This is a genomic window from Streptomyces sp. SAS_281 (assembly GCF_052542855.1).
In genome coordinates this window covers 1-45100 of record NZ_JBMNDO010000064.1, presented here as the reverse complement: position 1 = coordinate 45100, position 45100 = coordinate 1, and the positions used below count along the sequence as shown (strand labels likewise).

The 45100-nt window shown below is 70.0% G+C and carries 50 protein-coding genes and 1 pseudogene; 31 read left to right on the top strand and 20 right to left on the bottom strand.

Annotated features, from left to right (window positions below; genetic code table 11):
* The first annotated feature begins 118 nt into the window (after window positions 1-118).
* From ACN6LM_RS23280 to ACN6LM_RS23270, 3 genes are read left to right on the top strand one after another with little or no spacing between them, the layout of a single operon-like run.
* Window positions 119-1585 (top strand): SCO6880 family protein, encoded by a 1467-nt coding sequence (locus tag ACN6LM_RS23280; protein ID WP_445067323.1) that lies wholly within the window; start codon window positions 119-121, stop codon window positions 1583-1585.
* A 25-nt stretch (window positions 1586-1610) separates the two neighbouring features.
* The gene (locus tag ACN6LM_RS23275) at window positions 1611-2063 is read left to right on the top strand and encodes a DUF6238 family protein (RefSeq protein WP_445067322.1); all 453 of its coding nucleotides are present in this window, start codon (window positions 1611-1613) and stop codon (window positions 2061-2063) included.
* Between the two features lie 26 nt (window positions 2064-2089).
* Complete coding sequence (locus tag ACN6LM_RS23270) at window positions 2090-3595, top strand: ATP-binding protein (RefSeq protein WP_445067321.1); 1506 nt, start codon at window positions 2090-2092, stop codon at window positions 3593-3595.
* A gap of 167 nt (window positions 3596-3762) precedes the next feature.
* On the opposite strand, the gene ACN6LM_RS23265 is transcribed toward ACN6LM_RS23270, so the two are convergent.
* A complete protein-coding gene (locus tag ACN6LM_RS23265; protein WP_445067320.1) occupies window positions 3763-4083 on the bottom strand; it encodes a hypothetical protein in 321 nt (106 codons plus the stop codon).
* A gap of 431 nt (window positions 4084-4514) precedes the next feature.
* On the opposite strand from ACN6LM_RS23265, the gene ACN6LM_RS23260 reads away from it, so the two are divergent.
* The 22 genes from ACN6LM_RS23260 (at window position 4515) to ACN6LM_RS23155 (ending at window position 21140) form a co-directional block, all read left to right on the top strand.
* Window positions 4515-5210, top strand: a complete 696-nt coding sequence (locus ACN6LM_RS23260) for a hypothetical protein (RefSeq protein WP_445067319.1) — start codon at window positions 4515-4517, stop codon at window positions 5208-5210.
* A 129-nt stretch (window positions 5211-5339) separates the two neighbouring features.
* Window positions 5340-5903, top strand: coding sequence for a hypothetical protein (locus ACN6LM_RS23255; protein ID WP_445067318.1), 564 nt, complete (start codon window positions 5340-5342; stop codon window positions 5901-5903).
* Window positions 5904-6000: 97 nt separating this feature from the next.
* On the top strand, window positions 6001-6765 hold the full coding sequence (locus tag ACN6LM_RS23250) for a hypothetical protein (RefSeq protein WP_445067317.1): 765 nt from the start codon (window positions 6001-6003) through the stop codon (window positions 6763-6765).
* A gap of 25 nt (window positions 6766-6790) precedes the next feature.
* Window positions 6791-7288 (top strand): hypothetical protein, encoded by a 498-nt coding sequence (locus ACN6LM_RS23245; RefSeq protein WP_445067316.1) that lies wholly within the window; start codon window positions 6791-6793, stop codon window positions 7286-7288.
* Window positions 7289-7438: 150 nt separating this feature from the next.
* Window positions 7439-7921, top strand: a complete 483-nt coding sequence (locus ACN6LM_RS23240; RefSeq protein WP_445067315.1) for a hypothetical protein — start codon at window positions 7439-7441, stop codon at window positions 7919-7921.
* A 278-nt stretch (window positions 7922-8199) separates the two neighbouring features.
* The gene (locus ACN6LM_RS23235) at window positions 8200-8640 is read left to right on the top strand and encodes a hypothetical protein (protein WP_445067314.1); all 441 of its coding nucleotides are present in this window, start codon (window positions 8200-8202) and stop codon (window positions 8638-8640) included.
* A 79-nt stretch (window positions 8641-8719) separates the two neighbouring features.
* On the top strand, window positions 8720-9988 hold the full coding sequence (locus tag ACN6LM_RS23230; protein WP_445067313.1) for a type IV secretory system conjugative DNA transfer family protein: 1269 nt from the start codon (window positions 8720-8722) through the stop codon (window positions 9986-9988).
* A gap of 26 nt (window positions 9989-10014) precedes the next feature.
* Window positions 10015-10215 carry a hypothetical protein gene (locus ACN6LM_RS23225; protein ID WP_445067312.1) on the top strand — a complete coding sequence of 67 codons (201 nt, stop codon included), beginning with the start codon at window positions 10015-10017 and terminating at the stop codon, window positions 10213-10215.
* Window positions 10212-11384 carry a DnaB-like helicase N-terminal domain-containing protein gene (locus ACN6LM_RS23220; RefSeq protein WP_445067311.1) on the top strand — a complete coding sequence of 391 codons (1173 nt, stop codon included), beginning with the start codon at window positions 10212-10214 and terminating at the stop codon, window positions 11382-11384. Before ACN6LM_RS23225 ends, ACN6LM_RS23220 begins: the two co-directional genes overlap by 4 nt.
* Before the next feature lie 127 nt (window positions 11385-11511).
* Window positions 11512-12111 (top strand): DUF4913 domain-containing protein, encoded by a 600-nt coding sequence (locus ACN6LM_RS23215; RefSeq protein WP_445067310.1) that lies wholly within the window; start codon window positions 11512-11514, stop codon window positions 12109-12111.
* Window positions 12108-12275 carry a hypothetical protein gene (locus ACN6LM_RS23210; RefSeq protein WP_445067309.1) on the top strand — a complete coding sequence of 56 codons (168 nt, stop codon included), beginning with the start codon at window positions 12108-12110 and terminating at the stop codon, window positions 12273-12275. The genes ACN6LM_RS23215 and ACN6LM_RS23210 overlap by 4 nt, the downstream gene beginning before the upstream one ends.
* Window positions 12272-12748 (top strand): hypothetical protein, encoded by a 477-nt coding sequence (locus tag ACN6LM_RS23205; RefSeq protein WP_445067308.1) that lies wholly within the window; start codon window positions 12272-12274, stop codon window positions 12746-12748. The genes ACN6LM_RS23210 and ACN6LM_RS23205 overlap by 4 nt, the downstream gene beginning before the upstream one ends.
* Entirely contained in the window at window positions 12745-13410 is a 666-nt protein-coding gene (locus ACN6LM_RS23200; RefSeq protein ID WP_445067307.1) for a hypothetical protein, read from the top strand. Before ACN6LM_RS23205 ends, ACN6LM_RS23200 begins: the two co-directional genes overlap by 4 nt.
* Entirely contained in the window at window positions 13407-14222 is an 816-nt protein-coding gene (locus ACN6LM_RS23195) for a large ATP-binding protein (RefSeq protein ID WP_445067306.1), read from the top strand. The genes ACN6LM_RS23200 and ACN6LM_RS23195 overlap by 4 nt, the downstream gene beginning before the upstream one ends.
* A 24-nt stretch (window positions 14223-14246) precedes the next feature.
* Entirely contained in the window at window positions 14247-15098 is an 852-nt protein-coding gene (locus tag ACN6LM_RS23190) for a winged helix-turn-helix transcriptional regulator (protein ID WP_445067305.1), read from the top strand.
* 115 nt (window positions 15099-15213) lie between these two features.
* Window positions 15214-16251, top strand: a complete 1038-nt coding sequence (locus tag ACN6LM_RS23185; protein ID WP_445067304.1) for a DUF317 domain-containing protein — start codon at window positions 15214-15216, stop codon at window positions 16249-16251.
* Between the two features lie 2 nt (window positions 16252-16253).
* Window positions 16254-16442 (top strand): hypothetical protein, encoded by a 189-nt coding sequence (locus tag ACN6LM_RS23180; protein WP_445067303.1) that lies wholly within the window; start codon window positions 16254-16256, stop codon window positions 16440-16442.
* Between the two features lie 51 nt (window positions 16443-16493).
* Window positions 16494-16601: a DUF317 domain-containing protein gene (locus tag ACN6LM_RS23175; protein WP_445067302.1), complete on the top strand. Its 108-nt coding sequence runs from the start codon at window positions 16494-16496 to the stop codon at window positions 16599-16601.
* A gap of 99 nt (window positions 16602-16700) precedes the next feature.
* Complete coding sequence (locus ACN6LM_RS23170; protein ID WP_445067301.1) at window positions 16701-16913, top strand: hypothetical protein; 213 nt, start codon at window positions 16701-16703, stop codon at window positions 16911-16913.
* Window positions 16914-17777: 864 nt separating this feature from the next.
* On the top strand, window positions 17778-18842 hold the full coding sequence (locus ACN6LM_RS23165; protein ID WP_445067300.1) for an ABC-three component system protein: 1065 nt from the start codon (window positions 17778-17780) through the stop codon (window positions 18840-18842).
* Window positions 18839-19315, top strand: coding sequence for an ABC-three component system middle component 2 (locus ACN6LM_RS23160; RefSeq protein WP_445067299.1), 477 nt, complete (start codon window positions 18839-18841; stop codon window positions 19313-19315). Before ACN6LM_RS23165 ends, ACN6LM_RS23160 begins: the two co-directional genes overlap by 4 nt.
* Complete coding sequence (locus tag ACN6LM_RS23155) at window positions 19308-21140, top strand: hypothetical protein (protein WP_445067298.1); 1833 nt, start codon at window positions 19308-19310, stop codon at window positions 21138-21140. The genes ACN6LM_RS23160 and ACN6LM_RS23155 overlap by 8 nt, the downstream gene beginning before the upstream one ends.
* 283 nt (window positions 21141-21423) lie before the next feature.
* Here the strand turns inward: ACN6LM_RS23155 and ACN6LM_RS23150 are convergent, their stop codons facing one another.
* The 9 genes from ACN6LM_RS23150 to ACN6LM_RS23110 all read right to left on the bottom strand — a co-directional run bounded on the left by ACN6LM_RS23150 (window position 21424) and on the right by ACN6LM_RS23110 (window position 28487).
* The gene (locus tag ACN6LM_RS23150; RefSeq protein ID WP_445067297.1) at window positions 21424-21828 is read right to left on the bottom strand and encodes a hypothetical protein; all 405 of its coding nucleotides are present in this window, start codon (window positions 21826-21828) and stop codon (window positions 21424-21426) included.
* Between the two features lie 106 nt (window positions 21829-21934).
* Window positions 21935-23707: a relaxase/mobilization nuclease domain-containing protein gene (locus ACN6LM_RS23145; RefSeq protein ID WP_445067296.1), complete on the bottom strand. Its 1773-nt coding sequence runs from the start codon at window positions 23705-23707 to the stop codon at window positions 21935-21937.
* Window positions 23707-24372, bottom strand: coding sequence for a MobC family plasmid mobilization relaxosome protein (locus ACN6LM_RS23140; protein ID WP_445067295.1), 666 nt, complete (start codon window positions 24370-24372; stop codon window positions 23707-23709). Before ACN6LM_RS23140 ends, ACN6LM_RS23145 begins: the two co-directional genes overlap by 1 nt.
* The gene (locus tag ACN6LM_RS23135; protein ID WP_445067294.1) at window positions 24369-24593 is read right to left on the bottom strand and encodes a hypothetical protein; all 225 of its coding nucleotides are present in this window, start codon (window positions 24591-24593) and stop codon (window positions 24369-24371) included. Before ACN6LM_RS23135 ends, ACN6LM_RS23140 begins: the two co-directional genes overlap by 4 nt.
* Window positions 24594-24696: 103 nt before the next feature.
* Window positions 24697-25758 (bottom strand): DUF2637 domain-containing protein, encoded by a 1062-nt coding sequence (locus tag ACN6LM_RS23130; protein ID WP_445067293.1) that lies wholly within the window; start codon window positions 25756-25758, stop codon window positions 24697-24699.
* Window positions 25755-26321, bottom strand: coding sequence for a WhiB family transcriptional regulator (locus ACN6LM_RS23125; RefSeq protein ID WP_445067292.1), 567 nt, complete (start codon window positions 26319-26321; stop codon window positions 25755-25757). The genes ACN6LM_RS23130 and ACN6LM_RS23125 overlap by 4 nt, the downstream gene beginning before the upstream one ends.
* Before the next feature lie 117 nt (window positions 26322-26438).
* The gene (locus ACN6LM_RS23120) at window positions 26439-27143 is read right to left on the bottom strand and encodes an ATP-binding protein (RefSeq protein ID WP_445067291.1); all 705 of its coding nucleotides are present in this window, start codon (window positions 27141-27143) and stop codon (window positions 26439-26441) included.
* Window positions 27143-28159: a hypothetical protein gene (locus ACN6LM_RS23115; protein ID WP_445067290.1), complete on the bottom strand. Its 1017-nt coding sequence runs from the start codon at window positions 28157-28159 to the stop codon at window positions 27143-27145. The genes ACN6LM_RS23120 and ACN6LM_RS23115 overlap by 1 nt, the downstream gene beginning before the upstream one ends.
* A gap of 1 nt (window position 28160) precedes the next feature.
* Window positions 28161-28487, bottom strand: coding sequence for a transcriptional regulator (locus ACN6LM_RS23110; RefSeq protein WP_445067289.1), 327 nt, complete (start codon window positions 28485-28487; stop codon window positions 28161-28163).
* Between the two features lie 440 nt (window positions 28488-28927).
* Here ACN6LM_RS23110 and ACN6LM_RS23105 point away from each other — a divergent pair, with 440 nt between their 5' ends.
* Entirely contained in the window at window positions 28928-29374 is a 447-nt protein-coding gene (locus tag ACN6LM_RS23105; RefSeq protein WP_445067288.1) for a Secondary metabolite protein, read from the top strand.
* A 43-nt stretch (window positions 29375-29417) separates the two neighbouring features.
* On the opposite strand, the gene ACN6LM_RS23100 is transcribed toward ACN6LM_RS23105, so the two are convergent.
* Window positions 29418-30260: an MmyB family transcriptional regulator gene (locus tag ACN6LM_RS23100; protein ID WP_445067287.1), complete on the bottom strand. Its 843-nt coding sequence runs from the start codon at window positions 30258-30260 to the stop codon at window positions 29418-29420.
* 344 nt (window positions 30261-30604) lie between these two features.
* Between ACN6LM_RS23100 and ACN6LM_RS23095 the strand changes: the two genes are divergently transcribed.
* Genes ACN6LM_RS23095 through ACN6LM_RS23085 form a run of 3 tightly spaced genes read left to right on the top strand, consistent with a single transcriptional unit; the run spans window position 30605 to window position 33505 of the window.
* Window positions 30605-31147: a regulator component gene (locus ACN6LM_RS23095; RefSeq protein ID WP_445067286.1), complete on the top strand. Its 543-nt coding sequence runs from the start codon at window positions 30605-30607 to the stop codon at window positions 31145-31147.
* Between the two features lie 20 nt (window positions 31148-31167).
* Window positions 31168-32307 carry an MAB_1171c family putative transporter gene (locus tag ACN6LM_RS23090; protein ID WP_445067285.1) on the top strand — a complete coding sequence of 380 codons (1140 nt, stop codon included), beginning with the start codon at window positions 31168-31170 and terminating at the stop codon, window positions 32305-32307.
* A gap of 19 nt (window positions 32308-32326) precedes the next feature.
* Window positions 32327-33505: a cytochrome P450 family protein gene (locus ACN6LM_RS23085; protein ID WP_445067284.1), complete on the top strand. Its 1179-nt coding sequence runs from the start codon at window positions 32327-32329 to the stop codon at window positions 33503-33505.
* Here the strand turns inward: ACN6LM_RS23085 and ACN6LM_RS23080 are convergent.
* From ACN6LM_RS23080 to ACN6LM_RS23040, 9 genes are all read right to left on the bottom strand, one after another.
* On the bottom strand, window positions 33502-34362 hold the full coding sequence (locus tag ACN6LM_RS23080) for an SDR family oxidoreductase (protein ID WP_445067283.1): 861 nt from the start codon (window positions 34360-34362) through the stop codon (window positions 33502-33504). The genes ACN6LM_RS23085 and ACN6LM_RS23080 overlap by 4 nt on opposite strands.
* A complete protein-coding gene (locus ACN6LM_RS23075) occupies window positions 34359-35366 on the bottom strand; it encodes a thiopeptide-type bacteriocin biosynthesis protein (protein WP_445067282.1) in 1008 nt (335 codons plus the stop codon). The genes ACN6LM_RS23080 and ACN6LM_RS23075 overlap by 4 nt, the downstream gene beginning before the upstream one ends.
* On the bottom strand, window positions 35348-36583 hold the full coding sequence (locus tag ACN6LM_RS23070; protein ID WP_445067281.1) for a lanthionine synthetase C family protein: 1236 nt from the start codon (window positions 36581-36583) through the stop codon (window positions 35348-35350). Before ACN6LM_RS23070 ends, ACN6LM_RS23075 begins: the two co-directional genes overlap by 19 nt.
* Window positions 36580-39645 carry a lantibiotic dehydratase gene (locus ACN6LM_RS23065; RefSeq protein WP_445067280.1) on the bottom strand — a complete coding sequence of 1022 codons (3066 nt, stop codon included), beginning with the start codon at window positions 39643-39645 and terminating at the stop codon, window positions 36580-36582. Before ACN6LM_RS23065 ends, ACN6LM_RS23070 begins: the two co-directional genes overlap by 4 nt.
* A 94-nt stretch (window positions 39646-39739) precedes the next feature.
* Window positions 39740-39937: an FxLD family lanthipeptide gene (gene fxlA / locus ACN6LM_RS23060; RefSeq protein ID WP_362672773.1), complete on the bottom strand. Its 198-nt coding sequence runs from the start codon at window positions 39935-39937 to the stop codon at window positions 39740-39742.
* A gap of 53 nt (window positions 39938-39990) precedes the next feature.
* A complete protein-coding gene (fxlM, locus tag ACN6LM_RS23055) occupies window positions 39991-41229 on the bottom strand; it encodes a methyltransferase, FxLD system (protein ID WP_445067279.1) in 1239 nt (412 codons plus the stop codon).
* A 204-nt stretch (window positions 41230-41433) separates the two neighbouring features.
* Window positions 41434-42093 carry a hypothetical protein gene (locus ACN6LM_RS23050; RefSeq protein WP_445067278.1) on the bottom strand — a complete coding sequence of 220 codons (660 nt, stop codon included), beginning with the start codon at window positions 42091-42093 and terminating at the stop codon, window positions 41434-41436.
* A complete protein-coding gene (locus ACN6LM_RS23045) occupies window positions 42090-42290 on the bottom strand; it encodes a DUF5999 family protein (protein ID WP_445067277.1) in 201 nt (66 codons plus the stop codon). The genes ACN6LM_RS23050 and ACN6LM_RS23045 overlap by 4 nt, the downstream gene beginning before the upstream one ends.
* Before the next feature lie 502 nt (window positions 42291-42792).
* The gene (locus tag ACN6LM_RS23040; RefSeq protein WP_445067276.1) at window positions 42793-43374 is read right to left on the bottom strand and encodes a hypothetical protein; all 582 of its coding nucleotides are present in this window, start codon (window positions 43372-43374) and stop codon (window positions 42793-42795) included.
* 181 nt (window positions 43375-43555) lie between these two features.
* On the opposite strand from ACN6LM_RS23040, the pseudogene ACN6LM_RS23035 reads away from it, so the two are divergent.
* A pseudogene (locus ACN6LM_RS23035) lies at window positions 43556-43909 on the top strand (helix-turn-helix domain-containing protein); the annotation flags it as partial.
* A 135-nt stretch (window positions 43910-44044) separates the two neighbouring features.
* Window positions 44045-45100: helix-turn-helix domain-containing protein (locus tag ACN6LM_RS23030; protein WP_445067324.1), on the top strand; the 1056-nt coding region annotated here is incomplete at its 3' end.

Sequence of the window (45100 nt, the reverse complement as noted above, 5' to 3'; positions counted from 1 at the left end):
GGCGGGCCCCCCCCCCCCCCCCCCCCCCGCCTCCCCACCAGCAGGAAGGTTTCGCCATGACGTCCAGAAGAGCGCCGTGCGCCCCGACCTCCGCCCGCTCCCACCGTCTGGAACCACCATGTCCGGCAAGCACCAGCCCTCCACGCCCACCGTGCAGTTTCCCCACCGCAGCAGGCGCGGCGTCCTGCTCGGCCTGACCGTCCCGCAGTTGGTCGTCGCCGGACTCACCGGCCTTCTCCTTCTCGCCGTCATCCTCGCCCGCGGTGTGCTCGGCGCTCTCCAGCTCATACCGCTGTGGGCGGTCATCGCCCTGCTCGTCTTCGTCCGCCACCGAGGCCGCGCCTTGGCGGACTGGGCCCCGATCGTCGTCCGCTACGCGCTGCGCCGGATGCGAGGCCAGCTCGTCTGGCTCACCCGGCCCTCCCGCCGGCCGACCCGCGAGGGACTACTCCACCTTCCCGGCACCGCCGCCAGCCTGCGCGTGACCACTGCTCCCGACGGAAAGTACGGCGCCGTCCACAACCCGCACACCGGGACGCTGACCGCAGCGGTCAAGGTCTCCTCCCGCGCCTACGCCCTGCTCGACCCGGGCACCCAGCAGGCCAACGTCGGCGGATGGGGACGCGCGCTGGCGGCCCTCGCCCGTACCGGGCAGATCGCCCGCATCCAGGTCATCGAGCGCACCATCCCCGACTCCGGCGACGCGCTGCGCCGCTACTGGGAAGAGCACGGCCGACCCGACACCCCGATGGCCGGGGCGATCTACAACGAGCTGATCCAGAGCGCCGGCCCCGCAGCCGCCCCGCACGAGGCGTACGTCGCGGTGTCCCTGGACACCAAGGCGGCCCGTCGGCTGATCAACCAGGCCGGTGGCGGTCTCACCGGTGCCTTCAGCGTCCTCGCCCAGCTCACCTCGACGTTCGACCAGGCGGCGCGGACCGCCGGTCTCACCACGACGGGCTGGCTCACCGCCCGCGAGATCGCCGCCGTGGTGCGCACTGCCTACGACCCGAAGGCGCTGGCGACACTCGACCGCTGGTCCACAGCCGGTCGCCCCGAGGCCGAGCCCGCCGCCGCCGGCCCCGTCGTGGTCGTCGAAAAGGCGGACAACATCGCCACCGACTCCGCCGTGCACGCCACCTACTGGGTGGAGAACTGGCCGCGCACCGAGACCAGCGCCGGCTTCCTGCACCAGCTCCTGTTCACCGGTGGCGTCCGGCGCACGCTGTCGCTCTCCTACGAGCCGAAGAACCTCGACGCCGCCCTGCGCGACGTGCAGCGCAAGAAGTCCAGCGTGATCGCCGACGCCGCCGAACGGGCCCGGCGCGGTCAGGTCGACTCCGAGGCGGACTCGATCGAGTACCAGGACATCAAGTCCCGCGAACGCCAGCTCATCGCTGGGCACGCGGATGTCGCCCTGACCGGTCTGCTGACCGTCTCGGCCGATACCGAGGACGAGCTGCGCACCGCCTGCGCCGTCGTGGAGACCGCCGCTGTCGGCGCCCAGCTCGATCTGAGGCCCCTGACCTGGCAGCAGGCCGAGGCATTCACCGCCGCCGCCCTGCCGCTCGCGCTCGCCGCCTGACCCTTCCTTTCGAAAGAGCACCCTCATGTCCCGCACCGCCAGCCCGACCGCGCAGGACTTCGTGCCCTTCGCCACCGCCGCGCTCGACTTCCACCGGGCACTCAACATCCCGGGCGGCCCGCTGGTCACCACCCGGGCAGAGCTGGACGCCCTGCACGCCCACCTCGTCTCGCTGTACGGGCTGCTCGACGCCCACACCGGTCGCACCGGGCAGCTCGTCGCGGTCGAGGGCGACCAGCTCCGTACCGCCCGCACCCGCATCTGGCAGGCCGCCGAGCACCTCCACGCCGCCTACCACGCGGCGCCCCGGCCGGACTCCGGCGAGATCCCCGAGCCGGAGGCGTGCCAGGCCGGCCTTCCGGAGGGGGCACTGGAACTGACCATCTGCCAGCGCCACCAGCGCACCGCGCATCTCGTCCGGCGGCGCACCACCCCGGCCGACCTGCACGCCCCGTTCACCGGCCTCGTCCGCCGCTGACCCACCCCTCACCTGGAGAAACGCTCATGCCCCGTACCCGCGCCAGCGCCTCCCCTCTGTTCGTGCCACGTAAGACGACACGCGCCGAACAGCGGGCCGCCCGAGCCGGTTTCACCGAAGCCCGCCGCCAGGCACGCCTCGCCGAAAACCCGCCCAAGCACCGCGCCGAGCAGACCCTCGACCCGGATCTGCGGCCCACCTATCCGCTCTCCGGTCGCCCCGGTCCGGCGTCCGCCCGCGGCGGCAAGCTCGACCTGCCCGCCCACCGGATGACCACCGCGACAGCCAGCGGTGCGTACCCGTTCGTGGCCGAGGGCGGCCTGGGCGCCGAAGGGGTGTTCATCGGCCGCGATGTGCACGCGGAGGCGGCTTTCTGCTTCGACCCGTTCTCGCTCTACAACAGCGGCAGGGTGGAGGGCTTCACGAACCCCAACGCGGTCCTGGCCGGGATCATCGGCATGGGCAAGTCCGCGCTGGCGAAGTCGATCGCCACCCGGTCGATTGCCCACGGCTACCAGATCTACATCCCCTGCGACCCCAAGGGGGAGTGGACAGCTGTCTCCCAGGCCCTCGGCGGCTACAGCATCGCCCTGGGCCCGGGGCTCCCCGGCCGGTTGAACCCGCTGGACGCCCCGGCCCAGCCCACCTCCGTCAGCGAAGAGGACTGGTTCACGGAGGTTCGCAAGCGCCGCCTGCTGCTCCTGGCCAGCCTCGCCCGCACCGTGCTGAAGCGCGACCTGCTGCCGATGGAGCACACCGCCCTCGACCTGGCCCTGGACCTGGTCGTCGCTGACGCCGCCGCCCGAGGCACGGTGCCGCTGCTCGGCGAGATCGCACACGCACTCGGCTCCCCCGAACGCCTCGACCACGCCCTCGGCCACCAGGCGGGGCACCTCGGTTCAGCCGCCCAAGACCTCGCCCACGCCCTGCGACGTCTCGTGCACGGCGACTTGAGCGGCATGTTCGACGCGCCGAGCACCGTGTCGTTCGACCCGACCACACCGATGCTGTCCATCGACCTCTCCCGTCTCGGCGGCTCCGGTGACGACACGGCACTGGTGCTCGCGATGACGTGCGCGAGCGCGTGGATGGAGTCAGCCCTCAGTGATCCCGATGGCGGTCGGCGCTGGGTGATCTACGACGAGGCGTGGCGGCTGATGCGGCACGTCGGGCTGCTGGAGCGGATGCAGAGCCAGTGGAAGCTCTCCCGAGGGCTGGGCATCGCGAACCTCATGGTGATCCACCGGCTCAGCGACTTGCTCTCGGCGGGCGACGCCGGTTCACGCGGCCGAGTCCTGGCCGAGGGGCTCCTCGCGGACTGCAGCACGCGCATCATCTACCGCCAGGAGCCCGACCAGCTCGCCGCCGCTGCCTCTCTGCTCGGCCTGACCGGCGTCGAGACCCAGGCGGTGTCCGCCCTGACCAAGGGCCGAGGTCTGTGGAAGGTCGCCGGCCGCTCGTTCATCACCCAGCACATCCTCCACCCGGCCGAGCGGGAGCTGTTCGACACAGACGCCCGCATGGCCGCCTAAGCCCGTGCGTTCACCGTTTCTGAGGCATCCAGTGGGCGGAGCCCGAGGGGCGGGTGCCCTGGAGAGCCCATGCGGGGGGGCGTCGGTTGGGGAACCCGGGTGACGCCGGTCGGCCACGCGCTGACAGCGGCGTGCACACGCGACCGCAAGGCTCGACACCGGTCAGGTCAGAGCCACTCGGCCCAGCCGAAGGTCGCGATGTATGCACGCTCGATCGCCTTCCAGCCACGCCCGCCGCGTCGGCGGACGACGGCCAGAGCCAGCGCGAACCAGACCGCGAACCCGCCGCCGATGATCAACGGCCATTTGGGGCACTCGAAGCACGCGACCGCACCAAGTATCAAGGCCGTCAGCACAAAGCCGAAGTGCGCCCCGCCGCGGCTGGCACGCAGCAGCTCCCTGATCACCCGCCGATCCTCTGCGAGGGCCCGCTCGTATGCATTCGGTGCCGCCTCGGTGCTGCGCTCCCGCTCCACGTCCTTTTCCACCCGACCCCCTCACCAGATCCAGCCCTACACAGGGCTGACCAACACCCCCAGAGGCGCACCATGCTTCGCGACCGTTGCCCAGTCCAGCAGGGCACGCCTCAAGACGCGATCGCGTACTGCCTAGCAGCCGCCCTCGTTCTCGTCTACGCACCCGTCCCGGCCGGCGGTGTAGGGCCTGGCACCGGAGACGGTGAGTCCGAAGAGGTCGCAGATGCGCCGCACGTCACCACCAGTGGCGTCGATCTCCTGAAGGACGCGGTCTCCAAGGAGAGCCCTTGGTGTGACGCCGAGTTCGCCCCACGGGAAACCCTGCCAACGCGGTTCGTACGGGGCCGGTGCTCTGGTTGATGGGCAGGGGTGCGGGTTGGTGGGACACAAGCGGCTGACTTAGCGACAAATCGCAACAACCGGTACAGCAACAAGGATCGATCATGTCTGCTTCTTCCACTCCTTCCTCCGGTGACAGCCAGCCGTCGCAGGCCACCGACCCTTTGGCATGGCGACGACACCTCCCGGCACTGGCCTCGGCCGCCGCCGGGATCAACGAGGCGTGCGACGCCTGGGACGCGGTTTCGGACTCGCTCTGCGACGCGGACGGCTGGCCGCTGGACGACAAGGTCTACGGCGACGGAAAGGTCAAGCGGGACGCCGAAGCGTGGAAGCACGCCGAGGTGTTCCTCGACCACGGACCCGAGGTGCTGGCCGGGGTCCGCGCCGCCGCCGACGGCCCCGACTACGTCGAGGGGCCGATCAGCGACGACCTCCGTCGGATACGCGGAATCGACCACATCCTGTTCCGGGCGGAGGAACTGCGGCACGAATGGGCCGACGTCATGGCGCTTATGGACGGTTCGCAGCCGAGCGTGCTCCACCTCTACCAGGAGCGTGCCGAGGAGCACCGCAACACCGAAGGCTGGCACTACTCACACGAACTCGGCTCCAAGGGACCGGCGTTGGTGCGCGTCGGCGAATACCTCGCCCACCGAGCGGACACCGAACGGCCGGCGCAGACCGAGCGGGCTCGCGTCGCCCTGACCCGCTCGACGCACAACACCCCTGCCGTATCAGCCCCTTCGCCCCAGGTCCCGCCGGCATCGCACCCGCCGGCTCCCGGTCGCTCGCGGTGATCCCTAGCACGCAGTCACGGCAGCGCCAAACTGCCCGATCCCCGGATCCTCATGGACCACCGCACTCCTTCAAGCTCCACGCCCCGGCGGCTCCCGCCGTGCGGCGGGCCGTTCGCAACGGAGAAGTCCATGCACCACGAAACCCCGTCCCCGACCGCCGCGTCCGATCCGCGTCGCCTTCAGGCCGCCCTCTGTTCGGTGCTCGGGCAGCGCGGCCTGGAGTGCACCGTCGAGTACGGCCTCAGCGACTACATCGTCCACGCCGAGCTTCCCGACGGCAGTTCGCTGATCATCTCGCCCCCGCAGGAGCCGCCCTCCGAGCACCCCGAGTCCCCGGAAAGCTGGATGGTCACCCGCCACCGGTCCGTCGAGCCTGCCGTCTACGAGGTGATCTACGACTCCGAGCCGGGCGGTCCGCATGCGCGCCTCGGCGGCAGCGTGCCGGATCTCCTCTCCGCTGTCGACGCCCGCCTGGACCAGCTTGGCGTACCGACACGCCAAGAGCAGGAATGTTCCGGCGAAACGCGCGCCGCTCCCGTGTTCCCGCCCGACTCCGCTCCATCCCAGGCGAGTATCGCTCTCGCCTCTTCGCCGTCGATCGGCCAGCGCGTGCTCCCGACCGGCCCGCCGCCGGAGTCGTACGCGCGGGCCGCGCCGCCGTCGGCCAGTTCCTCATCCGCTCCCCGGCTCTGACCGACCGCGATCCAGGAGTCCTCCGTGCACCGCACCCTCAGAACTGATCCGCCCGTCGCCCGCACCTGTAACCGCACCCGCCTCGGATGGATCTGCCATGCCCAGCCACTACGACGTGCTGCCCGACCTGGCCTTCGGCCACCACCCCGTCCACGGCATCGTGGCCGCGAACCCGAAGAACCTCGCGGCCAGCACCTGGATGCTCAAGGGATTCGACTTCCATCCCGTCCCCGACCAGCCGACGTTGTACGCGTTGGCCGACCAGAACCGTGACGGATACGGCCGTACGAGTCGGGCCATCGAGCTGCTGCGCAAGGCCGGCTACCAGGTCGATGTGGACGTCGCGCTGGACCCTGCTCTGGCGCCCGACAGGGCACAGGTACGCGACCGCGGTCCGCTCGGTGAACCAGACGTCGCCTTCGCCGATCACCCGCAGCTCGGCATCGTCGCAGCCCTCGACGGCCGTGTCTCCGGCCTCACCGCGCTCGCGCTGGTGGAGGACGGCTGGCGGCACAACTCGAGCCTGGACATCTACACGCTCCCCGCGACCACCGATCGCGTCGAGGCGCTGCGGAAAGTCGCCGACGCCACGGTGACCCTGCACCGTTCGGGGCTCCAGGTCGCAGTGCAGCCCCGCCTCGCCCAAGAGGTGACGGCCCGGCCCCGCCCTGCTGCGACGCCGGCCGCCGCGCGGGAGCGAGGCCATGGTTTCGCGCGCGCGTCTCCGTTGAGCGCCGCCGCGCTCGCCGCCAGCCCGGCCCGCGCCGGTATCCCGGGCAGGGCGCCGGTCCCCGCCTCCGCCGTCTCCACAGCGGCGGTCCGGCCGGTTGACCCCCGCATCGCGTACTCCCGCAACCGCTGATCCAACTCCTCAAGGAGGCCCTTCCATGGCCGTGAAGACGATCTGGCCTATCGACCACACCTGCGGTCACCATGCCGACCGCGACTTGTCCGACCGACCGGCTGACCGCCGCGCCGGCTTTGCCGAGTGGCTCTCCAGGCAGGAGTGCACGGACTGCTGGCGTGCCTCGAACGAAGGCGACGAGCAGGACAAGGCTGCCTGGCTCAAGGCGAAGCGCGCCGAGGAGCAGACGGCGTCCGAAGCCTGGTCCGAGCAGTACCGGATGCCTCCCCTGGAGGGGACCGAGCGGGCCGTGCCCTGGGGCGTGCGCTGTCGTCACCAGGGCCTGACCAGCGCCTACACCGCACTGGTCACCGAAGGTACGACCAGCGAAGCGGAGTGGGCGGAGATCGAGGAGAGCGCTCGTACGGTGACCCGTGCCGGGTGGTGGATAGACCAGAGGTCGTCCGAGCCGCAGGACCTCGCCGAACTGCTCCGAGCCGCCACCGGGGCCGACCGGCCGACAGAGAATCCCTTCTTCTGACTGCCCGGGTGCCCTGCTGCGGCGGGGCACCCGTCGCGCGCCGCAACCCCCGACGGTAACCCCGGAGGCTCTCTTCGCCGTCGGCCACCAGTACGTCGCGCGTCCCCGCTCGAACCACCCGTCAAGGACCACTCACCCGAAGAGGCAAACGTGCCCGAGTGTTACTCCAGCATCGGCGAGGCCGTCGGTGCGGCCATGCAGCACAACATCCGGCTCGCCCACCGCAGCGCGGCACCGGGCTCTGACAAGCCGCTGCAGGTCAGGCACCTGCCCAGCGCTTCCGCCGATCCCTACTCGGTCCGCCGGATGATTTCCCGCCTCCACGAGGATGCCGCGCCCGATGAGGTGGCGGGCATCATCAAGGAAGTCAACGGCGCACTGGTCGGGGCTCTGCCCCAGGTGACCGAACTCGTCGCCTCTGCCGCCGACTGGACTCGCGCCCGTCTCGACTTCGACGACCCGCAGCACAATCCGGCGTTCGAGACGTGGACGCGGCTGGCAGCCGCGTACGGGATGCTCCAGGACGTCCGTGAGCAGTTGGACGTCGCCGAGGACGGTCTCGCTGCCTGTCCCGCAGAGCGCACGGACCCCCGGCACCACCAGATGGTCAACGTCCTGCGCAGCCGGGAGTAGCTCGACGATGCCCTCGGTGCCGAGGCTGCTCCTGCGCCGTCCGCTGCCCGAAACGCCAATTCAGACCGGCAGCGGGCTGCCCGCGCCTCCTCGCCGCGCGCCGGAACATCGCCGTCGGCTGGCACTCCGCCGGCCACCGCAGCACTGCCACCCGCGCCTCGTTCTGCCGGCCGACCCCGCTGAAACGTTCCGCTTCAGACCTCCAGGAGTACCCCATGAGCTGCACGAGAGCCGAGCGCGCCCCGCCCCCGCCCGCTCGCACACCCAAAGGAACCGCCGTGCCTTCCCCGCGTACCAGCGCGCCCTCGACCACCACCGGGTCGGACGCGCTCCTCTACCTGCTGTTCGGCGTCCTCGGCGCCGTCGTGGCTTTCGGCTCTGTCGCCTGGCTGACCGGAAATCTCACCAATGCCTTTGTCGGGAGCGGGATATGGGCCCCCTTCCGCGTCACGGACGCGCTGCTGCACCCGGAGGTGCTGTGGCCGACCTTGAACACCAGCAGGCTCATGGTCGGTGCCCGCGTCGTCCCCGGCTTGTTCACCGTGGCCCTGGTCGTCACCGCTGCGGTGCTGTGGGTGCGCTGGCGTGCCGGGTCCAAGTCCGGCCTCGCCCGCAAGGCGGACCTGGCGCCGCTGCTGGACAAGGAGATCGTCGCCAAGGCGAAGAGCCTGCGCCCGAGCCTGGGCGGCCGGGAGAGTAAAAGAGGTCCTGCCCGCTGACCGCGGCATCCTGCTCGGCACCCTCGATCCCGGCCGTGCGGAGGTCCGCGCGTCCTGGGAGGACGTGATCGTCGCGATCATGGCCCCGCGTTCCGGCAAGACGTCCGGGCTGGCGATCCCCGCGATCCTCTCGGCACCGGGTCCAGTCCTGCTCACCAGTAACAAGGCCGCGAACGACGCCTTCACCACCACGGTGGACGCACGCGCCGAGGTCGGCACGATCTGGACCCTCGATCCGCAGCAGATCGCCCACCACCCGCGCGAGATGTGGTGGGACATTCTCGCCGACGCCCGCGACCTCGACGGGGCGAAAAGGCTGGCAGGGCACTTCGTCACCGCGAGCGTGGACGAGTCCAGCGGCTCCGACTTCTGGTCCACCGCCGCGAGCAACACCCTCGGCGCCCTCTTCCTCGCCGCCGCGTCCCACCGGCGGCCGATCACCGACGTCCTGGCCTGGCTCGCGATGCCGGCCGACCGCACCCCGGTGGACCTGCTCACCGACGCCGGCCACCATGCCGTCGCGGCCCAGCTCCAGGGCACCGTCTCCGGCGCGACCGAAACCCGCGACGGAATCTATGAGACGGCGCGGCAGTACGCGAGCTGTCTGCTCGACCCTGACGTCGCCGCCTGGGTCACCCCGAACAAGGATCTCCCCGAGTTCCAGCCGTTCACCTTCGCCACCTCCCGCGACACCCTGTACCTGCTGAGCAAGGACGGCGGCGGCAGCGCGTCGGCGATCATCGCGGCGGCGGCCGACGCCGTGATGCGCGCGGCCGTGATCGTCGCCGAGCGCTCCGGCGGTCGGCTCGACCCGCCTGCTCTGTGCGTCCTCGATGAGGCCGCGAACGTCTGCCGAATCTCCGATCTACCCGACCTCTACTCGCATCTGGGCAGTCGGGGGGTCATCCCGATGACGATCCTGCAGTCCTACCGTCAGGGCCAGCGGTGCTGGGGCGAGGCCGGTATGGACGCCCTGTACTCCGCCGCCACCGTCAAGATCATCGGATCTGGCATCGACGACGCGGACTTCGCCGACCGGCTCAGCCGTCAGGTCGGCGACCATGACGTCCAGACCACCTCGGTGTCGACCAGCGAGGGCGGCAAGTCCACCTCGGTGAGCATGCGCACCGAGCGGATCCTTCCGCCGGACGCCATCCGCGCCCTGCCCAAGGGCAAGGTTCTGCTGCTGGCCACCGGCATCCGGGTCGCCATGCTCAACCTCAAACCCTGGTACAAGGAGCCCTCCGCCAAGGTCGTCGGGCCTGCCTCCGCACGTGCCACGAAGGCGATCACCGAGCGTGCCCTCGCGAAGAGCATCGACCAGGACGATCTCGGACTGTCGGCATGAGCGCGCCCACATCACAGCAAGGCCGGTTGGCCCACGCTCCGGTCGTTCTGCGCGGTGGCCGGTGGTGGCTTGACGGCGGTGCCGGCTCGATCCCAGCCTCCGACCCTGCCTTCACCGCCGCCCTGGACGACTTCGCCCTGTCGATAGCCGCTGCCGACCGGGCAGTCGCCAACCTCCATATCCGGCAGGACGAGACGCCCTCCGCTGATCCCGGCGGCCGACGGTGAACCCGCTGATGAGTGCCGAGCAGGCGGTCCTCGGCGCCGTGCTCCTCGACCCCGAGCAGCTCACGTACCTGGACTGGCTCGCTGCGGGCCACTTCTGCCGGCCCGTCCACCAGGCGCTGTTCGACGCCCTCCGCAAGCAGCGCGACGACGGGCATCCTGCACTCTCGGCCGACGGTCCGTTGCCGCTGTCGTGGGTGACCGACGCGGTCGAGGAGGCCGGCCAGCACGTACGCGGGCTGACCGCGGCGTACGCCCACACCCTGATCCAGGCGTGTCCCCGAACCGAGCATGCCCCGGTGTACGGCCGCATGGTGCTGGAGGGAGCGATTCACCGCACCGTCGCCCAGCACGCGATCCGTCTCCACCAGGCGGCTCGGGCCGACGCCGTCCAGGGCGAGGTCGAGGGAGCGTTGCGTACGGCGGACGCCCTGACCGGCGTACTCACCGATCTTGCGCGTCGCTGGGGAACCGACCCCCGACCGGTCCCGCCCACCGCTGGGCCCTCTGCTGTCACGGAGGTCCCGCCTCCGGCACAGAGCGCACAGGTCGCCGAGGACGAGCGGTTCCTCCTGGCCGTACTCGCCGAACAGCCGGGGGCCATGGGCGAGGTGGTCGCCTGGCTGCGTCCGGGAGACTTCGCCGACCCGGCCCACGGACAGCTCTACCGGTGCCTGGGCGCGCTGCACCACCGGGGTGAACCCATCGACCGGATCACCCTGCTCTGGGAAGCCCAGCGACGCGGTCTGCTGGCCGACGGCACAGTGTCGAGCGAGCAGCTGGCCTCCGTGTGCGAAGGCATGGTCCCCGGCAGCGCTGACTGGTTCGGGCAGCGGGTGATGCGCTCCTCAGTGACCCGCACCGCCGCCGCCTCCGCACGAGCCGTCCGGGCCCTGGCCCAGGACGAGGTTCTGGGGCCTGGTCGGCTGATCAACCACGCCCTGCATGCGCTCGGTCCTCTTGACGAGGTCCGCACCCGCTGGGCTACCGCGAACGGCGGTCCGGCTCCGAGGGCCACGGCATCCGCTGCGCCGACGGGCGAGCCGCCGCCCGACCGAGTCAAGGCCGCCCGCGCCCGCAGCACACCCCGCCCAGTCGCGTCACCCTCAGCCCCGGCCAGCCGTCTCCCCACGCTGTCAGCAGGCCGACCACCCTCGCTCGGCCGGCCGTGAGTGTCGGCCTTCCCTGTCAAACGCCGACCCGTAGCGCTCCACTACCGCGTTCTTCCGGCCGGGCCAAACCGCTGATTCTCCGGATCCTCTCGGGCATGTCGCCGTCTCACAGATGGAGCACACCCCCATGGCCGACACCAGCCCGACCTCCCCCGGCCCCGAGCCGTACCGCGTCGCCGACGCAGACCTTGACGACCTCGCCAGCACCCTCGCCAAGACCATGGCCGAGGTCAGGCAGCACGGCGTCATCCTCGACCGCCTCGGCTCCGAACCCGAATCCGTCGCGATCCAGCCGCCGGACGGCGCTCCGGAAGCCGAGACGGCTGACGGCAAGAAGGCCGACGGCCCCTCCTCGGTGTCCATCCTCGCCTTGGGCGGCGAGGCGTACGCCGTCGAACTCGCCGCCCTCAGCGACTGGGTGAACTACCTCTTCCTGCCGGTGTACGGCCGGGAGATCAGCACGAGCCGTCCCTGGTGCGCCAACTGGCACGAGCACCCCGAGGCCGTCGCCCGGCTCCACGCACTCTGGCTCGCCTGGCAGCAGTTCACCGACACGGAGGCCGGCCTGTCCGGCCCCTCGACCTGGCACCGTGACCACCTGGACCAGACCCTGGCGCACCTACGAGCCCCCGACGGGCCCTTCGCGGCCTGCACGACCAGCGCAACTCGCCCTAACCACCGCGTGCTGGCCACCCCGGCGCCCAAGCAGTCGGGGGTGGCGGCGTGAACGACGACCTCGACTTCGTCCTCGACGACCTCTCGCCGACCGACGATGCCTCCGAAGAGGCGATGGAAGCTCTCCGGGTCGGCGACTTCACGGCGCCGTCCCCGCACCACACCAAGCCCGATGGTTCCCACAGCCGGCACCCGGCCCAGGGAAGGCTGCTGTGAGCCGCGCCCGCTTCGCCTTCGCCGCGCACCCTGACGCCATCGCCGACCTGCGGGAACTCCCCGCTGGGATTCGCGATTTGGCTTTGCTGGAGCTGCAGAACCTGGTCCAGGGAAGCGACGACTGCTTGCCGCTGAAAGGCCGTCTCGCCGGCTTCCACAAGGTGTACGTCGACCCGGAGGTCGCTTACCGGCTGGTCATCCAGTTCCGTCAGGCCCCGCCGACCTCGACGCACAAGCGCGAGATCTACCTCGTAGCCGCCGGCAGCCGGAAGGACTACGCGGTCTACCGCACGGCCCACCTGCGGACCGGCCCCCAGCAAAAGGGCGGCCCGGACTCCGCCACGGAGGCCCGCGTGCAGGCCGCCCGGTCCCGCTCGACGCTCACTGCCGAACGGCCGACAGCAGGCCGCGCGACTACACCGTCAACAGCGCCGCCCTCGGCCGCTGCCCCTCGAAAGGCCGCCCAGCGATGACCAACGACCCTACTGCGCTGACCCGTTCAGAGCTAACGGATCTCCTCACCGAGGCCGCGCAGAACGTCGGCGGCATCCCTGCCGCCGAGTACCCGACGGCTGCCGCCCGCTCCTACCTGCATCCCGTCTTGGGGCCGCTGGCCGCTGGGCCCCGTGTGATCACCGGGCTGAACAACCGGTTCGAGGGCTTCCTGGCCGCCGAGCCACGCTCCGCTGGTTCGGCGGGCCTGTTCGCTCTGGCCTCATACGCCTCCGCGCTGGGGTGGCTCACCGAGTCGTTCGCCGAGCTGACCTCCTCGGTCGACGACATCTGTACCCGCGTGGGCATCCCCGCGGAGCCCTGCACACCGATCGGCGCCCCGACCGGCGGAACCGAGCGGGACGACGAGTTCGACTTCGCCTTCAGCGCGCTTGAGTTGGAGGCGGTCCGCAACGCAGCCGAGGCCGCCGGCCTCGCGCCGGACGACTACGTCGAAGTTCTCTCCCAGTCACTGCTCGCCGCCGCCCGGATCACCGACGCCTGCATGGAGATCTCCAGCGGCCTGCTCGATGACGCCTTTCTGCTCCGCGAAGCGAGCGACCGCCCTCGGCTCGGTGACGATCCCGGGAGCCTGCCCGCTCTGGTCCGCTCCCTGCTCGCCCGGATGGAGGCGACGGAGTGAACCCGTTCGACGCAGACACGCACCCTGGGCCTTATCTCGTCGTCGAAGTGCTCGGTGTCGGGGACGTCAGCGTGCCCGCCCTCGCGCTTGGTCCGGAGGAGCCGCTGCACCAGGCCGCAACGCGCGTCATCGAAGCCGCGGCGGCGTTGGACGAGCGACACGAGAGCGTGCTCAACGCGGTCCGGCGGTCGCAGCGGCTGCTCGAAGGTGCTGGTCGCGGTGAAGTCGGCCGCGCCCAGGTGTCGTACGCGCTGCTGCGGACCGCACTCCCCGAACTCGGAGACGTTCTGGCGCAGCAAGACCGGGCGTACAGCCAGCTCGTCGAGTCCCTGTCCGCCTACCGTCGGCTTCCTTCCTCGCCCGAGCCTGCACAACGCGCGACCAACAGGGGCCACGGGCAGGGCCAGAAGACGATGCCCGACCGGGCCATCGCCGGGCAGCGCGGGCTGGCGGCCCTCGAAGTCGTTGCGGCCGGAGGCGTTCGCTTTCGTCGCAACGCGATCGGCGAGGACCCGTACATCTCACGGGAGAAGGCCCAGCGGCAGGACCCAGCGGTCTTCCCGCAGACCGTGCAGCGGCTGGTCACCGACGGGCTACTGCATCAGGACACCACCGAGAGCGTGTACCGGCCCGGCCAGCTCCTCTCGCTCACTTCGCAGGGTGAAGCCGCCTTGCGTGATGGTCGCGCGACGACCTCACGGGTGTCCGCCGCCCTCGGCCGCACCACCACGCAGACAGCGTCAGGCACGCTCGCCGACTCGGTCGCCACGCCCGCCGCCAGGACCTCCCTCGCGGCCCCCCGCTCACGCTGACCTCATCCCGATAAGGACCCCAGCATGCCTGCCACCGGCCTGCCTCCCACCTTCTCCATCGCTTCCATCGACGCCCAACGCGTCGAGGAGGCTCTCGCCCGGATCGGGCCCAAGTGGACCACCTGGACCGCGATGACCCTGGCCCAGGTGAACGGCCCCGTGCGCGTCCGTGATGTTGCTGCCCGGCTCCCCTTCGTCAGCGAGCAGTTCGTCGGCAAACGGCTGGCCACAATGCACACGGACGGACTGGTGATCCGCGATCACGACCGGCGGGGAGCGCCGTACCGACTCAGCGCGCTCGGCGCATCACTGGCCCCCGTCCTCCGCACGGTGTCGGACTGGTCCCGCACCCACCTGACACAGGAGCAGATGGCCGAAGCCGAGCGTGTTGAGGACGCGCTGCGCCGCTTGCATCTCCGGCACTCAACTACCGTGATTCGAGCCCTCGACTCGGCTGACGGCCCGATGCGGTTCACCCACATCGTCGAGCAGGCCGGTTTGAGCAGTGGCCTCGCGCCGCAGCGACTCCTCCGGCTTCAGGCCGATGGCCTGGTCGCGCGGACGGGCTCCCGGCACGGAGACCCGTACGTGCTCACGGATGCCGGCCAGGCGTTGGGGGCCGTCTACGCGAGTGTCGAGCACTGGAGCCAGCCCTTCGCGCTGCGAAGTGAAGCAGCGGCGTCGCGACCGGTAGAGGCAGCTACGTGCGCCCACGCCGGCATTCCGCTGGGGGCGGGGGCCGACGGCGCCCGGGCCTCGGCTGCCCTGCGGCGGAGCGCCGCCGCGTCCAACGTCATGTTCAGCCACGCGCCTCAGCCGCAACCGCGGGTACCGGCGGCCGTAACCGCCCAGTCGGCACCGGGCCGGGGCCGGTGACGGGCCTGAGAACCAGAGGCCACTCGGCGCCGCCACGGCATACGCGTTCGCTCCAGCGACTCCCGCCGCTGCGCCCGCGGATCCGCTCCCCTCCTTCGCTTCCAGAGACTCGACCATGCACGCCCCTGACGACCCGTACCAGCAAGAGGTGCTGGTCAGCCCCATGTATCTGGCTGGTTCCAACGGGACCGGCGAAGCCGGCTTCGCACCAGTCGCCCAGTGGCCTCACCAGTACCTCGATGAGGGCCCCTGCCAGCTCCTCGTCACCTCTCCCGACCAACGGATTCGAATCGGCTGGTTCGGCGACGACTTCGAACTGTGGAAGATCAGCGCAGCCGAGGACGCCTTCTCCGCGCCTCGCTGGACGGCAACGTTCAACCACGTCACCCCGGCCGAGATAGTCGCCGGCCTCACCACCGCACTGGTCCAGGACTACGACGAAGCCATCGCTTCCGACACCCCCGGCCGCTTCCTGACGGGGCCCGCCGTCCCCTGGAGGGACACCGTCCGGCCGCTGACCGATGCCGGCTGGACCCTTGACGGAGGTGCTGAACTCGGCACCGTCGAGATCATCGCTCCCGACGACCAAGCGGGCATCCTCATCGACCGACGCGGCTACGGCTCCGACCGCACGACCGTCGAGCTGTGGGCGGGCCCGCCGGGCTGGGGCACTCGTGCCGAAGCGACCTTCGCGGTGGCCCTCTTCGGCCCGGGGGCCCACCGCGCGGGCCAGCTCCTCCATCGTCAGCTCCACTCGCCGGCCTTCGGCGACCCGGCGCTCCACCGTCTCCTCGTCCGGCCAGTGGTCGGGCTGTGCGCCGACTTCCCACAGGCCGTCCGCGACCATCGCGATGTCGCCCACGGTCCAGGGCCGTCCGGCGGCGCGGATCTTGCGTTCCAGTGCGGCGCCGTCCCAGTGTCTGCTCGCCTCGGCCATCCCCTGCTCCCCCTTCTCTCGCCTGCGGCCCGTCACCGCAACCCATGTAGGACAACCGCGGTGGGCCGTCCATTCCCCGGTCTCCCGTCGCCTGCCAGCGGCCCCAGTTCGCCCGCGGCAGACGTCCTCGCTGGGAAACGACTACGCGCTTCGGTATGCCGCATGCCAACGTACGGGTGTCGGGAAAACCGCAGGTCAACGAAGGGATCCATCTAACCGTGAGCACCTCTGTCACCCTCCTTCTGGCCGCTGTCTGCCCCACGGCGGATACTCTCCACTGGCTCTCCGCCGACCACGGTGCGGGCCCGGTGCTCGATCTCCTGGACGGTCTCGGCTGGGCGATCGTCGACATCCCCGAGGCCAACGTCCACGCGACCAGCCCCGACGGCTGTGTCTACGTCGGCTGACTCCCCGAAGACCCGTCGGCCTGGCAGCGCAACATCGTCTGGCACGTCCGTGTGCAGCCCGTCGATGGCGACGCATGGGTCCAGGAGTTCGGTCTCCACACCCCCTCCGAGGCCGTTGCCGGATTCCTTGCTGCCCTGGTCACCAACTCCTGGTACTGACTGCTGATCAGGCTCCGCTCATACATCCACCGACAGCTCGACGACTCCTTGTCGTCGAGCCGACCAGCCCCTCAATGTCCACCGTTCACGGAGACTCCCTTGCCCCAGTACCTGACCGTCGGCCACCTGCTCCGCCAGCTCCAGGAACTCGACCCCAACCTGCCGGTCCGTCTCGCCATCAACCCCGACTTCCCCTTCACCCACCTCGTGGGGACCGAGGTCGTCGTCCGCGACGGCACGGCGTACATCACCGACGACGGGCAGGAGGACTACCTCCAGGTGGGCGCGCGTGACGCCCTCACCTGGGCCTGATCCCTTCTCAACCACCACGGAGGCTTCAATCTCTTCACTGTCGCGTCCCGCGCCTCGGCTCTCGCTGCACGTTGTCGCGGTGCGCCCCATGCCGCACGGCGTGCACAGCGCACTTCTCCAGCGCATCTCCGTCTGCCCCGACGGCCCCCTCGACGTCACCTGGCTCGCTGCCGGAACTCCCAGGCTTCCCCTCGGGCGCATCCGACTGCGCTGGGAGCCCGCATCGCGCAGCGGCTGGGACGTCAGACGTCGCGGTGCATCTGGGCCTGACCACTGCCGAGGTGCTCACCGGTTCCTGGCCCGCTGCCCCGGACGACTGGGCGCGCCTGGTCCATCCGACCCTGTATGAGGTGACCGGGCCTGTGCGCCGCCCTCGCTCTCGCGACCGACGCCCTCGACCTCTCTAACCGGCTCTCGGGAGTCTGACCGAGGACCGCCGAAGGCCGCCCCACGCCGCTCGGGCAAGGGCGGCCTCGTCGTGCGTCCACCCGTGAGTTGCGTACGCTTGAAGCCCCCGTGCACAGTTCCAAAGCACAGCAGAAAGTGTCTGTGCCCAGAGGGCAGCGACGCGCTCGTATTCGTCCGTCACCGTCCAGGATTTCCCCGCACCCGGGAACCCCCTGGTCCAGGGCGAGTGCGCATTCGCTTCGCACACCGGCACGCTGCAGGCGCCCGGCCCCTGCAGGGGAGTCCGCCCGGTACCGGACCCGGCAGAGGTCTGCCCCTTGGAGGCGCCCTGTCCATGGACAATCCCCAATGGTAAAAGTTGGGCAGCGGCGTGTAGTGGGGGGAACGGGCGTACCGGGGGGCGAAGTGAACGCAATACCGCAGGACGGCGGCCCGAGAGGCGCGGACGGTGTGTCCGTGTCGCAGTATGTGCCCCCGTCGTCGGTCGTGCCTCACAACCAGTTCGACACCCGGACACCCCTGCAGCAGGTCTTCTACTGGACGCCGGAGCAGTGGGAGCAGTTCACCTGCGAGTGGGTCCGCATGCGCAGGGACGACTTCGGCTACCTCGGTGTGGAAGTCCTCGGCGGGACCAACGACCGCGGCGCCGACGTCGTGGCCTTCATGAGCGAGCAGCGGCTGAACGGTGTCTGGCACTGCTACCAGTGCAAGCACTACACCGCCGACCTCACGCTCGACGACGCACTGCCCGAGATGCTCAAACCGTTCGTGGCGACGGTGGATACGAGCCGCACGCTCCCCGCCCGGTACATCTTCGTGGCACCGAAGATCCACCCCCGGCTCAAGGACATGGTGCTGACCCCGGCCACACTGAAGGCCCGGTTCCTCACCTACCTCGACGGGCGGACCAAACCGGTCGCCGCATTGCCCGCGCAGACCCGTGAGGCCATACGGGCGCTGGCGGAGAGCACTGACTTCTCGATGTTCTGGACCGTGAACCTGGACGAGGTCCTGGAGGTCTACAGCAAGTCGCCGCTGTTCGCCTCCCGCTTCAACCTGCCACCCACCGGCAAGCCCCGCAAGCTCCTTCCCCCTCCCGAGCCCCAGGTCAACGAGGCGCGCTACCTCCAGCAACTCCTGGACGTTTACCAGGAGAGGTTCGGCGAAGGTATCGCGACCGTGCAGCACGCTTTCGAGCACCCGGATTCGGGAGAGCATCTCGGGCGGCAGCGAGTGGCGTTCTTCGACGCGGAGGCCCTGCGCATGTATGCACGAGAGAGCATCGCGGGTGACACCTACGAGGAATTGCAGGACGACGTGTTGACCAACCTGATCGAGGTGGCCGCCAACGACTACCCCTCGGGGTGGAACCGCCTCCAGCAGGTACTGAGAGCCTCCGGACAGATGACCCTCACCGGGTCGCCGCTTCTGCACCTCTTCCGCAACAGCCAGCGTCAGGGCATGTGCCACCAGCTGGCGAACGTCGACAAGCTGCACTGGTGCAAAGGAGGTTGCCGATGAACCCGCTCAACAGCCCCGTCGAAGTCGGGATGCGGACGTTGGTTCTGCTGGCACGCAGCCATCCCCACCCCCTGGACCTGTCCTGGCTGGTGGTCCTGGACCACGCCATGCTGCACAGCAGCCAGTTCGACGGCGGTCCGCCCAGCCTTCATCCCCGCCTGCCCGCCCAGCCGGGCGAGCTCGGCATGAAACGGCAGATGGTGCAGGAAGGGCTGGAGGTGCTGCTGCGCGCCGGCCTAGCCACGGTCGAGGCAACCGGCGACGGGCTCGTCTACCAGGTGACCCAGCGCGGCTCGGGGTTCGTCGGCATCCTGGAAGCCCCGTACGTCAGCGAGCTGCGGCAGCGCGCGCAGTGGGCCGTGGAGCAGTTCGCCTCGACCACGGATGCCGTGGCGGCCACGCGGGACATAACGACCCGCTGGCACGACGAATTCACCGCGGGTCTGCAGCACCTGGGAGTCGGCCATGGCTAACTTCACCCTGACCCATCTGACATACGCCGGCGCGGGGCTGCCGACGGCCAGCGTGGAGTTCGACCCCAATTTCACGGTGATCTACGGATCCTCCAACACGGGCAAAACGTTCCTCGTCGACTCCATCGACTACATGCTCGGCGGTCATGTCCGTCCCTCGATCCCGCGCGCCGAAGGATACGGACAGATCCTACTCGGCCTGCTTCTGCCCGACGGCAGGCCCCTCACGCTGGTCCGTAAGCCCGGCGGCAAGAGCATTCACGTGCACCAGGACGACCTGAGGGAGCTGTCCCACGCCATTCCTGACGCGGTCGTCTCGGCCCGCAGGATCCGCAGCCGGAAGGACATCTCGCACTACCTGCTCAGCAAGCTGGGGCTGGACGACACCTACGTCCGCACCAACGAGGGCGGCAACACCGACCTGCTCAAACTGGCCGACCTGACCCACCTCAGCGTGGTCACCGACACCCGCATGATCGACCCGAATCCGCCCTCGCAGCGCACGCGCGGCACGGCGGCCAGGACCACCGCGCGCTCTGTCATGAAGCTGATGCTGACCGGCGAGGACGAGCCCCCGGCGACCAAACTCCCCAATGCTGCTCAACGGCGCGTCCAGCGGGGCAAGATCAGTCTGATCGACGCGCTGGCAGTGGACCTGAATACCAAACTCTCCCGCGACCAGACCGCCAGCGAGCAGCGAGATCAGCTGGCCCGGTTAGAGGACAGCCTCAACGACATGGCCCGCTCGCTGGCCCGCGAGTCCGAGCAGCAGGCCCGCGCGGTCACCGATCGTTCACAACTCACACAGAAGGAAGCCGAGTTGGAGGCACGCCTGAGCGAGGTGCTCGACCTGCTGGGGCGATTCGACACTCTGCGCCAACAGTACGAGACGGACCTGGCGCGGCTGGAAATGGTCAGCGAGGCCAGCAACCTCCTGGGCTACTTCCAGGTCGGCCGCTGCGTGTTCTGCGGGGCGGACCCCGAACACCAGCAGGTCCAGCACGGCCATCAGGAGACCACGCAGCTGCACGAGGCCGTGCTCGTAGAGTCCGCCAAGACCCACTCCCTTCTCGCCGATCTCCGTCTGACCATTGAGGGACTGGAAGGCCAGCGCGGCGAACTGGCCGAACACCGCACCGCCCTGAGTGCACAGACGGCCGAGGCCGACCGGTCCCTGGCGCAGATCGAAGCCCGACTGGCCCCTCTGCGCGAGGGACTGCAGGACATCGTCGCCGAGCGACTGCGCGTCGAACGCGACCTGGAACTGCGCGCCCGGCTCGACGAGCTGGAGGAGCACCGCTCCCAGCTGGTGGCCCAGGGCGCCCTGCCGTCCAAGCGGCGGGAATCCCTGATCGCGGGCAGGATCCTGGCATCGTTCGACGAGCTCCTGCAACGCACCCTGGACTCCTGGCGGATCCCCGACGTGGAGGGTGCCGGCTACGACCCCTACAGCGGGGACGTGACGGCCGGCGGAACGGCGCGCGCAGGCCACGGCCGGGGCATGCGCGCACTGCTGCACGCCGCGTTCTCGATCGCCCTGGCCCGCTACTGCCTAGACCGCAGACTCCCACACCTGGGCTTTCTCGTCCTGGACTCTCCGCTGGTGACGTACAAAGAGCCGGACTATGACGCCGACCGCATCCCCCCCAACGTGATCGACCACTTCTACCGCTCGTTCCTGGCCTTCCCCGGTCAGGCGATCGTCGTCGAGAACGCCACGCCGCCCCCGGACGTCCTCGAGCATGCACGGATCATCACCTTCAGCGGCAGCGGAGCCCGCCCCGGCTTCTTCCCCGCGCGCCCCCGCGCCACCGACCGGACCTGAGCCGCACCGGCCACGCCTGAGCGGCGACGATGAACACCGCGACCACGGTCCGCGCCGGGGCAACCATCGCCGCCACCTCTACATGCTCGTCCTGGTCGTCCTGTGCCTGCACCCGGTTCACCGCCAGTGACATGCACTTCAGCCTGCTCGACCGATCGACCGCTCACGGCACATTCGCCGAAGCTCAGGCTACCGACCCGGCGCACGCCAGTAGCTGAAGATCATAGAGCGGCGGCCCCGAGGGCTGGGACCCAGACGGCCGCGTATTCGTCCCTGTGTTCGCCTACTCCATGTAAGTGCCGGCGAATATGCCGTCGAACCCGAGCGCCGCCAAGCCCGCCTCGACGCTCGGGTAGGTCGTCCCGTGCGGGCCGCCGACCAAGGCGTCGAAGTCGGCGCGACTGATCTCGGGCTCGAACCACTGGTTGCCGCACCGGCAGCGGACCCAGACGTTGCGGCCGTGGTTGATGAGCAGCCAGTCGCGTCGGGCACGGCAGGCGGAGCACATCACGGGGATGCCGCCGAGAGCGAGTTGGCGTGAGTGGCCGACGCAGCGAATCGCCCCGGGTCCGTCGGCGGGCCGGGTCTCGGTCTGGAGCTGCAGCAGGGGGTCGGTACCAGTGGGGAGGACGGGCAGCGCGGGTGCCGGCTCCGTGGTTCGGGTGGTGGTTCTGAGCACGAGCGTCATCTCCCGGTTGTCGGTCCTGTCTTCATCCGTAACAGCCGGTGAAACCGACTGTCCATACATTTCGCGGCGGCCGCTCGGTCGGTGGTCGACTACCGGTTCGGCCTGGTCAGCGTCCCGGCGAGCGGCGGTTGGGGTCTTGAACAGTCCCGAGCGGTGCGGCTGCCGTCGCGTTCCGTTCGCTGGTGCGGCTGCTCGGCGTGGTGGCCTGGCGAGTGGTGGCCTGCGGACGACGGGCACCGTCGCCCGGGTGTGCCGGGAGCTGGGCGATGCGCCGCAGGCGCCAGACCAGGACGTCGTTCACGTCGTCGGCGCTGTCGAGTTCGCGCATGTCGATGGCCTGGCGCAGGAGGGCTTCGGAGTCATGGCCTGCCCGCTCTGCCTGGGCGAGGGTGGCAACCAAGGCGTCGGTCCTCGCTTCCGTGCCTCCTGCCCGTACGACCTTCTCCGGCAGGACGGCGCGAAGGGTGGCTTCGTACGTGTGGCGCTGGGCGTCAGGAAGGGCGCGGCCTTGGTCGTGTAGCACGCGCATCGGGGCGGCAGCGGCCTGCCGGTAGGCAATGCGCAGGTGCGCGGCGGCTTGTCGGGAGGCATGGGCCTGCTGGGCGTGTCCACGCGCGGAGTGCCAGCGGGCGGCGGCGAGGGTGACCAGGACGAGGGTGGATAGGAGCATGGCGGTAGTACCGCCGTCCTCGCCTCGGCCGAGCGCGCCGCCGGCCTGGACGATGCCTCGGGCGGCTGAGCGGAGAGCCCGGGTGTCGGCGCGTTCGGCGCGGACATGACTGCGGGTCGCCCGCTCGAAGGCACGAGCTGCGGCGGCCAGCTCGGCGCGGGTGGTGGCCGGTGAGGTCTGGGCCACCGCGTCGAGGAGTTCTCCTACGCCGACGAGCTGGGCGGCGGCCTCGCCATCCTCGTCGCATTCCAGGAGCGTGGCCGAGCGCTCTGCGATGACGACCACGTTGCGTCGTTGACGAGCGGGCGGTGACCAGTTCGTCCGGTCAGCGCCGACCGCGGGCGCGCTCGGCTCGGCGGCACCGTCGGTGAGGCGTAGGCGGATCTTCGGAAGGGAAAGGTCGGGGCCCAGTTTGGAGCCGGGGTACCAGACCGGGGCTCCGTCGCGGTTGCGGTCGCCGGGCAGGGCCACGTTGTAGCCGAGCGCGTCACCGGACGGAGCGTGCCGCAGCTTCACCCGCACCCCCGCCTCGCGGAGCCGCGTGAAGAACTCCTCCTCCGAATCCGCTCCCGCCACGGCTCGACGAACGGCTTCACGGAGCGTCTCGCGCGAGGTCTCCGGGCGTCCGGTGCGCTCGGCCTTGAACTTCTCAGCGCTGCTGGGATTCTTCGCTGCGGTTCCATCGCCGGCGTTCAGGCGCCGCAGACCCATCTCCTTCTCGATGCGGCGGCATTCGGCCTGGGCCTTGTTGAAGTCGTAGTTCAGGCGCGGGTTGCGCAGGTCGCCGCGTACGAGGGTGGCGACGATGTGGATGTGGTCCTCCGCGTGGCGGACGGCGATCCACCGACAGCCGTCTGGGTCTCCGGCCGGGGCGATGCCGGTGGCGTGGACGATGCGCTGGGCGACGGCGTTCCACTCCTCGTCGTCCAGCCGCCGGTCCCCGGGGGCGGTGCGGACCGAGCAGTGCCAGACGTGCTTGGCGGGCGCGCGGTCGCCGGCCTGATTGACCCGCAGGTCCAGGGCGGCGGTGAGCCGGGCGAGGGTGACCTTCGGGTCGGGGTCGAGGCCGGTGTCACGGCCGGGGTCGGGGGCGAAGCCGTCCCAGGAGCCGACGAGGTGCGCGTCAGTGTGCTCCTCGCGCCGTCCGGGGCCGTACAGGTAGACGAGGAGGCCGTGGGTACGGGAGCCGCGCCCGATGTCGGGAACCATCACAGCCGCCTTACCACCAGGTCGTTCGCCGCGTCATCGACGCGGGCGAGAAGTTCGGTCAGCGCACCCAGCGCGTGTTCGAGTTCACCGGCGCGCGGGTGGCCACCGCTGTTGAGGACGAAGGCGATCTGGTTGATGTTGTTGCCGATCCGGGCCAGCGCGGTGCGCAGAGCGGCGAGTTCGTCGATGGCGGTGTCGAGCTGTTCGTTGCTGTGCACGGCGGCGTGTCCGCGGGCGGCGCTCAGGCCGGCGGTGGCGAGGAAGCGGGCGACGGTGACGCCGCGCTGGGTGGCGGCGTCGGCGATCTCGGTCTTCTCGGTGTCGGAGAGGCGCGTGGTCGTCTTGCGGGCGCGCTCACTCGGGTTACGGCTGCGGCGGCGCGGGGTGCGGTCGGGGAAGGCGGGCGTGCTCGGGCTCGGCTGCTCGCGGTGGGCGTCGCTGTCGGCTTCTCCCCCGGTGACCGGCGCCCCCTGGTGCCGGTTGCCCGGCTGGTCCCCGAGCGCCCTCGCTCGGGGACCAGCCGGGCTTCCCTCGCCCTCCTGGGCGGGGGCAAGTGCGTACGTCGGGCCGTAGGACCGTCGTACGCGATAGCTTGCTCCGCCAGGAGCCGTGGTGGAGTCACGCTGCTGTCCAGCAGGGGTGGCCACCGGGTCGTTGGTGTTCACCGGCTCGCCTCCGGGTCCTGCTGCTGGATTTCGCGGACGAGTTCCTCGATCCAGTCCATGGCCAGGACGGGGTGGTGCAGGGTCCAGGGCCGGTCGTGCTGCTCGCGTTGCACGATCCAGGTGGTGTCGGGGCCGGACTGGGCGCGGTGGAGGTGTCCGTGCTGGTGCAGGACGGTCAGCCAGGAGTCGACTTCGGCGGCGGTTGCCGGGTGGGTACGCATCAGGTGTTCTCCGCTTCTACTGGGGCGGGGCGCCGGGCAGGCGTACGGAACGGGTGACCAGCCGGGGTGACCGTGCCGGTCACCCGCTCCGTGGGAAGTTCGATCAGGGCCGGGAGGAAGTGACCGGCTGGCGGTGCTGCTCGCGGAGCTGGGCCATCAGGGCGGTCAGGGTGTCGCTGGAGAGCGGGATCTGCTGACCGCGGATGGCCTGGGCGACCACCTTGCGGGTCAGTTTGTCCTCGGCCCTGACCGCTGACCGGGCGATCTTCAGCAGTTCCTCGGTGTCCGGGTCACGGCGACCGGGTGTCCGGGCGGCTCGGTCAGTGACCTGCGACGGGGTGACCGGCGGGGCGGTGACCGCCGCCGGGCTGTCCTGCTGGCCGGTGACCGCGGCTGCGTCGCCGGGGCGGTCAGTGACCTGCCGCGCGATGTCCGTCTGTCCCGGCAGGTCAGAGGCCCCGTGGCCCCTATCGCGGTCGCCGGTGACCGACTGGCTGTCGCCGGTCGGGGTCGTGTCCCCGGTCAGTGACCGGGCATCAGCGGCTGGCTCGGTCAGGGACAGCGGCGGCCGGCCGGTCAGGGCGGTGACCGGCTGACCGGCCGTGACCTGCCCGGTCGCTGCCTGTGGCTGACCGGCTCGGTCAGCCCGGGTGACCTCGGTGGCGTCCCCCCGGCCGGTCTGACCGAAGTGACCGGACTGACCGACGTCCTCCCGGTCACTGTTCTTGGCCTGCCCCCGGGCGATGAGGATGTAGAGGTGGACCGCTCCGGCCAGGGCCAGCGGGGCGATGGTGGACAGCACCGCGACCACCGCGTCACCGAGCCGGAGACCGGTGCCGGCGACCGCGTCCGCGTTGAGCCGCACCGCGTGGAGCGCGTTGGCCCAGATGCTGGCGGCGGTGGCCGTGCCGAAGAGCGTCCAGACGTAGAGCCGGGCGCGCAGCGGTGCGTCGCGCAGGACCAGGAGGGCGCGGACGCCGTAGGCGATGAACCCGTCGATCACCAGAGGGAAGAGGTAGGTCAGGAAGCCCCGGATGTGGATGGCGACGGCCATCTGCTGGAGGGCGTCGTACGACAGCGCGCAGCCCGCGCCCCCGAGGGCGATGACGACTGCTCGGTCCCAGCCGGAAATGTGCGCCGGCTTCGTCATGCTGGTGGTGGTCATGCGGCCGTCCCGAAGTCGTCGCGGCCCAGGCACTCACCGCTGATCTCGGCCGGCGCAGGGGGCTTCGCCGCCTGGTGGAGGTCTCGGTTGCGCAGCGCGCGGCGGGTCTCGCGGTACAGCTTCTGGGCGTGTTCCTCGGTGATCTTCAGGAGCCAGGCCAGGCGCTGCTCGCTCACCCCGTGGCGGAAGGCGGCGTGGACGACCGCGCGGCGCTCGGCTTTGCTGAGGTGGACGTCGCGGCCGGCGATGGTGTCGTTGACGCGGCTGTAGTCGAGGCGGTGGGCGATCTTCTCGTGCAGGGGCCGACGCTCCTCTTCGGTCAGTCCACCTCGGATGCCGTAGGCGTCGCTGCTCTCCAGGGCGGCGTCCAGGCAGGTACGGCGCACGGGGCACTGCCCGCACAGGGCCTTCGCGGTGGCGATCTTGACGGTCTCGTCGGGCTCCGGGAAGAAGATCTCGGGGTCCACCGCGTTGTACTCGGTGCTCTGGCAGACGGCATCGGCCTGCCAGGTGTGGTCGCCGAGCTGGCGGTGGCGGGCAGGGTTGTTCGTCGTGCGGGTCATGCGGGGTGCTCCGATCGCTCTCCGCGCGCAAGGGGCGTCGGCGGAGAGGTGCGCTGTGTCGGTAGGTGTCGGGGCCGCGTGCGGAAGGTGCGGCCCGGTGTGGCGGTCTGCGGCCGGTCAGGCGGCGGCGCTGCGGCGTCTGAGGTCGACGGGCTCGAACTCGACCCGGGTGGTCATCTGCGCGAGCCTGCTGGCGACGCGGTCGCCGAGGTAGGAGCGGAGGTCCCTGATCGCCAGGTTGGTGGTGATCAGCGTCGGAAGTTCGTAGTTGTACCTGCGGTTGATCAGCCGGTACGTCACTTCCTCGACCCACTCACTCGCCTTGGCCGCACCGAGGTCATCGAGGATCAACAGCGGGCAGCGGCTGACCGCTGCCAGCTCCCGCTCGCTGTCGACCCCGGGGCGGGGGCGGAGATCGGCGTAGAGGTCGGCAGCAGTGGTAGCGCGCCAGCGAACGCCGACCCCGCTCTGCACCAGCGCCCGGACCGCGCCGTACGCCTGGTACGTCTTGCCCGCGCCGACGACCCCGGCCATCAGCAGGCTCGGACCGGTGGCGACCTGCCGCCGGGCTCCCCTGCTCGGGGCCACCGCCGCCTCGCTGACCTCCCGGACCCAGTCCAGGACCGTGGGGTGGTCGGCGACCGCCGCCTGATACCGCGGGGGCATCCCTGCCGGCAGGGCATCGAGCGGGCGGAAGGGCTCGGGGCCGTCGGGGATCGTGGCTGCGGCCGGGTCGATGTTGCGGGCGGCCAGGATCCCGGCCACGCGCTCCAGCGTGGCTTCGTTGCCGAGGAGCTGCGGCTCGCGGTGACGGGTGCGCATCACAGCTCCTCGGCGTAGGCGGCGGCGTTGGCCGGGTTGGTCCACGCCTGATGAGCGGGCATGTTAGGCCGGTTTCCCGGCCGCGCCGAACCGCCCGGGCGGGCGTTCATCGCCTCGTTGACCATGCTGGCCAGGACGCTCGGGTGCTTCGGGTTGGCCGCGAAGTTCGCCAGCCCGGCCCGGATGTGCTCCGGCGCGATGCCCTCGCCCAGGAGCTTCTTGGTGATCCGCCCGAGCTGCCCGATCACGTCACTCGGCGGGCGCTCGCCGCACCCGGCGACGTACTCCCCGACGAGGTCCTTGGCGGAGACGCCGACTGCGGGCGCCGTGCGCCCCGTAGGGAAAGAAGATCCAGGATCCAAGATCCTAGATCCAGGCGCCGAGCCTTCGGGGAGGCTTCGGGGAAGGTTCGGGGACTCCTCGGAGAACGCGTTCTGACCTGCACTTTTAACTCCCGCCTGCCCGCGTGCGCCGATGGCGCCGCCAGCAGCCTCCTGCCGGTCGGCAGCACGCCCGTCCGCCTGGTCCGGCATCGTCGAGCCGGGCACGGCAGGCAGATCGAGGAGTCGGGGAACCCTCCCCGAGCCCTCGGCGAAGCCTCGGGGAGCAGAGGGCGAGCCCTCGACCGGCTTCGCGCAGGATCCCTTGCACGGCGCGCACCGGTCGGCGGCCTGGTGCTGCGGGCACGAGGGCAGACGCGACTGGCTCGGCTTGTCGATCTTCTGGTGCTCGGACCAGGTCATGACGTGGAGGTAGCGGCGACCGTCGCAGCCGGTGTACCGGCAGATCAGTCCGGCGTTCGCGAGCTGGTTGAGGTCGTCCTCGACGTGCACCGAGGTGTGCTCGGCGCGCAGGGGCCACAGGAGCCCCGCGATGATCGCCGCGTTGTCCCGGTGTCGACCGTGGTCGTCGGCCTGTGTGAGCAGCCCGAAGAAGGTCCTCTCGGCCGCCACGGTCACTTCGGCGAGCGACTCGGAGGTGAACGCCTCCGGCTTGATGGTTCGGATCCGAGCCATGTCAGCGGCCCCGGTCGGCGGCGACCAGGTCGCTGCGAGTAAGTGCGGCGCGCTGGATGTCGAAGGTGTGCGGCCGGGTCCAGTCCGCCTCCGGCCAGACCCGCAGGATCCAGCGGGCGGCGACCGTCGCCGTCGTCCGGCTCACCAGCAGGGCCTTCCCGCCCTCGTCCCGGATAGCGGCACCCGGGTGGGGCCACGCCCGGTTCGGGTCGGTGAGGCTGACTCGGATCGTGGCCGCGCCCGGGATCATCTCTGCGAGCTGAGCAGCGAGGCGGTGCTGTCGTCGGGTATCCGGGCAGGCTGGGTTGACGCTCGGCGTGGCGAGCATGTGATACTCCGTTGTTCGTAGGAACGCGGTGCGGCGGTTCTCGTGCAAAAGCCCCGCCGCCCGCGAGATGTGGATCGGTACCCCTCGGGGTGCCGGCCCGGTGCTCGGGAGTCGGTAGCTCCCGGGCGCCGGTCTCATCGACCCCTGTGCACCCTGCGGTCTTCATGACCCGGGCGTGCTCGTTTCCTTCCCCTCCCGACTGTTCCGACGGCTAGTGATCTCCGCCTGTGGGCACCAGGACCATAGGGCGACCCGCGGGCCAAATCCAGCTTTTATGGACCGGCCCCTACCAGCAGCGGAACACTGCAATGGATGCCCTCGATGAACAACGTACATTGCAGTTACGTCCCCTCGTCAACTGCAATGGCGAGACGTCGGGCCTGACTGACCCTGATCACCACTGAGGTGGATATGATGGCCACCATGACGGAGATCTGGAGATGACCGAATCGCGCGAGCGCACCTTCTCGGAGTTGCTCGACTACCTGTTCCGAGAGGTGCACCCGAAGGGTCGCGGCCCCTACACCTACGCGGAGGTCTCACAGGGCATCCGCGACACCTCCGGCGTGACGATCTCCGCGAGCGCCATCCAGCAGCTCCGCACCGGCACCAACTCGAACCCGAAGATGCAGACCATCCGTGCGCTGGCCGGCTTCTTCGGCGTGAACCCGGGCTACTTCTTCGACGAAGAGGAAGCAGAGCGCCAGCGTGCCGAGATCCAGTTGGTCGCCGCCATGCGCGACCAGGGGGTACGCCGGGTCGCGCTGCGCGCGAACGGTCTCAGCGCTTCGAGTCTGAGCATGGTGAACACCGTGATCGACCAGGCCCGACGGCTGGAAGGAATGCCCGACGAGGCGGACACGTCGGGACTGCTCGACGACAAGTAAAGGACTTGGCCGCACACAGAGCAGCGCGCACCGCTCCCGTCGATCACGTCTCGTCAGGTTCAGAGTCTGCTTCCATCAGCACGATCACCCGGAGACGGTCGCTGCGCATGGGCCGCAGGGCCATGATCCGCACGCCGACTTCTCGTCCCCGATGGTGGGGAAGTCGAAGCCTGCGCAGGTCTCCGTCGGCGTGTTCGACCACCTCGCGGCGGTCCCACATCCGCCGCGCGGCCGGGGAATTTGTGAGGATGTCGCGCTCCAACTGCCGCAGCGCTTCGTGGTCCGGATGGCGGGCGCGCTCGTAGCGGATCTGGCCGAGGTAGGAGCGAGCCCAGTCCTGCTCCCAGTTCACGAGCTGCTCGCGGGCCTCCGGACTCAGGAACGCCCACCGCATTTGATTCGCCTGGTGAGCCGCCCACGGAAACCAGTCCAGCAGCGGCTCGTTGTAGCCGATCACGTTCCAGGCCAGGTCCGTCACGAAGGTGGGATCGGGGGCCTGGCCGTCAAGAAACCGCTGCAGCACCTTGTCCATCTCCGCCGCCGCATCAGCCTCCGGAACTGCGGCGACCACGGGCAGATGGCCCACCGCCATCAGGTACAGGGCGTCGCGCTCGGCGCGGCTCAGCCACAGCACCGACGCGAGTCGGTCGAGGAAACCAGCGGAGTACTTGGCTTCCATGCCCCGCTCCAGCGCCCCGTACCAGCGTTCACTCACCCCGGTCAGCCGAGCCACGTCACGCTGCGTCAGGCCCTTCGCCCTACGGCCTGGAGAGGCCAGTGCGGGGATTTCGCCGGGATTCACCCGCCGCCGCCACGATCGCAGCAGCTCAGGCAGCGAGTCGCCGCCACCTTCGTCATCCACAAACCGCCCGCCCCGCGCCTCCATGAGGGCGACCCTAGGACGCGCCCACTGGGTGACATGCGCCATAGGGAGCTCAACCTCCCATCCGGTCGATCATGGTTCAGTCATTCAGCGTAGCCAGACATAACGGGTAATCAAGCAATCAACTACCCAGAGTGCGGACCACTTCGCGCCTGCCTCACCGGCCCCTACGTTTGCGGCCGGTGGCGAGGAGGGGTGCGACGGGGGAGGCACACCCCCTCTGCCAGTCACCACGTGTAATCGGAACTGCCAATTCCAGGAAGCGTGAGTTCCTGCCTTCTCTTGGCATCCTCGGGGCTTCCGTCCACTCACAAGTTGATGCACCGCCGAGGCGGAAGGGGAGCACCGTGTCCTTGCCAGAAGTCGACACGCGTCGACTGCGCGCATCGTGCGAGGAGCAGATCGACCTCCTACGTCTGCCGTACCGATTCACCACCCGCCAGTTGAGCGAGGCCATAGCCGAGCTCCGCGGGAAGCCCATAGTCCTGCAGCCGTTGAGCACGCTCGGCGCGGTCGATGCGCCGTGCGGCATGAGAATCGAGACCCCGGACGCCGATCTCCTCTTCTACGAGGAGGGCACGTCCGCCCACCACCAGCGACACATCCTCACGCACGAGCTGTGCCACGTGTACTGCGATCATCCGGGAAGCCTGGAGGTCAACGCGGACACGGCCCGCTCCCTGGGCGTCAACCCGACGCTGGTGATGCGTATGTCCGGGCGAACGAGTTACTCGACTGCCGACGAGCGCGAGGCGGAGATGATGGCGACGGTCATCCGCCAACGCATCTACCGCGACCGCGAGGCCCCTTCGCGCTGCCCCCAGAGGGGCCCGGAGAGCTGGGAAGCCCTCTTCGCCCAGCCCATCAGGAGAGGCCGCTTCCGCGCATGACGAATGCTGTCTTCCTCGGGATGGCCTTGCTGCTCGCGTCGGTAGCCGGCTACTGGGTGCTCGGACGCGGAACGCCCCGTCCGACCGGTACGTCGGCCATGGGCGCGCTTCTCGGCTCCTTCTCCATGGCCTTCGCCACCTATACGCCGCTGCTCAGAAGCATCGCGGAGTCGATCGTGCCGCACGTCGGCCGACTGCTGAGTAACTGCGCTTCTCTGGGTGCCGCCGCAGCGGTCCTGGCCGTTTCCTTCCAGCTCAACCTCGAACCCTACGAGGCGCAGCGGCGCATCAGGGTCCGTCTCGCCCTCCTCGGCGCGTCGGTCGTCACCATGACCGCACTGTTCGCCTACGAGCAGTTGGCAGGTCGTTCTCCACAGGTCTACGCGCTCTATCTACTCCCGTACATCTCCTTCCTCGGGTTCTCCGTGGTCGACTTCCTGATGCAGGCCGTACGCCAGTCGAAGGCGACTCGGCGCGTCAGCATCCGGGTCGGGTTGCGGGTGGCGGCGGCAGGCTGCGTTTTCGCTCTCGTCTACGTCGTCTACAAGGTGACACGCATCGTCGGCCTCGGTCTGGGGCTGGGAGACGAAACGCACGCGCAGTGCTCATCGCTCGTGACCTCGACGTGCGCCTTCAGCGTCACCTCGCCAGCACTCGCCGTCCTGCTGATCTGCCTCGGCCTCACGTGGCCCGCTGTCCTCTACCCGATCAACCAAGCCCGCCGCCGCCGCTGGGAAACCCGGTCCTTCGAGACGCTCCGCCCCCTCTGGCAGGACCTGTCGGCCGCGATGCCGCAGATCGTCCTGTCGCCGGCAGAGGTCGTCGAAGGCATCTCCGACGACTCCGACTTCCGGCTGCAGCGGCGCGTCATCGAGATCAGCGACGGCATCCTCGCCCTACGGCCGTACCGATCGCGCAGGGTGCAGGAGAACGCGGCGTCGAACTTCCGCACTTCTACCGAGCAGGGCGCCGCCGCCGTGGAGGCGGCTGTCGTACGAGCTGCGCTGGCGGACTCGAAGGCCGGCCGGTACGCGGACGAAGTTGCACCGCAGTCGGTAGACGCCGCCCGCGAGGATCTTCGGGCCGACACGCAGTGGCTCCTCCTGGTGGCCGACGCCTACGCCCGCGTCGAGCGTGTCGGCGTCGACGGCCGGCCATGAACGATTGGAACCTGAAGACATGACCGACCCGACTCAGGACCCCCGCTTTCACCAAGATCCCTACCCCACTTACTCGGCCATGCGCTCGGCATGCGCCGTACAGGCCGTACCCAGCGGATCCGGCGGGCGCCTCAGCTACCTGGTCACCGGATACGCCGAAGCCAGGGAAGCGCTCGCCGACTCCCGGCTCTCGAAGGACACCGCCGCGTTCTTCGCGGGCAAGGAATCAAAGCGGCGCCTCCACCCCGCTGTGGCGCACAACATGCTGTCGAGCGACCCGCCCGAGCACACCCGGCTGCGCAAACTGGTCACCAGGGCGTTCACGACCGGGGCTGTCGCGGAACTGCGCCCGTTCATCGCCAGGGTCACCGACGACCTGCTGGACCAGTGGCCTGTCGGTGAGCCCTTCGACTTCGTGACCGGCTTGGCCGTCCCGCTACCCGTCATCGTGATCTGCGAACTGCTCGGAGTACCTGAGGAAGACCGGCCCGACATCCGGCGCTGGTCCGGCGAACTCTTCGCGGCGGGACAGCCGGAGGTCATCGACGCCGCCTCGCACTCCTTGGCCGACTACATGGCAGACCTCATCGCCGCCAAGCGCCGACGCCCCGGCAGCTCGCTCCTCGACGGCCTGATCTCGGCCCGCGACGGCCACGACCGGCTCAGTGAGGAGGAACTGGTCTCCCTCGCGGTGCTCCTGCTCGTGGCCGGCCACGAGACCACCACCAACTTCCTCGGTAACGCAGCCCTGTCCCTGCTCCAGCATCCGACCGAACTCGACCGCCTCCGCCAGAACCCGGACGACATCCCTGCGGTGCTGGACGAGTTGCTTCGATTCGACTCCCCCGTCAGCACGGCCACCTTCCGGTACACCACCGAGGCCATCACGCTCGACGGCACCGACATCCCGGCAGGCGCACCGGTCCTGGTCGCCCTCGGAGCCGCCAACCGCGACCCGGAACGGTTCCCGTCACCGGACCAGCTCGATGCGAACCGGGACGCTGCCGGCCATCTCTCCTTCGGGCACGGTATCCACCGCTGTGTCGGCGCTCCACTGGCCAAGGCCGAAGCCGAACTCGCGCTGCGCGCGGTACTGACACGATTCCCGGGCCTCCGGCTAGCCGTACCACCCGACCAACTCCAGTGGCGGCGCACCCGACTTGTACGCGGGCTGACCTCGCTTCCCGTCTCGGGCTAGTCGGTATGGGAAGGGCCTGACGCTTCCTCGTACGACCCGAGGAATTCACGCGCGCCGCGCAAGCGGGTGCGCAGGGAATCCTGGGTTCTCCGACTGTCGAGGCGCACGTCGAGGGCGCCGGGAGCCGTGTCCTGGGCTCGCAGGCCGGCAGGCAGCTGTGAAGCGTCCAGGCCATCGCGCCGTGCGATGAGGACACCGAGCTCGTGGCGGCTGACAGCGTCGGCCCCTGCTGCGTGATGGACTCCTGCGGCGCCGCTCTCCGCGAGCTCGAGTAGCGCGGCAGCCAGGTCCGAGACGTGGACCGGGCAGCGGATGTCATCGGTGAACAGGACCCCGTCGGTGATGCCGGCGGCGAGCTGGTGCACCAATTGCTCGTGCACGGAACGGCCGTGCCCGATGATCAGGGAGGTGCGGACGACGGCGGCCTCCGGGTGCACCGCGAGAACGCCGGTCTCCGCAGCGGCCTTGGCAGCGCCGTAGGGGGTGATGGGGTCCGGCAGACAGTTTTCGTCGTAACGGGACCGGCTGATACCGGAGAACACCGCGTCGGTGGACACCTGCACGAGGTGGCTGCCGTGCCCCTTAGCGATCATCGCCAGGCGGACGGGCGCCTCCGCCGTCGTCGCCCAGTCGGCACCTCCGCTCGATGCGTTGATGATCAGACGCGGGCGTACCTCGGCCGTGGCCACGGCCGTGCGCTCCGGATCTCGCAGGTCAACGCGGTACCACACAGTGTCGGAGGTGGCCGCCGGTGCGGTCGCGTGGTAGGTCGCGACCGTGCGGTGCCCGGCCGCTCTCGCCTGCCTGATGAGCTCGGTCCCCAGGAACCCACTGCCGCCGATGATGAGTGTCGTCATGTGTCCTGGCCCTCCTGGTGATCGACGCCGTGCAGGATGGCCGCTCGGGCTGCCCAGGCCAGGATGCTCTGCCCGCGCATGGACAGGCCGAGCCGGTTCCAGTGGAAGATCACGTGGTAGCTGAGCACCTGCCGTAGCCCGCGGTCGAGCGTTCCGTCCTGGACACCGCGGGCAAGGGCCTGGCCGGTGTTACGGAAGGCGGCGGCCCATTCGGCAGCGGGTCCCAGAGCGCCCCCGGGGCGCAGCAAGGCGTCGATGTCGGCGAGCAGCAGGGGGTGGATCTGCTGCGCTCTGGCGTTGAGTTGTTCTGCCGGGACCTCGCTGATGGCCGAGCGGTGTTCCGTCGTGATGACGCGGTCCCAGACGTCGCCCTGTTCGTACCACTCCAGCCGGGCGGCGCGCATCATGATCGTGCACAGGAGAACGGACAGTTCCCTGGGCCCGACGGTGAGGCCGCCGCGCCGGCGCGACTGCTGGATCTCGCGGCTGTCGGTGATGAACAGGGCGTGTGCGACATCCATGCTGGTCTTCCCTCCGAACGCTGGAGTCTCCGGTTCGTAGATGCCGGGCCACCAGCGCTTGAGGTGTCCTTCGGTAACGAGGCGGTCGAGGGCGTCCCCGATGGTCAGCTTGGCGCCGACCGCGGGCTGGATTCGGAGGCGTAGACGCCAGCACGGATACTTTCTGGTGTACCACCAGCCGTTGATCGCTCCGGCGGTCTCCGCCTCATGCAGGATGGGCAGGATGTGGGTGGTGAAGGTGGTGTCGGCGTTCGGCAGGTCGGTGAAGTGGAGGTACGCCTGCCACCAGTCGGTGGTGGCCGCGTGTCGGGCCAGCGCTTCCCGGCCGGCCTGGTCGTAGACCGCGACCGCGTCGGAGAGGACCACGGGGTCCATCCGGTACTGCTGCGCCGCGACGGTGATCGAGAGACCGGTGAGGACTGCGAGGACGGCGTGCTGCGTGGGGCTCGGTTCGGTCGCCTGGGTCAGTTGATCAAGAGACATGCGTCCCATCCAGTGCTCGGCGCCTGCTGCGAGGCGAAGGTGGTGAGGGCGAGGGCGGTGCCGGCCGCACCATTGATCAGCCCGGGAGCCTGGAGCCTGCCCGGCTCACTCGGAGCGGCGAGGGCGTCGCCGAGGCTGTCCGGGAGGGTGCGCAGCCGCGGGTCGAGCGCGTCCGCTGCTGCGCGGTGTGCGGTCTGGTAGATGCCCGCCCATCCGTGACACAGGCCGGTGTCGGTGACGAGGGCGAGTTGCGCAGGGTCGGTCAAGGCGCGGTACAGGGCGTCCTCGTAGAACCTCTGGAGCGTGGGTGAGCGCAGGGCGATCCCGGCGAGCTGGCCGGCACGCGCGATGCCTGTCGTGCCGTAGCACCAGCTCGGGCGTGTGGGTGCGTCGTGGTGGGGGTGCCTTCGGTCGAGGTCGCGCCGCGAGATGTGCTCGGGCCACCAGGGGCCGGAATCGCCGTACTGGCACCAGGAGTCGAGGTGGGCGCAGATGGTGAACATCGCGTCCTGGTGGCCGTTGACGGTGATGCCGCGGCGCAGGGCTTGGGCCAGGAGGAGGAGCGGTCCGGTGATGCCGTGTGCGGCGCCGAAGTTGCCGTGTCCACCGGGGAAGTGCGGGGACTCGCCGCGGCCGGGGTCGTGGTGGACCCACCAGCCGGGCAGCCCGCGACCGGCGGGTGCGAGCGGCCGGGTCAGGGCGACGAGGTACTGCAGGACGCGCTTCAGGGCTGGGCCTTCGGGCTCGGTGCGCAGGAGGTAGGCACCCATCCCTGTGAGGCCGTAGAGGAGGTCGTACTCCGCGAAGTTCGGCAGGTCTCCCCTGTCGATGCGAGCGAGTGCGGCGTTCACACGGCGGTGGGCGAGCTCGGTGATGTGCTGGTGCAGGGTCGTGCGTGCCGAGGCGTACAGGTGCTGGTAGGCCGGAGGAACGGTGGTGAGGACGAAGCCGACGGCCGGGGCGCCGAGGAACAGGCCCGTCTGATCGGCCGCGCTGATGGGGCCGGTAGTCGCGTTCGTGATCCATCGGTGGGCGGAGCGCCAGGGCCCGCCGTGCCGGCTGGCCATTTCGATATGCAGCAGGCTGATTCCAGCGGCGCCGTCCGCGAGCGACTGCACCGCCCAGGGCTCCTCTACGGGAGGGGGCTGGGGTTCCGCCAAGTGGGCGGTGTACTGCTCCAAGGTCACTGCGGCGGTGGTGACGGTCGGCGGGTTCACCGGTCCGCCATCCGGTGCTGGAGGGCGGCGGTCCGTACGAGCCGGATCGTGGTCTCCTCGGCGCGCGGGTCGACGCCCAGGGCCCGGACGTGGTGCTGGTGCAGGAGTGACCGGGCGACGTCGAGCGGATCCCGCTCCTCGGCCAAGGTTGTCCGGTAGGCGTCCACAGCGGCGGCGCGGGCCCGCCACGCTTCGGCGACCGCAGGGCCGCCGGGCAGGGCCGCGAGCGCGGAGGCGCCGTTCGGCGCGGCGAGTTCGAGCACCTGGGTGCGCAGGGCCCGGTCCAGTCGCCCCGTGCCCTGGGAGAGGTTGCGCACCAGCCACTCTTCGGCTGCCGTGGTGTCCGGTGCCAGAGGGGTGACGAGGCGCAGGGCGCTGGCTGCGGCGAGAGCCTGCGGGGCGACAGCGTCGGTGCGCTCGGTGAGTTGGATCTGCGCGAGGGCGGCGATGGAGTCCGCTGCGAACACTTCGTGCACGGCGTCCATGGCCGGCCCGGCGCCGAAGCGCCCGGTCTGCGGCTGGTAGGGAGCCAGGACGAGCCCGGCCGCCAGACCGGCCCCGTGTAGGCCGTCCGCCCACCTGCGGACGTGCTGGGCGGCTGCCCCGTACGCGTCCGGTGGCAGGTGCAGCGTGAGGTCGAGGTGCTGATCGGCGTCCGGGCGGGCCATCTCCCGGTGCCGGGTGAACCACCACAGCGGAGGAGTATCACCGAACGCGGCAAGGAGGGTGGGCAGGTGGCGGCTCAGGATCTCGTCGTAGCGGCGCGGGTGGGCGTGGAGCTGCGCGAACAGGACGTCCCCGGCACCCGGAAAGTGCCGCACTGGGGCCGACACCGCAGCGGCGCGCGGCCGGGGCACCGCGACGGGGTCCGGCTCCGGCCGGGCCAGGGAGAGCCAGATCTCGTGCGCCCGTCCGATCCAGCCGTGGGCCTCCGGGTCCGGGACCTCGCGCAGCTCCAGGCGCCGGGTGTTGTCGAGGTGGGCGCGCAGGACCCGGCGGTGGACCGGGTGGGACAGGTCGAGAGGGAGGCGCTGGTCGTACTCGATCATGGCGACCTGCTTTGGGGCCCGCAGCCGGTCCCGCCAAGCGGCGAAGGCGCTCTCCCACTCCTCGGTCGAGGCTTTGCGGCCGGGCAGGTCGTCGGCCATCAGAAGCCATCGGGCCTGCGTGAGGATGGTGCGGCGGTAGCGCACGCGCGGGAGGAACGGGAGACGCGAACCGGCACCGAAGTCGAACGGCTTGTAGGCGGCGTACCGCCCGTTGGCCACCTCAGCGAGGAACCGGGCCAGTGGCGGAGTCTGGGTCCCGCCTTCCAGAGCGTGCAGGACCCGCACGTCGATGCGCCGGCCGGTGGAGAGCTGTACGAGGTGGAAGCTGCGCGGGTCCGCGGTGACGGCGATGTCGGCGAGCGGGACCGTCGTCGTGTCCATCTTCTGGTGGCCGGACAGCTCGATGACGTGGGGCAGCAGCCGCGGGGTGCGGGTGACGTTCTCGTTGCGGTGGCGGCGCGGCGGGAACACGAGCTGCGCCGTGAGGCCGTCCGGCGCTCCGTGGCACGTGGCGGCGAGCGCGTCCTGCTGGTCGGGCGGCAGGACGTGGGCGAACCGGCCGGCCATGCTGCTGCCGGGGCGGGGAACCGCGGTAAGCAGGATGTCGAAGGTGCCGCTGGACAGTGCCCGGGTGCTGGGTGAGTGGACCTCGAAGGCGACTTCCACCCGGGGCACGAACAGCCGCTCGTCCTTCCCGGCGGCCTTCTCCAGGGCGTCGATCACGCCGTCCGTCAGCCGTAGTTCACGGCCGCCGTCCAAGAGGACCTGTTGCGTCAGCGCGAGCAGCAGTTCGTCGCGGTCGGTGCGCACCTTCAGGGCGGCGCCGCGTTCGGAGCCCACGTACCCGGCGGGCAGGCCCAGGCCGCTGTCGGCGACCAGGTCCATGACCGGCACCAGGGCGCCGACTCCGTACCGGGCCCGGAAGCGGCGGTGGTAGTCGCGCCAGTGCTGGTAGCCGTAGGGCTGCGGTGTGGTCCGGTAGAGGGCCGACACGGCTGCCTGCACTTCCGCGACAACGGTCTGCGGGAGCTCGGTCTCGCAGTCGAGGGCGGTGTCAATGAGCAGAGGTGTCGGGGTGACGGTGGTGAGAGCGCGCATCCGTGCGGCGATGGCGCTCACGCTGGTGTCGGAGAGGGTCGGCTGGTGGGCGGACAGATCGTCGTGCAGCGCGTACAGCTCATGGACCAGGTCGCGCACCTCGGGGAGGTCGTCCGCCTGGAGCCGGTCCAGCTCCCGGCACAAGTGCTGGAAGGCGTCCACGGTGGTCATGGGCGCCCACAGGCTGATAAGGAGGAACCGCTGCTCGACCAGGCTGGTGAGAACGGCGTCGATCTTCTCCGGTGCGGCCTGGGGGAAACAGTCTCGCAGGTGGGTGTGGAGGTCGCCGTACGGGATGGGAGTGCGGGCCGCGTCAAAGGCGGCGGCTACCGGCCGCGTGTTGCGTACGGATATCTCGACAGGGGCCAGGAGGACGGCGTGACCATCCGAGGGCGGGCCCGGGGCAACGAGCCGATCGCCCCGCGTACGGGCGACGTTGTTGGCGACCAGCGGTAACCGCTTCAACAACGCGGGAGTGCGCTGGAGGCGGAGCACCATGTCGGTGACCCATTCGGCGTCCGGCCGGATCAGCACGCGGTGCTTGTCACGCCAACGCGCCCTCGCCCGAGGCCCGACCGACACCGGAGCGACCCCGGCGAACAGGCCGTGCGGGGTCGGCCTGTGCTGCGACCGCAGGAGGTAGGCGACGGTCGACAGTGCAGTGCGGCGGACGTGACGGGGCTCGGTCTGCCTGCCCTGTACGACGGCCTCGATTGCGTCGGACAGGACCGGGGAGGCCGGCTCCAACGCGCTGCGGAAGTCCTCGCGCTGCCAGATGCGGTCCAGCCACCCGCGGGTGGCGGTCGCGTTGTCCAGGTCGAGGGTGAGGGGGATGTCTGCCGGCCCGGGGCTGGTGGTGGCGCGCAGCATCGCAACGCCTTGCCACAGGTATCCGGCGGCTGCTCGGGAAGCCATGAGGCCCTTCCTTCTGGCGGCGCGGGGAGTGGAGAGGGGCCCGGGGGGTGGGCGAAACACTTCGCCCGGCCCACGGGTGCGGGGTTGGCCTGGATCAGGCCGGGTCCTCGGTGAAGGAGCCGCAGGCGGAGGCACCGGTCGCGCAGGTGGTGCCGCAGCCGTCGCCCGTCTGGCACATGAGGTGGCCGTACGAGTGCTCGGCGATGACGACCTTCACGTCCAGGGGCGCGAAGTCGTCGTCCAGGTCCGCCGCCGGCGTGACCGGGAGCGGGGCGAGGGTGGCGCTCGTCATGATGTGTGCCCTTCTTCCTGTTGGGGTGGTGCGGGATGACCTGGTCTTCGGGCTTACGCTGAGGGCCAGGAGAGCGAGATCCGGCTGTGCACCTTGTCGATGACCCGGTCGGCCGGGATCTGCTCGTCGGGGGTGCCGGCCGGATGGACCCGGATGACCGGGCTGGGGCCGCCGCGCCGGTTGGCCTCCCAGTCGCGGAGCACTCCGGTGATCTTGTCGGCGAACTGCTCCGCGTGCGGGCCGAGGGCGTGCACCCCGTACTCCAGGTGCTTGTTGTCCTCGGTGCGGCGGGTGACGAGGTAGGCGAAGGTGTCGTCCTCGACGGCCGCGAGCGCGAACCGCTTGTTCACGGGGTCGACCACGCCCGTGTCCGCGTTCTCGTCGACGGCCATCGTGCAGAAGCCCGGCAGGCTCATCGCCATCGCCATCTGGAGGGTGTCGATGAGCTCCTGGATGCGGACGGTGACCCCGGTCCACAGTTCGTGGCGCGGGTACGTGACGGCGTTGTCCAGCCGGTGCGGGTCGACGGGCAGGCCGTCATCGAACTTGAGCCCGATCTCCGGGGTGCCGTTGACGAGGAGGAGTTCCTCCCGGTGGGCGGTGGAGCCCTGCATCGGGACGAAGCCGCAGATCTTCGCCGTCTCGCTCTCCAGGTAGGGGCCATGCTCGCCCTTGACCTGGATGAAGGAGACCGACCGGGTCAGGCCGCGCAACCGCAGCGGGACGACGAGGCGGCCGCCCTCCTTGAGCTGGGCGGTCCAGGCCGGGGAGACGTCCCAGGCCCCGGCGGTCACCATCACGACGTCGACCTCGCCGAGGTCCGGAATGGGCTCGGCGGCGTCCGCGGTGACGACGTGCACCCGGCCGTAGCCGTGCTCGTCAAGGAGTCGACGCGCACGGCCGGTCACGACGGGGTCGATGTCCACGGTGACGACTTCACCGTCCTCACCGACGAGTTCGGCGAGGTAGGCGGCGTTCAGCCCGCCCGAGCCGATCTCCAGGACCCGCATCCCAGTCTTCACCTGGGCCTGTTCCAGCATCATGGCCTGGATCTGCGGCGCGGAGACGGAGCTGAGCTGCACACCGTGCTCGTCGGTCTTGGTGATCACGGCGGCGTACGTGTCGTACGCCTTGTCCAGCGGGGTATCGGCGGGGGTGAACTCGTGCCGAGGCACCTTGCGCATCACGGCTTCGACCTCCGGAGAGGTGATGTTGCCGTCCGCGCACAACTCGTCCATCACCTTGTTCCGCATACGGGTCGCCTCGTCGGGCTCGACGGTCGTGTTCGTCATGGACTTCCTTCGGTCGTTCGTGTTCAGGGGGATGAATCGGTGGCGCGTGCCGGCGGGCCGGGAGGCTGTCGGCGCACGCTCCCTGTTCCGGGCAGGCCGCCGAAGGCCGGCGGTTTCCTACTGGCCGGCGCACAAGATCTCTGGCGCCGGTGGTGAGCCGCCCGGCGGTCCTGTCCGTAGCGCTCAGGACTGCCGGGCGGCCGTCTAGGCGGCAGACACGAGATCGTCCAGATCGACGACCTCGTAGTCCCCGAGCTCGCATATGAGTTGGCTCGCCAGGAACCAGCCCAGTTGGGGGTGCCCGTAGGCCGTGGGCGTGTCGTCGGCGGGTAGCGGTGCCAGGCCCGTAGCGGTGAGGTGGTACCGGGTGCCGATGACTCCCCACGGCGAGGTCGCCCGTGCGCGGAAGGCAACGTGCCCCTTCCGCAGGTGCGGGCACAGTTCTACGGCCGACCTCAGGTGCTTCGGGCACACCGGCGGCTGGGCCGTCCTCACCGGTTCTCCGACACCGTGGGACTCGTCTTCCGCTCGCCCGGAGAGGAAGATGTATCCCCGGTCGGTCTCGGCCGGGCAGAAGCCGATCTGGCACCGGAGCTGCTCCATCGCCTCCCGCTGCCTGCTGGAGTTGACCAAGCGCCACTGCGGCTTGCCCGCCGGCCTCCCTGAGGCGTTCAGCGACTGTGAGCAACGCGCCCACAGTTCACCGTGTGGCCCTCGGTCCGCAGCGGTCTCCTCCCGGTAGGCGAGCCGTACGGCGCCGAAGGCGTTCACGCTCAGCGCGAGTTCCGACTCCAACCCGCCGTACTCGCCCTCTCGCTGGGTGATGTACGGGACGAGCCGGGGTGCGGCGCTGGTCCGCTTCATGCCGCTGCCCTCGCCAGGTCGACGGCCCGCAGCGGGGCGATGACCCGGCCGTCGGGGAGGAGTTCGCCGGTGTCCTCGAAGAGAAGCACGCCGTTGCACAGCAGGCTCCAGCCCTGCTCGGGCCGATGCGCGCGGAGCCGCGCGGCCTCCCTGTCGGGAGCCTCAGCCGTGGGGCACGGCGGGTTGTGCGCACACATGGTGCTCGTCCTCTCAGGTGGGAAGTTTGGCCCTCTTCGGCCGGCTACTGCCGTGGGGGAACACGGTTCCGGTACGGCCGAAGAGGGGGACTTGTGGCACCGCCCCGTAAACGCCGCCAAGGCTGTTTCGTTGTAACCGTAGAAGCGCCCTAGGGTGACGGCAGTGCGGTCGCCCTCGTACGTGAGTGGTCTCTCTCCCCCACTCGACAACGAAGCACATATCCGGGCGAGACGACCACTGCACGCGCAGGTCTCATTGATTGCGGTCATGCCCCGCCCTGCGGGTCACCCGCAGGCACGATGCAAAGTCGAGTCCGACCTCACGGAGCGGCAGGAAACGTAATGCCTGATCGGCGTATCCCTCGAACGTAAAGACGACCTCCGATCAGGCGGATCGGTAGGCGGTGACGAGCAAGGCGAACACGATGACGACCAGGAGAACCTGAGCACTGGCCTGTCTCCAGCCCCAGCCCTTCGCATCCATCCACCGCAACGGTCGCCTTCAAGTCGGACCGGGCAGCTCCTCCGGGATCACGAGGTGGATGAACGCCTTGTACCGCTCACCCAGCTCCTTGATCACGGCGCGGTACTCGTCGTCATCGGAGCTGATGTTATGCCGGTCCAGGACGATCACGCCGTCCGCGAAGCCGCCTCGGATCAGTCGCTCAACCTCCCCCCAGCCAGGGCGCGTCCAGGGCGATGTGTAGACGCCACGGCCAGCACCCGAGCCAGGGAGGTACGTCGTGGCCACGGGAACGGCCACGTCGTGAAACCTCGCTCCCATTGCGTAGCCATGCTGCTCGGCCTCGGCCCGGAGGGTGTTCCAGTCCTCGTCCGGGGTGGCACTCCTGCTCGTCATCAAGCTGTACGCCAGCACCCTCAGACGGCGATCACCAGAGCGGCGGTCGCGCCTTTCGGTCGCCTCGCGACAGAACTGCTGACGGAGCCGGACGAACTCGCCTCTGCGTGCCGGACGCTCCAGCGGGGCGGGGTCGCGGTGCCTCTCCTGGGTTCGAACGGTGTCGGTGTCCGTTCGGTCCCGGGATCCCATCAGGCTGATCTGTGGACCGGAGACGGCGATCATGTCGCCCAGGCTTCTACTTGTCTTCATGGTCGCCTTCCCCTAGATCGCGCTCAGCCCGCGCAGGGCTCATCCGACGGTTGCGCAATGCGTTCACGCCGACCGACCACTACGTTCGCCACTGACGTGAATCAGGTCCGTGTCAGGCGCCGTTCGGATACCGTGTGATCAGCTCGTACCGACGATGAAAGCGGTACGGAAGCCCCATGGACAGGCCCTGGATGGAGCCCCACACGCTGGCTCCGCAGGCCCCATGGAGAGCCACCCGTGTCGCTGGCTCGACCGCGGGCGAACGAAAGTCCACGGTGGAGGAGGAAGCGTGGGGCAGCAGCCGAACGAGCTGACTCCGGACGCCGGCCCATGGCACCGCTGGGGTTACGAGTTACGCCAGTTCCGCGAGGCCCGTCTGCTCTCGCAGCAGGCTCTGGCTCGCAGGGCCTTGATCGACCGTGCACATCTCGGGCGCTTCGAGCGCGCTGAGCGCCCCGTCCCGAAGCACGCGGCCATCGCTCTCGATGATGCCCTTGATGCCGCCGGCGCATTGGTTCGTGGCTGGGAAAACGCGGAGCGCGAGGCTCCCCAGGACTGCCCCGCCCCGGTGTCCAGGGCCGGAACAGCGATTTATGGGGCCAGTACACGGGGCCATGGGGCCAGCGCCCCGGAGACCCTGGCCATGAGCGCGGTCGTGCGGGCAGGCTCTCTCGCAGACGACACGGACACGGTCGTCGTCCCCGCCCGCATCCACGGAAGGATCCTCTTCGTGCCCGTGCCCCGCCGCGCTGTTCTCGCCTCAGGGATCGCCGGCCTGGCTGCGACAGCCATGTCGGCCACGGCGCCGGCGGCTACCACCGAACTCGCCGACATGGGGTCTCCCCTCGAGCACTTCACGCAACTCCGCCGGGTGATGATCCAGACCGACAACCTCATCGGCCCCCGGCACGTGTTGCCCGCCCTGCAACAACACCTCGTCTCCCTAGCCACGAGACGCCGAGCCGCTCGTGGCAGCAACGCCATAAAGCTTCTCGCCCTGGAAACGCGATACGAAGAGCTGGCGGGCTGGTTCGCCCAGGACATCGGCGACGAGCGCACCGCCCACGGCCACACCGCGAAAGCACTGGACGCTTCCCACATCACCGGTGACACCGATCTCACCGCGTACATCCTCGGCCGTAAGGCCCAGCTCGCCGTCGACACCGGTCATCCTGCCGACGCTCTCGGCCTCGCTGCAGCCGCCCGACGCACCGCCCGGCCCGGAAGCCGTCTCGAAGTCATCGCCGTTCTGCACGAGGCCCACGCGCATGCCGTACTCGGTGAAGGCGGCGAAGCCCAAAGGGCTTACGACACCGCGCTGGCTCTTCTCGGTCGCGCGGGCTCCGATGGCGTCTGGGGCTCCTGGCTCGATGCGGCGTATATCAGCACCGCCCGAGCCCGCTCCCTCGCCGCGCTCGGCGAGTACGAGCAGGCTGCAGCGGGCTTCGACGGCGCCCTCGCAGTGCTCCCGCCCGCATATCGCCGGGACCGCGGTGTCTACCTCGCTCGCGCTGCACGTGCCCACGCGGGCACAGGCAACGTGGCCCTCGCTGCCCGAATCGGCGGGCAGGCCGTCGGGATCGCCGCAGAGACCGGATCCGCGCGCATCTTCGGGCAGCTCGACCGGCTCGACCAGGCACTGGCCCCCGCAACCGGCGAGGACGGCGTCGCCGAGTTCCGAGCCTCACTCGACCGCATC

Excerpts from the sequence above, each read along its gene's own strand:
- ACN6LM_RS23125 (WP_445067292.1), bottom strand. The coding sequence starts at position 26,321 with ATGACCCGCACGACGAACAACCCTGCCCGCCACCGCCAGCTCGGCGAC.
- ACN6LM_RS23045 (WP_445067277.1), bottom strand. The coding sequence starts at position 42,290 with ATGTGTGCGCACAACCCGCCGTGCCCCACGGCTGAGGCTCCCGACAGG.
- fxlA (WP_362672773.1), bottom strand. The coding sequence starts at position 39,937 with ATGACGAGCGCCACCCTCGCCCCGCTCCCGGTCACGCCGGCGGCGGAC.
- ACN6LM_RS23260 (WP_445067319.1), top strand. The coding sequence starts at position 4,515 with ATGTCTGCTTCTTCCACTCCTTCCTCCGGTGACAGCCAGCCGTCGCAG.
- ACN6LM_RS23185 (WP_445067304.1), top strand. The coding sequence starts at position 15,214 with ATGCACGCCCCTGACGACCCGTACCAGCAAGAGGTGCTGGTCAGCCCC.
- ACN6LM_RS23250 (WP_445067317.1), top strand. The coding sequence starts at position 6,001 with ATGCCCAGCCACTACGACGTGCTGCCCGACCTGGCCTTCGGCCACCAC.
- ACN6LM_RS23120 (WP_445067291.1), bottom strand. The coding sequence starts at position 27,143 with ATGCGCACCCGTCACCGCGAGCCGCAGCTCCTCGGCAACGAAGCCACG.
- ACN6LM_RS23065 (WP_445067280.1), bottom strand. The coding sequence starts at position 39,645 with ATGGCTTCCCGAGCAGCCGCCGGATACCTGTGGCAAGGCGTTGCGATG.
- ACN6LM_RS23115 (WP_445067290.1), bottom strand. The coding sequence starts at position 28,159 with ATGGCTCGGATCCGAACCATCAAGCCGGAGGCGTTCACCTCCGAGTCG.
- ACN6LM_RS23215 (WP_445067310.1), top strand. The coding sequence starts at position 11,512 with ATGGCCGACACCAGCCCGACCTCCCCCGGCCCCGAGCCGTACCGCGTC.
- ACN6LM_RS23255 (WP_445067318.1), top strand. The coding sequence starts at position 5,340 with ATGCACCACGAAACCCCGTCCCCGACCGCCGCGTCCGATCCGCGTCGC.
- ACN6LM_RS23050 (WP_445067278.1), bottom strand. The coding sequence starts at position 42,093 with ATGAAGCGGACCAGCGCCGCACCCCGGCTCGTCCCGTACATCACCCAG.
- ACN6LM_RS23275 (WP_445067322.1), top strand. The coding sequence starts at position 1,611 with ATGTCCCGCACCGCCAGCCCGACCGCGCAGGACTTCGTGCCCTTCGCC.
- ACN6LM_RS23145 (WP_445067296.1), bottom strand. The coding sequence starts at position 23,707 with ATGGTTCCCGACATCGGGCGCGGCTCCCGTACCCACGGCCTCCTCGTC.
- ACN6LM_RS23150 (WP_445067297.1), bottom strand. The coding sequence starts at position 21,828 with ATGACGCTCGTGCTCAGAACCACCACCCGAACCACGGAGCCGGCACCC.
- ACN6LM_RS23130 (WP_445067293.1), bottom strand. The coding sequence starts at position 25,758 with ATGACCACCACCAGCATGACGAAGCCGGCGCACATTTCCGGCTGGGAC.
- fxlM (WP_445067279.1), bottom strand. The coding sequence starts at position 41,229 with ATGACGAACACGACCGTCGAGCCCGACGAGGCGACCCGTATGCGGAAC.
- ACN6LM_RS23080 (WP_445067283.1), bottom strand. The coding sequence starts at position 34,362 with ATGACGACACTCATCATCGGCGGCAGTGGGTTCCTGGGGACCGAGCTC.
- ACN6LM_RS23280 (WP_445067323.1), top strand. The coding sequence starts at position 119 with ATGTCCGGCAAGCACCAGCCCTCCACGCCCACCGTGCAGTTTCCCCAC.
- ACN6LM_RS23090 (WP_445067285.1), top strand. The coding sequence starts at position 31,168 with ATGGCCTTGCTGCTCGCGTCGGTAGCCGGCTACTGGGTGCTCGGACGC.
- ACN6LM_RS23100 (WP_445067287.1), bottom strand. The coding sequence starts at position 30,260 with ATGGAGGCGCGGGGCGGGCGGTTTGTGGATGACGAAGGTGGCGGCGAC.
- ACN6LM_RS23190 (WP_445067305.1), top strand. The coding sequence starts at position 14,247 with ATGCCTGCCACCGGCCTGCCTCCCACCTTCTCCATCGCTTCCATCGAC.
- ACN6LM_RS23110 (WP_445067289.1), bottom strand. The coding sequence starts at position 28,487 with ATGCTCGCCACGCCGAGCGTCAACCCAGCCTGCCCGGATACCCGACGA.
- ACN6LM_RS23200 (WP_445067307.1), top strand. The coding sequence starts at position 12,745 with ATGACCAACGACCCTACTGCGCTGACCCGTTCAGAGCTAACGGATCTC.
- ACN6LM_RS23040 (WP_445067276.1), bottom strand. The coding sequence starts at position 43,374 with ATGATCGCCGTCTCCGGTCCACAGATCAGCCTGATGGGATCCCGGGAC.
- ACN6LM_RS23230 (WP_445067313.1), top strand. The coding sequence starts at position 8,720 with ATGGCCCCGCGTTCCGGCAAGACGTCCGGGCTGGCGATCCCCGCGATC.
- ACN6LM_RS23075 (WP_445067282.1), bottom strand. The coding sequence starts at position 35,366 with ATGTCTCTTGATCAACTGACCCAGGCGACCGAACCGAGCCCCACGCAG.
- ACN6LM_RS23245 (WP_445067316.1), top strand. The coding sequence starts at position 6,791 with ATGGCCGTGAAGACGATCTGGCCTATCGACCACACCTGCGGTCACCAT.
- ACN6LM_RS23160 (WP_445067299.1), top strand. The coding sequence starts at position 18,839 with ATGAACCCGCTCAACAGCCCCGTCGAAGTCGGGATGCGGACGTTGGTT.
- ACN6LM_RS23270 (WP_445067321.1), top strand. The coding sequence starts at position 2,090 with ATGCCCCGTACCCGCGCCAGCGCCTCCCCTCTGTTCGTGCCACGTAAG.
- ACN6LM_RS23155 (WP_445067298.1), top strand. The coding sequence starts at position 19,308 with ATGGCTAACTTCACCCTGACCCATCTGACATACGCCGGCGCGGGGCTG.
- ACN6LM_RS23085 (WP_445067284.1), top strand. The coding sequence starts at position 32,327 with ATGACCGACCCGACTCAGGACCCCCGCTTTCACCAAGATCCCTACCCC.
- ACN6LM_RS23105 (WP_445067288.1), top strand. The coding sequence starts at position 28,928 with ATGACCGAATCGCGCGAGCGCACCTTCTCGGAGTTGCTCGACTACCTG.
- ACN6LM_RS23135 (WP_445067294.1), bottom strand. The coding sequence starts at position 24,593 with ATGCGTACCCACCCGGCAACCGCCGCCGAAGTCGACTCCTGGCTGACC.